Below are 57,671 nucleotides of genomic sequence, written 5' to 3'. Positions count from 1 at the left end.
GTCATTTCTCGCTCCAATTCCGTTGCGCCGTTCTCAATACTCAAGCGCGACCGTCAGCCCGTAGGTGCGCGGCGGCTTCACGAAGCCGACGACGGGCGAGCCCAGCAGGGTCGTCGCCACCTGGCCGGCGGACCGGATCGTCTTGTTGCCGATATTGCGGATGAAGGCCGTGAGGCGCAGGCCGCCTTCGTTCTTGTAGGTGACGAAGGCATTCTGGACATTATAGGCGGGCTGCGACACCACATCGCGGTTGAACGGGCTGAAATAGACCCGGTCCGACCAGGAGCTTTCCCCACGCAGGGTGAGCGACCCGTCGGCCAGATCGAAGCTGTATTGCGCCGACAGGTCGATCGTATAGTCGGGCGCCTGCGGCAGGGCCTTGCCCGTCAGGTCGAAGGCGGGCACGCCATTTTCGTCGACGGTGGTGCCGTCGCCCGCCGGACGCGCCTGATCGGCGGTGACGTAGCTCTTGAACCGGGCGTGCAGATAGCTTGCGTTCAGCCCGATGATGAAGCGATCGACGGGCTCGACCGTGAACTCGCCCTCCAGACCGTAGATTTCGGCGGCGGCGGCATTTTCCAGCACGACGAGCTGCCCCTGGACCTTGCCGACCTGCAAATCGGAATAGTCGTAATAAAAGGCCGACAGATTGGCCCGCAGGCGCCCGTCGAGAACGGTCGTCTTCAAGCCCAGCTCATAGGCGTCGACCTTTTCGGGATCGAGGGCCGGTCCGCCCGAACCCAGGTTGAACGTACCCGCCTTGAAACCCTTGGACCAGGAGCCGTAGAGCAGGGTCCGCGGGCCGAGATCCAGATCGATCCCGATCTTCGGCGTGAAGGATTCGAACGACTTGCGGGCATTGTGGACCGGGACGCGCGGCGGATTGGCCGGGTCGTAGAGCCGGTCGAAATCGAAGTCCGACTGATCGGCGACCGTCTTGCGTTCCCAGCTGTAGCGCGCGCCGAGCGTCAGCCGCAGCGTGTCGGTCAGCGAATAGGTATCCTGCGCGAAGGCGGCGGCGGCCTTCGTCTTCAGCCTGCCCCCGGCGTAGAAGCCCTGCACGAACAGGTCCGGCCCGCCCAGCGCCACCAGATTGAACGGCGCGGCCAGCACGCCGTCGATCGTCTCATGCAGATAGAAGGCGCCCAGAACCAGCTTGTTGGACTCGGTATCCCAGTTGATCTGGAATTCCTGCGACCATTGCTTCGATTTCTCGCCGAGATCGAGCGGGAAGAGATCGACCCCCAGCGGGTTGATGTCCGTTTGCAGGGTGAAATCGCTGCTTCTGTAGGCGGTCAGCGACCGCAGCGTCACCTCGTCGCTCAGCTCGTAATTGATGTCGGCGCGCGCGCCCCAGAATTCGGCCCTGGTGGAAGGATCGCGGACGCTGGCGACATCGCGCGCGCTCGCGGGAACCGCGCCGCCCAGCAGGATGGCGGTCGGCGTGACCGGGTCGCCGGTCGGCGTCACGCCGGCCGCGCCGAAATAATGATAGGTGTTGGACCGGTCGTCCGCATGATAATAATCCGCCGCGAGCAGGATCGAAAACCGCTCGTCCGGCTTGAACAGCAACTGCCCGCGCAGCGCCTGCGAATGGCGGGAATCGATATCGCTGCCGGTGACGATATTCCGGCCATAGCCCGAATGGTTCTGGATCTGCCCCGACAGGCGCACCGCGACGCTGTCGCTCAGGCCGCCCGTGATGAAGGCTTCGGCATTGATCGTTTCATAATTGCCCGCCGTCAGGCTCACCCCGCCCTGCATGTCGAATTCGGGCCGGTTGGTGATGATGTTGACCGAGCCGCCGGTGGCGTTGCGGCCGTAGAGCGTGCCCTGCGGCCCGCGCAGCACCTCCACGCGCTGGACGTCGTAGAAGGACGCCAGCGCTGCCGCCGAGCGGGAGAAGAAAACGCCGTCCTGATTGAAGGCGACGCTGCTTTCGGCGCCGGTGGAGATGTTGTCGACGCCGATGCCGCGCAAGGTCAGGCGCGCCTGGCCGATCTGTTCCGACACGTTGAGGCCCGGCACGCTCGATCCGATCGAGGTGAGGTCGATCGCCCCCCGCTCCGCGAGCGCGTCCCCGCCGATGGCCGACACCGCGATCGGCGTCTTTTGCAGCGATTCGGCGCGGCGCTGGGCGGTTACGACGATTTCGCCGAAGCCGCCTTGCTGCCCGGCCCCCTGCGCCACCTCGTCGGCGGCATCCTGCGCCGTCGCGATCCCCGGCGCGACGAGCAGCATCGCGGCGATCGCCGCGCAGGAGGAAATAGTATATGCGCCCTGTCCGGCTTGCTTGATCTTCATCTTCCCTCTCCCTCGGTTTATTGTGTTATTGCGTGGCCGGTTCGGATGCGGAGACGCGGCCCGCCTCCGCCCTTCTCGCCGCCTCCTCCTCCCGGCACATCTTCTCCAGCTTGCGCCGGACACGGATGGCGGCCTTGTCGTTGGTCAGGATCGCCGGGCGCATCGACCAGAAATCGGCGCCGTCCATGCGCTCGTCGACGGCCTCGATCATCGGATTGTCCTCGGTCAGGAAGGCGCGTATCTGCGCCTCGCGGATGAACTGCGCCTTGGCGGCCTCCGTTTCGTCGAAGGTGCCCGACGAGCCGAAGAAAAAATGCGTCGTCCGGTCGGTTTCCGGCGTGACGATATGGAAGGCGTAGCAATAGGGATCCTGCACCGGCTCCGCGCCGGGCGGAACGGCCCCGAATTCCAGGATCATGCTGCCGGGCGCCATCCAGACCATGTTCATCCACTGGTCGCAGGGCTGGCCCGTCATCGGGCCGAAGCCCCCGGTCGTGCCCGGCATCCAGAGCTCCGCCCTGACCTTGCCGTCCGGTTCCGTGACCTTGACCTCGGCGGACCGCATGCTCTCGTTCCCCAGCGTCCCCTCATGGATGAAGTTGACGTGGGACAGGTCCATCAGATTGTCGATCTCCAGCAGGCAGTTCGCCTTCACGTGCAGATAGTTGCCGATATTGTCGTGCGCGCCGCCTTCCTCCGGCACGAGGCTGAGGTCGGGAATCAGGCTCTCGTCGGCCCGCCCGGCGTCGCCCATCCATATCCACAGGATCCGGTGCCGCTCGACGATGCGGAACATGCGCAAATGGGTGCCGGCGGGAATATGGCCCTTGCCGGTGGGGTTGTGGTCGCACCGGCCCGTGCGGTCGAAATGCAACCCGTGATAGGGGCATTGCACGCCCGTTTCGGTCTTGCGCCCCATGCTGAGCGGGGCGAAGCGATGCGGGCACATATCCCGGCAGGCCACCACCTCGCCGTCCGGCAGGCGATAGATGAGGACGGGCACGCCGAGCAGGCGGCGCGCGAAGAGACCGTCGCCGACCTCGCTGGACCATGCCGCCATGTACCAGGCGTTCAGGGGGAATTGACCGGCCCTGATGCCGGTTTCAGGCCGAGACACGATGACCCCACATCGAGAAATAGTCGTAGACCGTGGCCTCCCACTCGCCCGGCGTCACCTTGATGCAGTTCGCGGCGATCTCCAGCCGGAAACCCGAAGGCGTCGTGCAATAGAAGGACACCGCATGATCGTTGGGATGCTCGCCCAGGCTGATGGTTATCGGGATGTTCCTGTCCATCATGCGCGCCTGCGCCTTGAGCACGTCGGTCAGTTCCATGGCCTCGATCATGATATGGTCGATCTTCCGCGAGGTTTCGAACGGGAATTGCGCATAGGCGATCGAATGATGGCGCGGATTGAGGTGCAGGAACGAGACCTGGACCGTCGATTGCCCGAAGTCGGAGAAGATGTGGTCGCTCAGCCCCGCGCCCAGCGCCGTCGTCATGAAGGCTTCGCAGGCCGCATAATCCTTGCAGTTGATCGCGATATGCCCCAGCCCCTCGGCGCCGGTGACATAGCCGCGATTTTCGACCTTCGGCGCGAAGGGCGTGTCAGCATCCCTGCATCCATAGGCGATCTCGTGCTGAAGCCCTTCCGGATCGCGGAACAGGACGTACCGGTCCACCGCCCGCAATTCGGCCCCGGCCTCGTCGCCATGGGCGAAGGGGATGCCTTCGCGCTTCAACCGCTCCAGCGTGCGGTCGAATTCCTCCACGCTTTCGGCCTCGAAGCCGCTGAACGCGTGATCGTCCGCCTTGCCTTCGGTTATGATGAAGCGGCGCGCCTTCTCGTCCATGCGCAGGAACAGGGCGTCGCGGGAAGGGACCGCCTGCAAACCGGCAAGATCGCTGAATTCCTGCCAGTCATCGAGGCGCGACGCCTCCACGCCAACATAGGCCAGTCGCAAACTCATTGCGTTCTCCTCGCATTGAATGAAGTTCCGCCGTCCGTCGCGGCACCGCGAACGACGGCCATGATCTCGTCGGGGTTGGCGGGCGCGCTGTCGGACCGCCAGGCGATGCGATCGTCGGGGCGGACCAGCACCAGCTTGCGGTCGTAGAGCGGCTTCGCCTTCGGCTCGTGCGCGATGTCGATGACCTGCAACGGCATGCCGCATGCCGCGGCGGCATCGACCAGCCCGGACACGTCGATATCGTCGTCCGAAACGAGCAGCGTGAAGCCCTTGCCCAGCCGGTCGAGCAACGGCGTTCCCGTTTCCGCGAACACGAAATGCGGCACGCGGCAGCCCGGCACCGTCGAGGGCGTGTAGGTGGAGACGGCGAACGGAGGCGCCTCGCCTTCGTCGTAGAGGATGATCGGCGACGCGTCATAATGCAGGCCGAAGTTCAGCCCTTCGGCGTTGAACTGATGGCTGTCGGTGTCGAGCAGGCGATTGCGCAGATGCCGCCGCGCGGCCGCGCCGGTCTCGCCCGGCTCCTCGGTCGCCGCGCGGAAACGCATGTCCTGCGTGATCTCATGCTGGGCGGCGGCCAGCCCGGCGGCGGCGTTGGAAACCTTGCCGCCGACGGAGTGGCGCTCCGCATGATAGGCGTCGAGAATGGCTTCGGGCGCCCAGCCCTGCACCACGCCGGCCAGCATCCATGTCAGCCCCACGCCATCCTCGATGCCGGTGTTCATTCCGTGCCCCGCATAGGGCGGCCATGCGTGGGCCGCGTCTCCGGCAAGGAAGACATTGCCCTCGCGATAGCGCGACGCCACGACGCGGCTGAACTGCCACGTCTCGATGCCGATGACCTCATAATCGATGGCGCAGCCCATCAACTGCCGGATCTGCCGGTCATATTCCTCTTCCGTCACCCCTTCGGCGCCCTCCGGGATCATGCAATGGGTCAACCAGAGGTCCGTGCCGTTGATCGGGATGATGTTGCCGAAGCAGTCGCGGTTGATGACCCAGTTCATCCAGCCCGGCGTCGCGGCGAAATTCCTGAGCACATCGTCGGACCGGAAGAAGACCGACTGGGTGCGGCCAAGGCCGGTGGCGCCGCCCTCCATCTGGATGCCGAGCCTGCGCCGCAGGGTGGACCGGCCGCCGTCGCAGGCCATGACGAAGCGCGCGCCGATCCGCCCTTCCTGACCGGAGCGGGTGTCGGTGAAGCTCAGCTCCACCCTGCCGTCCGCCTGGCTTACGTCCGTCACCTCGTGGAAATAGCGGACGTCCACGCCCATGGCGTTGATCGCATGGTCGCGCAGCACGCGCTCCAGGAACATCTGGCTGCTGCGGTGGGACCGCTCGGCGGAGCGCCAGTTGCCGTCATGGGAGAAGCGGTCCTCGGAAAAGCGGGTGCCGGACGAGGCCAGCTTGTAGCGGGTGATTTCCTGCCCGTTGATCCGCGTCATGTAGACCACGTCGACCGGATAATCGGCGGGTAGTCCTGTCGCCCTGTATCGTTCGCTACAGCCGAGGCGGCGCAGCAATTCCATGGTGCGCGCGCTGGTCGTGTTGCAGCGGGAATGCATCGGCTCTTCGTCGGACCGTGCTTCCAGCACCACCGCGCGAATACCCCGGCTGGCAAGATCCATTGCCGCGATCAGACCGACAGGTCCGGCGCCGACAATGACGATGTCATGCTCCTCCATAGCTCTCCCCAAAATGCCTTGTGATTTATTATGGTATGTCTGTATCGATCGCTACAGGAAATGTCAATCGATTCGACGGCGATCCCCATCGCGTCGCGACGGGCGGAAACGCCGGAATCCCGCCATGCGGAACCCCGGCGTCCCTTTTTTTCAGAATTCATATTTGATGGTGGCGGCGAGCGTGCGGGGCGCTTTGGAATAATTGACGAAATATCCGAAGGCCTGGGTGAAGTTCCGCGCGATCACCGATTCGTTCAGCAGGTTGGCGCCCGACAGGATCACGGTCGTCCGGCGATCGGGCAATGCGATGCTGGCCGAGGCGTTGAGCTGGACATAATCGTCCTGCCGCAGGAAATTGTCGGCCTCGAAATAATAGTCGCCATTATAGGTGGCGGTGACGTTCAGGTTGATGTCCGCCCTCCCGGCCGGAACCGTATAATCGGCGGCCAGCGTGCCCACGAATTTCTGGGCGAGCGGAATCCGGTTGCCGTTCGCGCTTCCTGCGCTCAGGATCACCCCGCCCGCCGGATTGGGCGCGCTGATCACCGCATTGTCATAGTCGGTGAACTTGGTGTGCATCCATTCCAGCGCGCCGCTCAGCCGCAGGCTGCCCGTCAGGCGGGCGCGGAAATCGAGATCGAGCCCATAGAGCTTCGCCGCCGCCCCGTTGGTGGTGACCTGCGTGATGCCGACGAACGTCGCCACCTGCAAATTGGTGTAGTCATAGTAGAATCCGCTGAGGTTCAGTTGAAGATCATTGTCGAGCATCGACGTCTTCAGGCCGACTTCATAAGCGTCGAGTTTCTCCGGCAGATAGCCGGGGTTGGTCAGTGTCGCGATGTTGAATCCGCCGCTCTTGAACCCCCGGTTGTAGGACGCATAGACCAGCGTGTCGTCGGCGAACTTATGGCTGAGCGCGGCGCGCCAGGTCGGCTCCTTCACCGTCTGCTTGGGCAGGTCGGCGGGCACGTCGGTGATGCTGCCGCTGCTGGTGACGGTGCGGGTAAAGCCGTCTATCTTGCGCGTTTCCCATGTGTAGCGCAGGCCGCCGGTGAAGGTCGTGCCGGGCGCGAACTCCCAGTCGAACTGGGCGAAGGGCGCGAAGGAGTCGGTCTTTTCCCGGCTGAAGGTGGACAATTGCGTCGCGAAGGCAGGCGGCCTTACGAACGCCCCGCCGAAGAAGCGGGTGAACGGCTCCAGCGCATTTTCGTTGTGGAGATAATAGGCGCCCGCCACCCATTTGAACGGGCCGTCGCCGGGCGACAGGAGCTGGATTTCCTGGCTGAAGCTCTTGTTCGGCGCATCGCCGCGCGAATAGATCAGTTCCCCCGCCGTGCTGTCGAAATCGAAGGCGATCACCGCGTCGCCCTTGCGATAGGCGGTGATCGACATGATTTCCGCCACGCCGAAATCATGCTTCGCGGTCAGGCTGACGCCATAGCCCTCGAAGGAATTCTCGCCCGCGTCGCCGGCATAGGTGTCATAGCGGCTCTCCGTCGGCCCGAAACCCGGATAGCCGAAGGACGTGCCGGGATAGGGCCGCAGGATCGTGCCCGTATCCTGCCGGTCGAGATAATCGGCGGCCAGCAGGAAGGAGGTATCCTCCGAAGGCTGGAACAGCAGCTTGCCGCGCAGGGACAGGCTGTGGTCCAGCTTGTACACGTCGCGGCCGGTGGTCAGGCTCTTGCCCCAGCCGTCGCCCTGCTTCGAATAGGAGGCCGACAGGCTCGCGGCCAGCGTATCGCCGAGCCCGCCCGACACATAGGCGCTCGCCTTGAGCGTGCGATAGTGATCGATGCCGAGGCTGAGGACGCCCTCCGGCGTGAAGCTGGACCCGCGGGTGGTGATCTGGATGATGCCCGCGGTGGCGTTGCGGCCGAACAGCGTGCCCTGCGGCCCCTTCAGCACCGCGATCTGCTCGGCGTCGAAAAGGTCGCGCAGCCCTTCGCGCTGCTGCGGCAGATAGACGCCGTCGATGTAGAGCGCGACGGGGTTCTCGACATAGGTGCTCGACGTGCTGATGCCGCGAATGGACGGGGTGAAGGAGCCGATGCCGTGCGACACGTTGAAGCCCGGAACGATTGCGTTCAGATCCTCCAGCTTGCCGACGCCGCTCCGTTCCAGCTGCGCGGCGTTCGTCACGCTCACGCTGATCGGAACGTCCTGCAACCGCTCCTCGCGGCGCTGGGCGGTGACGACGATGTCGTCGTCGCTCCGGCTCTCCGCCGTGGCGGCGCCGTCCTGCGCGAAGGCGGCCGGCGCCCAAACCGGAATAAGCGCGATCGTGGCCAATAACCTGGCTTTGTACATTGTCTCTCTCCCTAGTACAGTTTCTTTTATTGACGACCTCACCGACCCGTCCGGCCGATGAGATCGGACTTCAAATGCGGTGGGCATCCCGCCGCATCGACGCGCTCAGGCGTGCCAGAACCAGCATGGCGGCGGCGCAGGCGAAGCCCGCCGGGCCGAGCGCCACCGCCAGCCGGTAATTTCCATGGATGTCCGCGCTTCTGGCGGTGAGGAACCCGCCGATGGCGAGCGCCAGCGCGATCATCATCGCCAGCGTGCCGAAGGTGAACGAGAAGCGGGGAAGCCCGAAAAAGCGGAGGGCGAAGAAGGCCGCGAAATCGGCCTCCGCGCCATAGGCCAGTCCGATGAGCAGGAGCGCCAGCCCGAAAACCGGCATGGCGGGAAGGGCGGCCCCCGGAATGATGGCCGCGCCCACGGCGGCGAGCGACAGGCAGCCCGCGGCGACGAGCAGCGGAAAGATCCGGTCGAGCAGGAAACCCGCCGCGATACGGCCGCCGAAGGTCGCCGCCGCGAATATGCTGCCCAGCAGGGCGGCCGAGGTCAGCGAAAAGCCGCTCTCCCGCAGGATCGGCTGAAGATGATTGAGATAGATGCCGATGGAGAGGCCGGAACATGTCACCGCCCCGCCCAGCAGCCAGAAACGCGGATCGGACAGCGGCAGGGAACCGGCGCCGGCCGCTCCTTCCTCCTGTCCCTGCCGCGAGGACGGCGCGCGCTCGTCCCCGTCGCTGAGCAGCAGGAACTTCGCCACGAACGGCAACCCTATGACGAGCACGAGCGCAGCCATCGTCATATAGGCCGCGCGCCAGCCGAATTCGGAGATGATCATGGCGTTCAGCGGCACACCCAAGACGCCGCCCAGGGTGGCGCCGCTGCCGGTCAGCCCCAGGGCGAGGCCCGCGTCCCGCTGAAACCAGCTGACCACGGCGCGGCTGAAGGGAACGGCCCCGGCGGCGGCGCAGCAAATGCCCAGCACCACCGCGATGATGCGCAGGATCGTCACCGTCAGCGGCAGGGTGGCGAGCAGCAGAAAGCAGAGCGCGAAGCCGGACAGTCCCGCCATTGCGAGCAACCGGGGACCGAAGCGATCCGCCATCTTGCCCGACAGCGGGAACATGGCCGCCAGCACGAGGGAGCTGATGGGCAGGAAGGTCGCCTGCGTCGACGACCATCCGAACTCGGCCCGCATGGGCTCGATGAAGAGATTGGCGCTGAACATGAAGAAGCCGAAGCCGACCGCATAGCCGATCACGGCGCCGATCAGGCACCATGCGCCGTCCTTCCACGGGGACAGGACGCGGTCGGACGCGTTCCTATCCGCCATGAAACGCCTCCCCGACGGTCCTGCCGCCGGGCCAAATGCTCCGGATTACGCCCAGCATACCCTGTCGGGCATCGCCGGTGCGCGGTCAGGCAGGCGTCAGCGCGCGGCCCCATGCGCAACATGAGCCAATCGCCTTATCGCCCCGGACCGGCGCCCATGCAGCGCCCGCTCCTCTCCATTATTGTCTGTATCGTTCGGTACAGGAAACTATCCCACATATGGACAACTGTCAACCGGATGGAAATTCAAAACAATATATTGATTTTATTTGGTTAAATAGCTTTCCTTCTACAGGATCGGCTCCGGCCGCCTGTAACGAATCCTATATACCGATCATTTCAGCGGATTTCCGGCTCCAAAATGTCCGGCGCGAAACCTTGACGCTCACGCCGGGCCGTCTCTATGCCTTTCACGGCGGTGTCCGCTGAAGCCGGCGGAGACTTGACCGCCGGCGCACAGCGGGAACCGGGCGATCGGGGAATGGATGCTAATGGACAGTTCCAAGACATTGCGGCTGGTCAATCTCAACCTCCTGCCGGTGCTCCGCCAGTTGCTCAGGACCCGGAGCGTTTCGCGGACCGCCGAGGACCTGAACCTGACCCAATCCGCCATCAGCGCATCACTGCGGAAACTGCGCGGCCTGTTCGACGACGAACTGCTCGTCATGCGCGGGCGGGAGATGGTGCTGACCGACCGGGCGGAGCAGCTGATCGCCCCGCTCGAGGCGCTGCTGGCATCGGCCGAGCATCTGATCGGCATGCCCGAATTCGACCCCGCCACCGAGAACCGGATGTTCCGGGTCGCGTCCGCCGACTATATCACCGCGCTGATCGCGCCGGGCCTGCTGCCCTATCTGGCCGAGCATGCGCCGGGCATCTCGATGCAGACGATCATCGGCGGGCCGCGCACGTCGCTCGACATCCAGCAGGGCATCGTCGATCTCATCATCGCGCCCGACCAGATCAACGAATGGCTCCACATGCCGTTTCAGGCGCCCGATTCCCCCTTCGATTACGAGGTCGTGCTGCATGACCGGCTGGTCTGCATCGCCGCGCAGGACGACCCCGACATCGACGCGCAGATCGATATGGCGACCTATTTGTCGAAGCAGCATGCGGCCTTCTATCTGCGGCGCGAACTGCACGCGAGCGTGGAGATCGAAACCATGCAGAGGCTCGGCATTCAGCAGAAGAACCAGATCTTGCTGCAGGAGTTCACCCTGCTGCCGATGATCGTCGCGGCGACGCGGAACATCGCCGTCATTCCCGAAACGATCGCGAACATCTATTCCGGGGTTCTGCCGATCAGGATTCTGGAGCCGCCGATCGAGTTCGAACCGATCCGGCTGGTCATGGTCTGGGCCAAGTCGCAATCGAAGAAACCGGCGCACAGCTGGTTTCGCGACGCCGTGCGCACCGCGATCCAGCGTCATGCCAAGCCTTAGGCCTCAGGCGTCGACCGCGATGCCCGCCATGCCGGTCCACCAGCCTGTCATCGGCTCATAATAGATGGTGTGCGCCTTCGCCCCGCCGAGCGCGCCCAGCATGATGATCCAGTTGATCAGCTCGACCCCGCCATTGCCGGCCGCTGCTTCTATTTCCTCGATCGTCAGGCTGGTCAGCGCCTCGACGTCGCCCACCTCGAACCGTTCGAGAAGCCAGCGGTCATATGCCTCGTTGACCTCCCCCTGCTGCTCGACCCCGATCCAGTGGGACAGCCCGCCCGCGCCGAGCACCACGACGCGCTCGTCGGCCGGGCGGCCGGTCTCGACATAATCCGCCAGCAGTTGGCCCAGGCGATAGCAGCGCCGGGTCGACGGCACCGGACGCATGTCCACATTGGTGTAGAGCGGCACGATCGGCCGCGCGCCGCGCGGGCTTGCGAACAGGGACGGAATGGCCATGCCATGGTCCGGGCGCGGCTCGCGCACGACGCCGAGGTCATAGTCGCGCGCATTGGCATGCTCGATGAAGCCCTGCGCGAAATCCGGCTCGCCCGCGATGCTGTAGTCGTTGGGGATGCCGAGATCGCCGAAGGCGGTGTAGCGCGCGCCGATGCCGACGACGAACGGCGCCTGAAACTGCGTGTTGAAGTTCAGCATATGATCGTTGCTCACGATCACCACGATATCGGGCGACAGCGCATCGATGCGGCGGCCGATTTCTTCCATGCCGTCGAAAACGGCGTCCGCCTGCTTTTCATGGCCGGTGCGCGAAAACAGCACGTGCGAGGTGGCGAATCCGCCGACGATCTTACCCATTGGTCACTTCCCCTTGCCAGCCAGTCTGGCGCCATGCACAGGATCGATGGCGAGGAAATTCCTCACCCGCTCGTTGGTCAGCAGCGTCCAGCTCATCATCAGATGGGGATGGATGCCGAGCGCGCGGATCGCCCCGGCATCGCCGGAACGGAACGCCGCGCGCTCCGCCTCGCTCAATCCGAACCGGTCGTAGGTTGCCTCCGGGTCGGTCAGCAGGCCCATGGCCACCGTCGGATCATGGGGAATGGATTGCAGCATCCGGTTGATGTGGAATGCCCTGGGTTCGGTTATCGGCTTTGCCATGATGCGCGCTCCCTTCCTTGCAGAGCCTAGAGAATCGCGACCTGATTGGGCGCACCGAGCGTCACCGCGCCCGCATTCGCGCCCATATGCGCGGCATCCATGGTGATGTGGTTGCCGCCCGCCAGAATGTCGCGGACATACTGTTGCAGGTCGCCGTTGAGCGCGATCGCCCGCGCGCCCGAGCGGCGGAACAGGCGCACCACCGCATCGATCGCGGTGCCGCTCATCTCGGCGCACCAGGCCATATATTGGGCGCGCCGTTCGACCGGGGTGACGATGCCCGCGGCGATGTCCGCATCGATCTCTCCCATCATGCGGTCGAGCAGGGCGAGGCAGGACTGGATATCGGCGTCGGCGGCGGCGAGCGCCTGCACGACGAAGCCGTCATGCGCCAGCTCGGCGCCGGTGAAGGAGGCGCGCTTGCCCTTGACCCCTTCCAGATAGACGTCGCGCGCGCCCATCGCCATACCGATGATGGCGGAGACGACCCCGAAGGAGAACAGGGTGCCGAACGGATATCGGTAAGCGGGGGCGGAGAAATCCTTGAGGCCGACATTGCCGCAATTGAGCGATTCGCTCATCGCGTGGGTGCGATAGCCGGGCACGAAGGCGTTTTCGAGCAGCAGGTCCTTGCTGCCGGTTCCCTGCAGGCCGAAGGTGTTCCAGCTGGCGTCGTCGATTGCATAATCCTGCCGCGAGACGAGGAACACGCGATATTCGCGCTCGCCGCCCGGCAGATCGACCCAGCCGCCGAGGAAGGCCCAGTCGCAATGGTCGCATCCGCTGGAGAATTTCCATCGGCCGGACAGTTCATAGCCGCCCTCGACCTGCTTGGCCTCGCCGAAGGGGACATAGGAGGAGGAAACGCGGATATCGGGATTCTCCCCCCACAGCTCGCCCGCCACGCGCGCGCCGAGCAGCGCGACTTCCCAGTTGTGGACGCCGACCACCATCAGCACCCAGCCGGCCGCGGGCGCCCCGCGCGCGACCTGATGCAGCACGCGCAGGAAGCTCTTCGGATGCATTTCATAGCCGCCGAACGCCCTGGGCTGGAGGATGCGGAAAAATCCCGCGTCGCACAGGCTGGCGATGACCTCGTCCGATATACGGCCGAGGCTGTCGTGATCCCGCATGGTCCTGCGCAGCGTGGGAACCATGGCGATCGCGCGATCGACCAGTTCCTGCTCGGTCGGAATGTCAAGGTCCGCACCGGTTTTCGCGCCGATGTTCATGGCGTCGAGGGCCGTCATCTCCGTCTCCTTTTAATAATGGCCGGCGGCGCCGTGGCGCGCCGCCGCAGCTTCAGGCATCTTTGAGGAAATCGATGGCTATCCGCGCGAAAAGCTGCGGATGCTCGATCATCGCCCAGTGGCCGCAATGGTCGAGGAAGTAACCGGAAGAGTTTTCCAGCAGTTCAAGGAACTTGAACCCTTCCGACATCGGGACGACCTTGTCGTCCTTACCCAGGAAGATCAGTATCCGGTTCTTCACCTGGGCGATCTCGTCGTCCTCATAATAGAGGCCGCCCCGCTCCTTTATCCAGCCCATGGTGGCGCGATAGGCCTGCTGGATGTCGGGGCGGCAGGAAAGCTCGTGCCGATAGGCGACCATCGCCTCGCCGGGGACGAAACCGTCATGCGTCAGCGCGGCGATCATCCGGCGCATGCCTTCGACCGTGAAATCATAGTTCACGATCGCGCCGAGCGCCGGGTTGAACCCGCGATTGAGGCCGGCGCTGCCCATCAGCACCGCGCTGCGCACCAATTCGGGCCGCACCATCGCGGCGCCGAGGGCCGTCGCGCCCCCCATCGAATTGCCGACGATATCGACCGGGCCGAGGTCCAGATTTTCGATAAGCGCGACCAGCTGCGCGATCCGCGCATTCTGGTCATAGTGAAAGCCATCGGGCGACGGCGCGCTCGAACGGCCGAAGCCGACCATGTCATAGGCGATCGTGCGGAAATGGCGCGCGAACAGCGGCAGGGATTGCTCGCCCCAGTTGCCCCAGGCATCGGCACCGGCGCCGCCGCCATGAATCAGGATGAGCGGGCGGCCTTCGCCGGCGGCATAATAATGGGTCGTATATCCAAGGGTCGAAACCGTGCCGGTTTCGACAGCGCCTTCTTTGCTGTTCATCGCTCTCTTCCATCATGATTGTCATGCGGGGGCCGGGTGCGGGCTTGGCCTTCAGGTCGAAATGGCCCGCTTACCGCCTGCGCAAAGGCAAGCATGCGGAATGGAACAAAACAAATTCATTCTTTCAAAAGGATATATCACTTAAATTTATATGTCCGCCCATATCACTCATGATTTAAAATGATATCTGCAATTCCCAATATAACATTGATTTGTTTCCTGAGTCGCCGATACCACCCGTGAATGGGTGACGGATCTGCGCCGCAAAGACGCCAGGCCGGACCGGTGGACAACAAACCAGAATAAACGGGAGAGAGTGATGACCCTGAACAAGCGCGGGCTGCGTGCCGTGTCGTGGATGATGGCCTGCTCGGCGCCGGCAATGGCCGCGGCGCAAACGCAGGGCGCAACGGAAACGGCGGACGCCTATGCTGCGGAGATCGTCGTTACGGCGCAGCATCGCCAGCAGACGCGGCAGGATGTTCCCATTTCCGTGGCGGTCACGACGGGCGCCAGCCTGCGCGAGGCCGGCACGCAGACGCTCGAGGATTTCAGCCTGACCACGCCGGGCCTGCAGGTCAGCGAAGGCGGCAACACCAACTTCCTCAGCCTGCGCGGCGTCAGCTCCGGCGCGGATGCCGGTTTCGAGCAGTCGCTCGGCACCTTTGTCGACAATGTCTACCGGGGCCGCGCCCGCTACACCAAGGGCAATTTCGTCGACATCCAGCGGGTCGAGGTGCTGCGCGGTCCGCAGAGCACCTTCTTCGGCATGAACACGATCGCGGGCGCGCTCAACATCACGACGGCGAAGCCCGGCGCGCGCAACGAGGGCTATGCCAATATATCCTTCCTCCCCGCCTTCGACGAATGGAACATGGAAGCCGCGACGACCGTGCGCGCATCGGACACGCTCGGCGTCCGGTTCGCGGGCCGGTTCAACAGGTCGGACGGCTATATCCAGAACATCTTCACCAACAAGGACGAGCCGCGATCGAAGGATTATTTCGGCCGCATGACCCTGCTCTGGGAGCCGTCGGCCGATTTCGACGCCACCTTGCGCGTCGAGGGCGGCAACACGCATGAAAAAGGGTCGGTGCCCGCCGAGATCCTCTCCTGCCCGCCTGCCGCGCCCTTCACCCCCAGCGTCGGATGCGCGCTGTCGATCGGCACGCCGGGCTTCGAGGACAGGCTGAACCATAGTCTCAGCCGCGATCCCACCTTCTCCGACACGGATTTCGGCGAAGCGGCCCTGACGCTGAACGCGCGGCTGGGCGGGCTGACGCTGACCAGCGTGACCGCCTATACCGGCTATAACTTCACCAATGTCTTCGATCTCGACAACACCTCCGCCGCCTCGATCTTCGTTCCGGGCGCGACCCTCTTCGAAGCCAATCAACGCGAGCGCTACCGCCAGTTCTCGCAGGAAGTGCGGCTGACCTCCCCCAGCGGCGGGACGTTCGAATATATAGTGGGCGCCTATTATCAGAAGGGGAAGATCGACTGGCGCAATACGCTGGGCCTCAACTTCATCCCCTTCGCCACCATCCCCCCGCTGGCCGGGCGCATCCAGCCGGGCGAGGCGGTCGGGCAGAATTTCTTCAACAACCAGCGCGACGAAGTCTTTTCGGCCTTTGTTTCAGGCACGCTGCATTTCGGCGAACGGGCGCGGCTCAATCTCGGCCTGCGCTATACCGATGTGGTCAAGAAGCTGCACAAGGGCGAACAGACCGGCCTGACCAACCCCTTCGCGGCTTCCTCGCTGCCCTATCTCGATTCTTTCGTGCCGTTCACCGATCCCGTCACCAGCGCGATCGTCGCGGGCGTGCTCGACATCGACCTGTTCGACACGAACATCCGCCTGCGCAACGACGACTGGATGCCGTCGGCCAGCCTGCAATATGACATCGCCGACGATGTGATGGCCTATGCCAGCTATGCCAACGGCTTCAAGGCGGGCGGATTTTCCTTCGCGACGCACACGCTCGGCGGCGATGCGAACGGCGACGGCACGATCAGCGAGCAGGAGCTGTACGATCCCATCGCGTTCGAACCGGAATATGTCGATGCGTTCGAACTCGGCCTGAAGGCCCAGTGGTTCGACCGGCGGCTGACGACCAATCTGGCGCTTTTCCACAACAGCTATTCCAACCTGCAAAAGAGCCTGCTGGTCGCGGGCACGTCGCTCACCTTCGTCGTCGGCAATGCCGCGAAGGCCGTCAGCAAGGGGGCGGAGTTCGAGCTCGACTGGCGCGTGACGGACAGGCTCCGGCTGGGCGGCTCGGTCTCCTATCTCGTGTCCAAGTACAAGGACTATCCCGATGCGCCGCCGACGGCCCTCCAGACGCTCAACGGCATCGGCGCTCAGGATCTTGCGGGCCGCCCGACGCAGCGCGCGCCCGAATGGAGCGGCACGGTCAACGCGAGCTACGTCCAGCCCATCGGCACGCTGGAGCTGAAGGCGGCGACGACGCTGTTCTTCACCGACGGCTATTTCCTCGCCGACAATCTCGATCCCATGCTGCACCAGCGCGGCTATGCCCGGATCGACGGGCGTCTGTCGCTCGGTTCGCCCGCCAAGGGCTGGGAACTGGCAGTCATCGGCTCGAACCTGACGGACCGGAAGATTTCCAGCTGGTGTTACGACACGCCGGCGACGCTCGGCTCCTATTCCTGCGTGCTGGAACGCCCGCGCAGCGTCAGTTTCCAGCTGGGTTATCGCTGGTAGGCGGGGGATTGTCGGGCGGGGCGAACCGCTCCCTGATCGGTGCAGCCGATCGTGGAGCATCGCTTACCCCGCAACCGGGCAGTTCATCGTCGCGTCTCTGGCAATATCCGTCTTGAAGGATGGCCATATCGATCAAGAGACATATTATACCATGCCCGCATTTCTTCTAAACAGCCATATGCCATAATGATATTCCACGTCTCCTGATCTCCCTTATCCATAGATGCTATACGAAACATATCCGGCCGGTATGTCGTAACATAGATTTGAGATCTTCGTTCAGCGGGGGAGCATCGCGTCAAGGCAGTCCGCGCCGGCGCCGTCGAGCCATTGTTTCATGCGCTTGCGCAGCTCCGCCATTTCCGGGCCCCTCGTCCCCGGCAGGTTGCGATACACCTCCATCCCCAGCTTGGTCTGGAGATAGCCGAGATGGCGATAGCCGTCGGGAAAAGAGGCAAGCAGCGCTTCGTCGAGGTCCAGCGTCGCGCCGGGGCGCACGGGCACCATCCGGTCCAGCTCATAGACCGGCTGCCGCAGCACGAGGCCCCAGCGTCCGTCGCGCTTTTCCAGCGCATCCACGAAGCGGCCGAGGCAGGTCACATCGACCTCCACCCCGTCGATCCGGCCGCGATGCACGATCTCCATGCGGGATTGGGCGACGGCGCGCGTCCCCTCCACGTCGATGCTGATCGCTCCCAGCGAATGCAGGCCGACCATCCCCGCGTCGAAGGCCTTGCGACAGCCTTCGATGAACTCGGCCGCGCCCGCCCGGAACCAGGTGGCGGACATGCGCCCATCCTGATGCCAGACCGTGGCGAACCGGTCCCACTCCCCCGCATCGCGCCAGATTACCCAGTTTTGCAGCAATTCGGCGATGGCAGCCTTGTCCACGGCACGTTGAATGGCGCGGTGGCGGTTATCCTCGTCCGGCTCACTGATCCCATGCTGCATAATCCGATCGTCCTTCCTTGCGTTCGCGCGGGCGCGCTTCGCCTACCCCCGTACAATCAAAGCGGCCTTGCAAGGAGACGCGATTTGCGTGAGGTTGTTACCGATAAGGTATAGGGGAGAGCCCATTCGATGGGACAGATGAAGCTGCACCATCTGCGCAACGTGATAGCGATAGTCGAGAGGGGAAGCCTGCGCGCGGGGGCCAAGCATCTCGGATTGGCGCAACCGGCGGTATCCCGCAGCATCAAGGAGCTGGAGCAGGAACTCGGCGTCGTCCTGTTCGAACGCAACAAGTTCGGGATGAAGCTGACGCATGCGGGGGAAGTGCTTTTCCGGCGGGCGAAGGCGATCTATGCGGAATTCGATCGCGCGCGCGCCGAAATGGAGCATCTGAAGGGCGAGGACCGGGGGGTCATCACCGTAGGCTGCTCCAGCGCCGCGCTGATCGCGATGATGCCGATGATCGTGAAGCGCTTTCACGTGAAATATCCCAATATCCGCATCAAGCTGCTCGAAGGCTCGCTGCCGATGCTCGAATCGGAAATTCGCGACGGGATCGTCGATCTCTATTATGGTCCGGTGGCGAAGGGCTTCGTCGATCCCGCGCTGGTCATCGAATTGCTGTTCGAGAATGAAAGGATGATCGTCGGGCGGAAAGGCCATCCGCTGCGCTCCGCGACGTCGCTGGCGGACCTCGTCGGCGCATCCTGGGTGACGACCCCGATGGCGATCGACAGCGACAATGAGGTGAACGGCGTTTTCCTCGCCGCGGGCTTGCCCGCGCCGCGCATCGTCATGCAAGCCTCGTCGGCTATGAATCTGGCCGTGATCGTGGCGACATCGGATCTGCTGGCCCCCGTCCCCCAGCAATGGATAGAGATTATCCGCGCGACCGGCGCGATGGAGCGGATACCGGTGCGCGAGGTTTCGAAGGCGCCCCGGATATGCGCGGTGCGGCGCGCCAACATTCCCCTCACCCCCGCCAGCGAGTTTCTCAACGATCTGGCGATGCGGGCGGCCTCCGCCTATCTGTACCGGCGCCAGCAGGCCATGGAGCGGCCGTCCATCGTATGACCCGCCCTGCCTGCTGAACAGTCGGATCCGATTATATACCTGCGGGGTAACAACATTGGAAATTGCCATCTTTTCCTCCCCCCGCGGCGCCTCCATCACGATGTCCGATAAGCGAAAGCGACGCACGCCCGAGGCGGGAGAGGACAGCTGATGAAGAATAGGCCGCGAAAGAGCCGGTGCATGCATCCGGCAGGGGAAAAGCGGGAGGCGCGCGCATGACGGCGGCGCCGGCGGGGCGGACGATCGCCAGCCCGCTTGACGATGCGCCGATGCGCCCACGGCAGGTCATGGTCCTGGCCGTCTCCATATTGCTGGCGGCACTGGACGGCTATGATGCGCTGGCGATGGCGTTCGCCGCCCCGGCGGTGGCGCGGGAATGGAATCTCGAAAAGGATATCATCGGCCTGCTGCTGTCGAGCAGCCTCGCCGGCATGGCGATCGGCGCGATCGCGCTTTCCCCGCTGGCGGACATTGTCGGGCGCCGGAAGGTGGTGCTGGGCGCATTGCTGCTGCTGACCATGGGAACCGCGCTGTCGGGCATTTCCGCGTCGGTGCCGCTGCTCGCCGGGTCGAGGGTGCTGACCGGCATCGGCATCGGCGTGATGGTCGCGATGACGACGCTGATCTCCGCCGAGTTCACCAATGCCCGCTTCCGCTCCCTCGCGATCGCGGCCATCGCGACGATAGGATTTCCCATAGGCGGCGTGGTGGGCGGCGTGGCGGCTTCGGCCATATTGAAGGGCGCCACCTGGCATTGGGTGTTCCTGACCGGCTCCATCAGCGGCGGGATATTGTTCCTGCTCGCGGCGTTCATCCTGCCGGAATCACCGGCTTTCCTCATCGCGCGCCGGACGCCGGACGCGTTGCAGCGGGTGAACCGGGTGCTGCTCGCCATCGGGCAGGCCCCGCTTCAGGAACTGCCCGCCGCGACGGCGGGCGCGCAGCGCGGTTCCTACCGGTCGCTGTTCGCGCCGGGACCGAGGGCGGTGGTGCTGCGCCTGGCGTCGGTCGCGATGCTCATCGCGATCTCATCCTATTATATCCTCAACTGGCTGCCGCAGATGGTGGTCGATGCCGGGTTCACGCCCGCGCAGGGGAGCATGGTTTCGGCGCAGTCGGGCATGCTGGGCCTGCTGGGCGGCATCGGCTTTGCGGCCTTTTCCTTCCGCTTCGCCCCCACCCGGATCGCCGCCGTTTCGATGACCGGCGCGGCCCTCGGATTGGCGGCGGTGGGTCTGGTGCCGCCGGCGATCCCCCTGTTCGTCCTTTCCGCCGGTATATTGGGCTTCTGCCTCGCCGGGACGACGGGCATGCTGTACGCGATCATGGCCGATTCCTTTCCGGCGGCGATGCGCGCTTCGGGCATCGGGTTCGCCATGGGCGCGGCGCGGATCGCGAGCGTGATCGGCCCGGCGCTCGCGGGCGTCCTGTTCAGCCATGGATGGTCGCGGGCGGAGGTATCGCTGGCTTTCGCCATCGGCCCGCTCATGGCCGCGCTGCTGATCGGCACGTTCCGCCATCGGCCGTCCGGTTCGCAATAGGCCCGACAGGCTCTGAGGGCGTCTTGGGCGCCCGGCTTCGGCCATGCGGAAACGGGAGCAAGACAGAAGCCGGACAATCGCGCCGATCAATGGCGGCGCGATTGTCTGACCTCCCCGCCGCCGCCCGTGCGACCGGGCGGCAGTCTGCGCTCAATAGGGCTGGGCGATCGCCTTCAGCCCGGTGGCCAGCAGCGCCATTTTCTCAGCGGTCGGTGCATTGCGCAGTTCGAGCTGCGAGGCCGCGACGCTGGTTTCCACCACCGTCTTCACCCGCTCATAGCGCCGCGCCATGAAGCGCTCGAACGCCTGCTCCAGCGTCTCGGCCTGCGCGATGCATTGGCCGAGCACCACCGCATCCTCCAGCGCCATTCCCGCGCCCATGCCCATATGGGCGGTGGTCGCATGCGCGGCGTCGCCGATCAGCAGCGTGCGGCCCTTGTGCCAGATGTCGGGCACCAGGATCCAGTTGAACGGCCGGAAGATCAGCTTCGCGTCCGGGGTGAGGCGGCGGCGCAGCTCGACGATCGCGGGCGCGGTATAGCTTTCGAGCAGGCGGACATAATAGGCATATTCCTCTTCCGGCGTCATCCGCCGCAGCTCCGGCATGTCGACGACGGCGGGCACATAGATCATGCCCTGCGGCAGATAATAGAAGCCCACCCGACCGAGCGGGCCGTTATACCAGCCTTCCTCGACGATCTTCGGCCCCGGCGCCATCCAGCGGATGCTGACCTGCCCGGAATAACGCGGGCTGGGCGCATCGGGGAAGATCATCTCGCGGGTGCGGGATTTGATGCCGTCGGCGCCGATGACGAGATCATAGGTGCCCTCGACCCCATCGGAGAATTTCACCACCGCCCCGGCGTCGGTTTCGGTGATCGATTCCGCCGAAACGCCGATGCGGATGTTCACGCCCAGCGACCGGGCCTTGTTCTCCAGTATCTCCGCCAATTTGGGCCGGTAGATGCCGACCGGCGTCCTTGCGCCGGGCCAGTTCGGCCGGGCGGGGCCGGGGCTGATCATGTTGCCGGCGGCATCCGATTGCGACGCCGCGCGGGTGTCGGCCTCCCACGGCGTGCCGTTGGCATAGCATTCGTCGTAGATATCCAGATCGGCCAATGCCTCGGCGGCCCGGCCCGACAGCCCGAGCGAGGCGCCCTCCGCCCCGCCGACCAGCTCCACCAGATCGCATTCCACGCCCGCCTTGCGAAGCGCGATGCCCGCCGCAAGACCCGCGACGCCGCCGCCGATGATCGCTGCCCTTGAAACACATGCCATTTTTCAGAACTCCTTCAGGTCGAATATAGTGGTGCCGGATCGGCGGCGGACTGTCACTTCACGATCGGGGCGCGGCTTCGGGACCATGCAGCCAGACGCTGCGCCACAGCGCGTCGCCGCCCGATGTCACCACCGGCCCATGGCCGAAGCAGATGATCTCGAAGCTGTGCTCGGCCAGCCGGGCGAGGCTGCGCCGGGCCTCGTCGATATCCTCGTTCCCGGCGGTCAGCTTCATTCCGCCGCCGCGGTTGATCGTGGTGTCGGCGGCGAACAGGATGCCGCCCGCGCGGTTCCACAGGAACGCCAGTTGCCCGGCGCAATGCCCCGGCGCCGGGATGCTGGTGAAATCGTTGAGGAACGGCACGCCGTCATGGCCGTGCAGCTTATGGTCGACCAGCGTCGGCGGCACCTTGCGGATGATCCGCGAGATGATCGCCATCACCGCCCTGTTGCGCCAGCCCGGCGATGCCGTGCCGGGGCGGAAGCCGGTGCCCGCCTCGATGATCGGCGCGTCGATCGCGCTGGCATAGACCTTCGCACCCGTCAGGCGCTTTATCGCGGCGGCGCTGCCGATATGATCGGGATGGGCATGGGTCAGCAGGATATGCCGGATGTCCTCCGGCGCGACGCCCAGCTCCGCCAGCGCCTGCAAGAGCTTCTTCTCGCTGCCCGGAAAGCCGGTGTCGACCAGCGCATAGCCGTCATGCACCCGCAGCAGATAGATGTTCACCGGGCCGCGGAGGACAAACAGATCATCGGTGACTGGCGTGAACGGCATGCGGTTCCTCCGGTTCTGTCAGGCGGCGGCGGGGCCCTTGGGCCGCCTCCCCACCACCGTGCTCAACAGGAGCAGGCCCGCGACGACCGGCGCAACCCCGAAGATCAGCGAGACCCCGGCGCGCGTCAGCCCCGCGCCGAACAGCCAGCCCGCGAGCGTCGGGCCGAGGATGCTGAACACCCGTCCGATCCCCATCACGAAGCCGATGCCCGAAACGCGGCTGAGTGGCGGGAAGCTCGCCGCAACCGTCGCGAAGAAGATGCCGGTGCAGCCGTTGAGGAAGAAGCCGCAGGCGCTGGCCGCCACGATCACCGCCGAAAGATGGGGCGGAACCACGCCGAACACCGCGATCGCGATGCCGAAGCCGATCATCGCCGCGCCCGCCAGCGGCGCCGGGCCGAACCGCGTCGCCACCGCCCCGAACAACAGGCCGGAAAAGATGCCGACCACGCTCGACGCCGCCGAGGCGAGGCTCGCGGTCGAGGGGGAAAAGCCCATGTCGGCGATCAGCTGCGGCAGCCAGTTGATGAGATAATAGGCCGAGGTCGAAACCAGCACCTGGATCGCGACGAAGCGCAGCGTCGTCGCGATCAGCTCCGGCGTGAACAGCGCCTTGTAGGACGCGCGCTCCCGCGTCCTGCCCGGCGGCAGGTCCTGCACCGGCGCGCGGCCCAGCCGGGCCATCACCCGGTTCAGCCGCGCCAGCGCGTCGGCCGGACGGCGGGCGATGAGGAAGGCCGGGGATTCGGGTAGCGCGACGGCGACCACCAGCAGCACCATCGTGCCCGCGATCGCCCCGGACAGGAACACCGAATGCCAGCCGAAATGGCGGAGCAGGAGCGCCGCGACCAGCGCGCCGATGATCGAGCCGACCGGCAGGCCGACGGTCGTCGCCGCGATCGCGAACGGGCGCGACTTCGCATTGACGAATTCCGACGCGATCGTGGTCGTCAGCGGGACGAGCGTGCCGATGCCCATTCCGGTGAGGATGCGGCTGAACGCGAGCAGCGGGACCGAGAGCGACAGCGCCGACAGCAGCGACCCGACGATCGTCAGCCCGATCGCGCCTAGCACCGCCGGCCTGCGCCCGACCACATCGGCCAGCGGCGACAGGCCCAGCGATCCGATCGCCATGCCGATCAGCGCGGTAGACAGCAGGAAGCCGACCGTCGCCTTGTCCAGCCCCCAGTCCAGCGTCAGCGCCGGCGCGGCAAAGGCCATGGCGAGCAGGTCATAGCCGTCCAGCGCGGCGATCAGCACGGCGATGCAGGCCGCAACGATCTGCGGCCGGCTCATCGGCCCGGCGGCGAGGGGAGCCTGCTCCTCCTCGCCGGGGCCTGCCGGGGAAGCGATGCTCACCGCCGCCATGTCAGAACCGCGTCGCCAGGCGGACGCCGTAGGTCCGCGGCGTGGCGTCGATGCCCGCGATCAGGTTGGAGCCGGGGACCGGCGTGGCGTAGATCTGGTAGCGGTCGTTCTCGATATTGCGCACGAAGGCGGCGATCGACCAGCGGCCATCGGCCTGGCCAAGCGATATCTGCGCGTTGGAGATCCAGGTCGCGCCCTGCCGCTCCTCGGCGATATACTCGAAGCCCGTCTCGCGGCTCGACCGGTACTGGGTGTCGGCATCGATCGTCAGCTGCAGATCGCCCAGCGGAATAACCTGCTGCGCGGCGAGGTTGAGCGTCCATTTGGGCGAGTTGAACAGCCGCTTGCCCGAACAGTCCACGGTGAACAGCGCGCCGGTCGGCGTGACGTTGCAGCCGACGAACGGGCGGGCCGGAGTCTGGTAGACGAACGACTTGTAGGTCGCGTCGACATATTGCACCGCCGCGCGCAGCGTGGTGTTCGCCAGCGGCCGCGCCAGCGCTTCCACTTCCGCGCCCCGGATCGACGAGCGGCCGATATTGCGGGTGATGACGCCGACGCGCCCGGTGCCGTCGATGCCGAGGAAGCTCAGCTGCTGGTCCTTGTACTTCCAGTCGAACAGCTCGGCGTTGAGCTGGAAGCGGTTGCCGAAGAAGCGGTTCTTCATGCCGATCGTATAGGCGGTGATATTCTCCGGCGCATAGGGGGCGTCATTGTTGAAGCCGCCCGCGCGATACCCGGTCTCGGCGCTCGCATAGAGCATCGAGCTCGGCCCGACATCGAGCTCGACCGCGCCGCGCCAGGTGAGCTTGTCGGTCTTCGCCGACCCGGCGGCCGGGGTTTCGAGCAGGCGCACGATCACGCCCGGCGCGAAGGGCGCAGTCCCGCCATTGACCGCCGGACGGACCGGCTGCTCGCCGAAGGTCCGCGTATAGGGCATCAGCGGCATGGTCGGGCAGTTGGCGGGCACGGTGCAGCTCAGTTGCAGCGTCCTCGCCAGGCTGGTGAACGTCTTGCGGTCCTCGGTATAGCGCAGGCCGCCGGTGAAGCGCAGCCAGTCGGTCGCGTGAAAGGTCAGGCGGGCATAGGCGGACGGCGACTTGGTGGTGTAGCGGGCGGTCAGGAAATTGGCGACCGCGCCGGTCGAATTATGGGTGTCGTCGTCGATCCGCTCGCTGAAATAATAGGCGCCGAGGATATAGTCGATCCGCCGGCCGGGGTTGCTGACCAGCCGCGCCTCGACCGAATACTGGTCCGAATCCTGAAGGTTGCCGACATTCTGGCCCGACTGGACGTTGAAATTGTCCTTGCGCGCATGCCGCCATGCGGGAATCAGCGTCAGCGTGCCGATCGACGTCTGGAGATCGATCTGCGCATGGGCGCCGTAAATGTCGAAGTTCGAATAGGGCAGGCGCGCGAGCGGATCGAGGAAGCGGCCGGGCAGCGTGCCCGCCGCGCCGTTCGAGGTGCGATAGGCCGACGCTGCAGGCGTGGACAGCCCCTCGCCGGGCGCGAAGCCGGAGGGCGTCACGACGAACCGGCCCGCCGTCGCGTCGAACGCATATTTGCCGAGATAGGTCGCGCCGCCGGCAACCCCGCCCTGATGCGCATAGTCGGCGGAAAGGCGGACGGTCAGCGCGGGCGAGAGCTCCACCTTCAGCTGCGCGCGCACCGCGCCGGAATCGTCGGCGGTGGTGCCGTCGCGCAGATAACCGTCATGCTTGGTATAGCTGCCCGACAGGCGGAAGCCCGCATTGTCGCCCAGCCCGACATTGACCGCGCCCTCGGCGTTGATCGCATCGTAATTGCCGTAGGACGCCATCGCATAGCCCGAGGTTTCGCCGAGCTTCGGCTGCACCGGAAGCACGTTGATCGCGCCCGCCGTAGCGTTGCGGCCATAGAGCGTGCCCTGCGGCCCCTTGAGCACCTCGATCCGTTCGAGGTCGAAGAAATTGCCGACCGTCGAGCTGGAGCGCCCGACATAGATGCCGTCATAGTTGAACGCGGCGGCGGGATCGCTGCTCGGCAGAAACGAGAAATTGCCGACGCCGCGAATGAAGACCAGATTGCCCTGTCCGCCCGCCGCGACCTGCAGCGCCGGAACCGAGGTCAGCGCGCCGAGGCCGGTGGTGCCCGACTTGACGAGATCCGCGCCCGTCACGACCGACACCGGCACGGCGGCGCGCTGGAGATTTTCCCCGCGCTGCTGCGCCGTCACCACGATATCGACCAACCCGCCGTTATCGCCGGTCTCGACTGTCCCCGTTTCGCCGGCCCCGCCCGGCTGGGCCGTCTGCGCCAGCACCGGCGCGGGCACGATGGCCATCGCAACCGAAAGCCGAAGCAGGGTTTTGCAAGAAAAAATCGCCATAATCCACTCCCCTTCATCGTCCACGCCCGGCTATGACCGGCGGTGTTTCGCCACCGGGAGTATTGCTTGCGGGGGAAACGGCATAGATGGCAGTTCCGCCGGGTTGTTACCCAAGTGATATATAGCGCCCCGGCTCGGCCGACCTGCGGGCTGGATCGCCTGCGTACAGGGAGCACCATCGCCCACGATGTCGGACCGCCGGAATATTCCGCGGCGGGCGTCCACCGGCTGGTCGGCGCACCGCACCGGCTTCTCATGGCCTCAACGCCGCTTATGGCCCGATGCACCCGGATATTGTACAAGCTGGAACGACAGACGACCGGTTGCTTCGAAGGCATCATCACGGTCCGGATGACGCGGGGCCATGACACCGGGACTGCGCCTGTCGGCCGATGGCCGTCCTGTCCTTCCGGGATATTTTGCCGATACCCATCCGGCAACATCCTCGCCCGATCGGCTTTCCACAAGCGCAACCATGTGCCGATACCGCGAGGACCGAGACCATGCCGAAGACTCGACCTATCGGGGCCTCAACCGCACGTGAACTGACGATCAAGGTCCATAGCCCCGGTTCCAGCTTGGAAAGGACAGTTATCGATGGGAATGCGTCCGGGTTTTCGCCCCAGCACGTCGAAGTCGCGGACGACACGATCTACAAAGGCATCAGGGCACCCTGCTGAGGGCGCTGATGACCGCAATCCATATGACCTCGGAAAGGGATTGGAAGGCCAGATCATTGGTCAAAGCTGGCGATATCCACCGGGCAATCCTGGCCACGCCCGGATATCCGATTGGGTGGAGAAATGAGCCGGCCGGAAAAGCCCTGTGCGATACCAGGCATGTATCGCTCCGTCGATATTGCAATCTTCGCGATCCGGGGCGGCGGATTATCGTGCACGGGCGGAGGGCCTCCGCCCGCCGGGGATGCATCTTCCAAGGGCAGGCGGTAGAAACCCGCATCGGGACGAGGGCCTGCCGCCATCGGCCCGCACAAGGAACAGGACCATCCAGCGCCAGCCGGAAGGATCGAGGGGGAGGACAGACAATGAAACGCATCATCCGCCGCTGCATGCTGTCTGCGCCGCTGGCGGCATTGGTCGCCGGATGTGCAACGACCGGCCAGCAGGCGCAGGCCGGAGGCGGGCCCGAAAGCGCGCTCGTGCTCGACCATGTGACCGTGGTCGATGTCCGCGACGGCGGCCTGACGCCCGACCGGGCGATCCTGATCCGCGACGGGCGCATCGAACGGATCGCCGCCGCCGGTTCGATCCCCGCCGGAGATGCGCGCGTGGTCGATGCGCGGGGCCGCTATGTCGTCCCCGGCTATAACGACATGCATTCCCACAACATCAACAGCGCCAGCCCGGAAACCAGCCTGCCGCTGATGCTCGCCAACGGCGTCACCGGCTTCCGCCAGATGGTCGGCTCGGCCGAACAGCTTGCCGCCCGCGCCGCCGGGAATCCGCTCGTTCCCGCCGAAGGCCCCGCGCTGCTCGCGCTGCCCGGCCCGGTGCTGGCAGGCCCGGCGGTGGCGACGCCGGAAGGCATCAAGGCCGAGATCCGCAAGCAGAAGGCCGCCGGGGCCGACTTCATCAAGGTGGTCGACGCGCCCCACGACGCCTTCCTCGCCGGGGCGGACGAAGCCGAGGCGCTCGGCCTGGCCTATGCCGGACACATGCCCGCAACGGTGTCGCCACATGAGGCGATCCGGCACGGCATGGACGCGATCGAGCATATGGGGCCGACGATCAGCCTGCTGCTGTCCTGCTCGACCGACGAAGCGCCGATCCGCGCCATGATGGCGAAGGCGCCGCCGGCCGACGACCATCATATCGACTTCGGTCGCGACGCGGCGAGCCTCGCCCGGCTGACGGCCAATCCGGTGCTGCTGACCCCGCCGCAGGGCTACGCCCTCATAAAGCGCGTGCTCGCGACCTATGACGAGGCCCGGTGCAAGGCGCTGGCGACCGAGCTGGCGGACAGCCAGACCTGGGTGATGCCGACGCTGACGCGGCTGGAGGCGATGTATCTCGGCAACGATCCCTCGCTGCGCGACAACCCGGCGCTGCGCTATGTGCCGCCGCAATCGCGGACCCTGTGGCGCGAGGTGGGCGAGGATTTCGACGCCAAAGTGTCGTCCGACCAGCGCAAGACGCTGGCCGAGCTGTTCGACCGGCTGCGCAAGCTGGCGAAGCTGTTCGACGAGAGCGGTGTGAAAATGGCCGCGGGAACCGATTTCGGCGGTCAATGGCTGGTGCCCGGCCAGTCGCTGCATCATGAGTTCGACCTGCTGGCGGGCAGCGGGATACCGCCGCTCCATATCCTGCAAATGGCGACGCTCGACGCCGCCCGCTATCTGAAGCGGGAAGCGACGATGGGCACGGTGGAGGCGGGCAAGGCCGCCGATCTGGTCCTGCTGGACGCGAACCCGGTCGAAAGCGCGGACAATCTGCACAGGATCAGCGGCGTCGTGCGCGCGGGCCGCTATTATGACAAGGCGGCGCTGGACGCGATCAAGGAACGCGCCGCGGCGGCGTTGCGGTGACGGCCCGTCCGGCCCCTTTTTGAGCTTGCCATGAACGGAGGACATGTGACCCAGAACATCCACATCACCCGGTGGGGCAGCGCCGGCCCGCGCGTCGTGCTGGTGCACGGCGGCACGCAGGGCACCAGTGCGGCCGGGCACGCCAATTTCCGGGCGCAGGAAGCGCTGGCGGCGCAGGGGTGGCAGATCATCGTCCCCGACCGGCCCGGCCATGGCGCCAGCCCCGCGCCGGGGCGGCCCGACGATGCCGAGGCCGATGGCCCATGGGTCGCCGATCTGCTGGAGGACGGCGCGCATCTCGTCGGCCATTCCTTCGGCGGGCTGGTCGCGCTGGCGGCGACGGCGCGGCGGCCCGAAGCGGTCAGGTCGCTGGTGCTGATCGAACCCGCGCTGCTGAAGATGGCGGCGGGCAAGCCGGCCGTCCGCAAGGTGCTGCTGCGCATGGCGGCGGCCTTCATCCTCCCCTGGTCCAACGCCACCAGGGCGCGCAAGGTGATGGACCTGCTCGGCATTCCCGACGAGTTCGCGCTGACCAAGGCCGATCTGTCCAGCCTCGGCGCGTCGCTGAAGCAATGCCGCCTGCCATCGAAAGCTCTGATGACCGGATGGCTGGAAAGCGTCCGCAAGGCGGGCATTCCGCTGCTGGTGATATCGAGCGGCTCCAATGCCGCCTTCATGGAGACGGACGAGCTGGCGGCCGAGGTGGGCGGCGGCACGCACGCCATCTGCCCCGCGCCCAACCATTTCCCGCAATGGAACGAGGAAATGTTCAACGCGATGGTCGGCGATTTCTGGACGGCAGCCGAAGCGCGTATCCCGCCCAGGGCGGCCTGAGCGGGACGGCGCGGCCCGCCGGCGGATTCCGGCACGAGAAGGAGGAAGGCGATGACGGACGGCCCCACCCCTGTTTCCCGGCGGGAGGCGATGACCGGCGCGATCGGCATCGGCCTGTGCTGCGCGGCGGCTTCTCCGGGCAAGGCGGCGGCGGCGCAGGGCGCGGCGGCCGTTGCGGCTCCCGCCGCCGCCTCGACCAAGATCGACATCTACAACCATGTGATGCCGCGCCCCTATCTGGAGATGGTCCAGCGCGGCTATGCGAACCCCGGCATGGTCAAGCGCCTCACCGGCATCCGCGCGCTGTGGGACATGGATGCGCGGATCGAGATATTGAACGAATGGCCGGAGGTGGTGCAGGTCGTAACCCTCGCCACCCCTTCGCCGGAGGAGATCGCCGGGCCGGAGGAATCCCCGATGCTGGCGCGGCTCGCCAATGACGGCATGGCGCAGATCTGCGCCCGCCATCCGAAGAAATTTCCCGCCTTCGTCGCCGCGCTGCCGATGAACAATGTCGCCGAGGCGCTCAGGGAAATGGACCGGGCGATCGGGTCGCTCGGCGCGAAGGGCATAGAGATCAAGACCAATGTGGGCGGCCGCCCGCTGGACGATCCGGCATTCTTCCCGATCTTCGAGCGCGCCACCAATCATCATGGCGTGCCGATCTGGATGCACCCCGCCCGCTCGGCGGCGATGACCGACTATTCCGCCGAGGCCCGGTCGCGCTACGAAATCTGGCAGGTCATGGGCTGGCCCTATGAAACCACGGCGGCGATGGCGCGGATCGTCTTTTCCGGCATGCTGGACCGGCTGCCGACGATGCGGATCATCACCCATCATTGCGGCGGCATGCTGCCCTATTTCGCCGGACGGGCCGAAACCCTGTGGGCGCAGCTCGGCTCCCGCACGGCGGACGAGGATTACAGCCGGATATTGAAGACGCTGAAGCGCCCGTTCATGGACTATTTCAAGATGTTCTACGGCGACACGGTGCTCGGCGGATCGTCGTCGGCACTGCGCTGCGGGCTGGATTTCTTCGGCCCCGACCATATCGTCTTCGCCAGCGACTGCCCCTTCGATCCACAGGGCGGGCCGATGTTCATCCGCGACGGCATCCGCTCCGTCGAGGAGCTTGGCCTGCCGGATCCGGTGCGGCAGAAAATCTACGTCGACAATGCCCGCGCGCTGTTGCAGGCCCGGCCCGTTCGTGCGGACGCCGCGCCCTCGCCCGCGTAGAAAAGCTTCCTTCCGGGAATCGTAAGGCAAGGCGGAACGGCGAACCGGTTTCGCTCAACCCGGTTCGCCGTTCCGCGCATTCCCGAAGATCAGCAGCCCGCGCTTTTGCGGCATTCACCGGACGACGAGGCCCGGCCTCTTCGGCCGGGCCTCCCTCCCCGATCAGAACTTGACCGAAGCGCGCGCGCCGTAGGTGCGGGGCGCGGACGTGCTCGTCACCAGGAAGTTGGTGACCGGCGCGTTGGTCGCGAAGAAGGGCTGGCGTTCATTCTCGATATTGCGGACGAAGGCCGTGATCGACCAGCGCTCGTTTTCGGGCATGAACGAGATTTGCGCATTGCTGCGCCACATCGACGGCGCCCGCTGCGTATCGAGATAGGCAAAGGCGATATAGCGGCTGGTCTTGTACTGGGTGTCCCCGGCGATGACCAGCTTGTGATCGCCCAGCGGGATCGTCTGCTGGGCGGCGAGGTTGATCGTCCATTTCGGCGAATTATAGGCCTGGAACCCGGAGCAATCGACATCCAGCAGCAGCGGATCGGGATTGGGCGACACTGCGCAGCCGGTCAGCGGCGGCAGGCCCGTCGCGGGGCTTTGATAGACGAACGAGGTCGCCTTCGCGTCGAGATACTGGACATTGGCGCTGAGCAGCGTGGTCGGCGTGACGAGGAACTGGGATTCCGCCTCTACGCCCTTGATCTTCGAACGGCCGATATTCTTGGTCATGTTCGCGGTATTTCCCGCCGCGTCGAGGCCAACGAAATTGACCTGCTGGTCCTTATACTCCCAATAAAAGGCTTCCAGGTTGATCTGCACCCGGTTGTCGAAGAAGCGGTTCTTGGATCCGAGCGTATAGGCGGTGATATATTCCGGGTCATAGGTCGGAAAACCGGCCGCGCCCGAAAAACCGCCCGAGCGGAAGCCGGTCTCGACGCTGGCATAGAGCAGCGATTGCGGCGCCATGTCGAATTCGACCGCCCCGCGCCACGTCACCCGCTTGTTGACGAGGCGGTTGTTCTGCACGCGCTCGGTGCGGATGCCGATGGCCCCGCCGCCGACCGGCATGACCGGGGGAATCTGGCCCGCCGCCGGGAAAGGGAAGGGCAGATTGTTGAGATCGCTGTCGAATGGGAACAGCGGCGCATTGGGGCAGACCGGCGGCGTGCTCTGGCAGACGATGGTGCCCGCCGCGCCGGTCTCGGAAAAGGTCTTCTTGTCATGCGTGTAGCGCACGCCGCCGACGACCCGCAGCCGGTCCGACAGATGGGCGGTCAGCCGCGCGAAGGGCGCGAAGGACGTGGTTTCGAGCTTGTCGTGCAGCTGGGAGGCGAGCGCCGAGATATAGATGCCCTGCCTGCTGTCGATCTTCTCGTTATAATAAAAGCCGCCGATCGTGTAATCGAAAATGCCGATACGGTTGCCGGTCAGTCGCGCTTCGAGGCTGTACTGCTCGTCCGTCTCGTTCTGGCGGAACAGGAAGGCCGGATTGGCCGACACGAAATCGAGCTGCGAATTGCGATAGGCCGGGATCAGCGTGAAGGTGCCGAAGCCCGCATCATATTCGATTTCCGCGTTGAAACCGAAATGCTGGTTGTTGCGATAGGGATAATATTCCAGCGGCCCGACCGGGCTTCCGGCCGGACCGGCCAGCGCGACCCGCCGGAACGCCTGCGACGCATCGCTGTAGATGCCGTCGGCCTGAGAGCCGGTGAAGGGGATGAAGACATAGCCCCCCGGCCCGGTATACTGATAGCGGCCCACATAGCCGCTGCCCGTCCCGACGCCGCCCTGATCGGTATAATCGGCCGCCACGCGCACGGTCAGCTCCGGCGTCAGCTCGGCCATCATCTGGACGCGCAGCGCCCAGGATTTCTCGTCGTTCGTGCCGTCCCGGTAATAGCCGTCGCGGTCGATGACGTTGCCCGACACGCGCAGCGCGCCGTTGTCGCCCATCGGCACGTTGACCGCCCCCTCGGCGATGATTTCGTCATAATTGCCGTAGCTGGCCGTCGCATAGCCCGAAAATTCGCCGAGCTTCGGCCGCTGCGGGATGACGTTGATCGCGCCGCCGGTGGCGTTGCGGCCATAGAGCGTGCCCTGCGGTCCCTTCAGCACCTCGACGCGCTGAAGATCGAAGAAGCTGCCCTGCGTCGATGTGGGCCGGCCGATATAGACGCCGTCATAGTTGAAGGCGATGGCCGGATCGCTCACCGAAACGACGGTGAAATTGCCGACGCCGCGCATGAAGATGACATTGCCGGTGCCGAGCTTCTCGACGGTGACGGCGGGAACGAGATCGCCCAGACGCCCCGCATCGGTGATGCCCGCATCGACAAGATCGCCGCCGCTCACGACATCGACCGCGACGGCGGCGCGCTGGAGATTTTCCTGCACGCGCTGCGCGGTGACGACGATCGCCTCAAGGCCCCCGCTGCTTGCGCTGTCGTCAGCCGCCTGCCCTTGCGCGGACGCGACTTGCGGAATGGTCATGATGATCGCGGCGGTGCCCAGCAAAATCTTTCGCATGATCTCTCCCCCATTATATTTGAACGGCCTGTCGAACGCAGGTCTTCATGCCGACCGCGAAAGTCTAGCCCATCGTTTCTGTCGTCGAACGATAGTGGATTGGCCGCAGCGATATAAGTTAGTTATCGCAATGGCGCGTACGGCCCTATTGTATCGGACGGCAACCGAAAGCGGGGCGGCCTTCTTGAAAGCAATGGAAAAAGATGGCGTTGACCGCGATGCGATACTAAAAACCTATCGGATGCAGGAGGCGCAGGCGAGAAACGACCGGCCCCGCGGAAGAGGAGAGGCGAATGAAGCTTTCACATTTGCGCGATGTACTGGCGGTATCGGAACATGGCAGCCTGCGGGCGGCCGGGCGTCATCTGGGCATAGCCCAGCCCGCCATCACCCGCAGCATCCGCGATATCGAGCATGAGCTGGGCGTGCCCCTGTTCGAACGCTACGCCAAGGGGGTGCGCCTTACCGAGATGGGCCGCATCTTCGCCCGCCGCGCCGAGGCCATCCAGGCCGAGATGCGCCGCGCGGAGGAAGAGATAAAGCAGTTGAAGGGGCAGACCACGGGGCAGGTTTCGATCGCCCTTTCATCGGCGTCGAGCATCGCGCTGTGGCCCAAGGTCCACAGCTATTTCCGCAAGACCTACCCCGATGCGCTGCTCAAGATCTCGGAAAGCCTGTTTCCGGCGGCCGAACCGGAAATACTGGAAGGCAAGCTGGAGCTCTATGTCGGCCCGATTTCCCATGTCGGCGCGTCGCCGCGCCTTCTTGTCGAGAAGATTTTCGACAATGACCGGGTCGTCATCGCCCGCAAGGGCCATCCGCTGGCCGGCGCGACCAGTTTCGACGATCTGGCGGACGCCCATTGGATCGATACGACGCTGACGATGAGCCACAACACCACCCGCACCAGGGACATCGGCTTCGAGCAGTGGTTCAAGGAAAAGGGCATGCCGATGCCGAAGGTGGTCGTGCATGCCCGTTCGGTGCTCGTGACGATGCTGACCGTCGCCAATTCCGACCTACTGGCCATTCTCCCGCGCCAGTGGCTCGACTATGAACCGACGGCGAGCAACGTCGCCCCGCTCAAGATGTTCGCGCCCCTTCCCGCGCCGTCCGTTTACCTCGCCCGGCGCCGCGACCTGCCGCTGACGCCGATGGCCGAGCATCTGGCCGACCTGATCTGCCGCGTCGGCGGCAATTATGCGGAGCGCGCCAGCCCAGCCTGAGCGGCGGACGCGGCGGGGGCGTGCCCGGTGACGATGGCGAGGATATCGGCATCGGGCCATGCATCCCCGCGCCACGCGACATGCTGGTCCGGCCGGACAAGGGCGAGCCGCGCGCCGTAAAGCTCCGCGAAAGCCGGGTCGGGCAGGCGCAGCACCGTCAGCGGTATGCCGAGCCGTCCGGCCCCGGCGCCCGCCGCCGCGATATCGGCCTCGTCCGCATCCGCCATCGCCAGCAGCGTGAAGCCCGGCCCGAACAGATCGTAGAGCGAGCGGTCCCCGTCGATCCAGCGATGCGGCGCGAGGCACCCCGGAATCGCCTGCGGAACATAATCGCGCGAACGGACCCAGTCCTTCATCGTGCCGTCATCGACGATGACCGGCGACTGCTGGTAGCAATAGCCGAGCACGACGCCCAGCGCATAGAATTCGCTGGTCTTGTGCTTCCAGACCAGATCGGCGACTTCCCGCCGCGCCTGTTCGCCCGCGGGCGTCATCGCCTCCATTTCCGGCCGGAACAGGCGGTTGGGATTGAGGCTGTGGTTGGATTCGGCCTCGTCCAGCACATATTCATGCGCGAACCGCCGCTCCGCCTCATAGCTCGCGAGCAGGCCGGCCCCGCCCCAGCCCTGCAAGGTCGCGGCGATCTTCCAGCCGAGATCGACGCCGTCGGCAACGCCCATGTTCATCCCGAAGCCGCCGAACGGCGGATGGAGGTGGCAGGCGTCCCCGGCAAGGAACACCCGGCCCCGCGAATAGCTGTCGGCGAGCAGGCGGCTCGCGACCCATTCGTCGGAACTCAATATCTCATAGGGCAGGTCGATGCCGGTCGAGCGGCGGATCAGGTCGAGCGTCTCCTCATCGGTAAAGCGCACGCCTTCCGGGACCATGGTGGGCATGAAATACCAGAGATCGGGCTGGTCCATCGGCCCGATGAGGCTCGGCACGTCGCCGTTGATCTGCCAGTACATGATGCCGGGGCCGTGCCCGTGCGCCTCGGCCAGGCCGGCCGAGCGGAAGATCGTGTTGTAATTGCGGGACAGGCCGTAGGTGCCGATCATCTTCGCGCCGATCTGGTCGCGCACCGTGCTGCGCGCACCATCGGCGCCGACCAGATAGCGCGTTGCGACGATGCGCTCGGCGCCGCTTTCGACATCGCGGATGCGCACGCGGACGCTCCCGTCATCCTGATCGAAAGAAACGAACTCCTGCCCGAAGCGGATCCTCGCCAGCGGCAGCGTCGCGACATGGTTCCGCAGCACCTCCTCCAGCCTATATTGCGGAATCCACTGGCTGTGCTCCGAATAGCGCTCGTCCCGCTCGGGGCGGCAGTTCAGCGCATGCTCGAAGCGGGCGATCAGCGGCCCGGCCAGCCGCGTTACGAAAAGGATGTGCGAGGGATAGTCGATCCCGAACGGCGCGGCGTCGGCAAGGTCCTTCGCAATGCCCCAGCGGCGCAGATGCTCCCGCGTCCGCGTATGGGTGGTCTTGGCGCGGGGGGCATGGCCCGCCCGCTCCTGCCGCTCGATCAGCAGGCAGGAAATGCCTCTGGTCGCGAGCTCGATGGCGGTCGCCAGACCGACCGGTCCGGCCCCGACGATGACGACGTCCGGCTCGCTCGCGCGGGCGGGGTCTTCTGCGCTTTCCGGCTGTATCACCATGGTTCTCCGGGCTTCCTCGGCACTGTCATATGAGGACCGGACTCGATTTGCAGGATGACAGATGATGCCTTGCGATACCGCGCCAGCATCGCAACGCCCGGACCCGACCGATAGCCTTCCGGTATCGGCGGCGACAGGATTCCATCGCGACATCACGACAGATATCGGCACCTATCTGCCGCACGAAAGGGCTTTGCCCCTATCGATTGCCGTAATCCTATATGAAAGGCGGAGGAGCATACGCATGCGACTGACGGGCCATACGATCTTCATCACCGGCGGCAGTTCGGGCATCGGCCGGGCGCTGGCCGAGCAATTCCATGCGCGCGGCAATCAGGTGATCATCGGCGGGCGCCGGGCGAGCCTGCTCGCGGATATCGCCAATGCCCATCCCGGCATGGCCTTCATCCCGCTGGACATCGGCGACCCGGACAGCATCGCGGCGGCGGCGGCGCGCCTGCTCGCCGATTTCCCCAAGGTCAACATGCTGATCAACGCCGCGGGAATCCAGCAGGTCGACGATCCCGGCAGCGCGATCGACGACGCGGCGCTGACGGCGATGGTCGGCATCAACTTCATCGGCACGGTGCGCATGACCTCCGCGCTGATCGAGCATTTCAAGCGGCAGGACGAGGCGGCGATCCTCCATGTCTCCTCGATGCTCGGCTATCTGCCGCTGAGCCAGGTCTCCATCTATTGCGCCACCAAGGCCGCGCTGCATTCCTTCACCCTCGCCCAGCGCTATGCGCTGCGCGACACCCATGTCCGGGTGCGGGAGATCATCCCGCCCTATGTCCAGACCGACCTGCTGAACGGCAAGGCCGACGAACGGGCGATGCCGCTCGACCGGTTCATCCACGATACCATGGACGCGCTGGCGGGCGAGGCGGACGAGGTGATCGTGCCGGGCGCGCAGGAACGGCGCAACCGGCTGCGCGGGGACGAGATCGCGATGACGGCCGCATTCAACGACATGATGGGGACGATCTGATGGCGCGGCGCAGGGCGGGGGCCGCGCTGGCGCTGGCGCTTGCCGCCTGCATCGCCCTGCCCACCGCCGCCGCGCCACCGCCGCGCGAGGGGGCGGAATTCATCACGCTTGGCACCATGGGCGGGCCGCTGCCGAATCCGACGCGGGCGCAACCGGCCAATCTGCTCCGCACCGGCGGCCACAACATAGTGATCGACATCGGCGACGGCGCGGTGGGGCAGCTCGCCCGCGCCGGGGTTCCGGCTACCGGCATCGATGCGGTGATCATCAGCCACCTGCATTTCGACCATATGGGCGGCCTGCTCGCGCTGCTCGGCCTCTATCAGCAGATCGCCGTCGAACGGGAACTCACCATCTACGGCCCGCCCGGCACCAGGCGGATGGTGGAGGGTTTGCTGGCGGCGATGCAACCGGCGGCGGAGGTCGGCCCCGGCCTGCCCGGCTATGTCCCGCGCGTGCCCGGCGCGCTGGTGAAAACGGTCGAGCTGAGCGACGGCGACAGCTTCTCCCTCGGCACGGCGCGCGTGACGGTCGCCGCGAACACGCATTATTCCTTCCCCGAAGGCAGCGCCGAGGCGCGCCGCTTCCAGTCGCTCTCGCTGCGGTTCGACCTGCCGGACCGCTCCATCGTCTATACCGGCGACACCGGGCCGAGCGCGGCGGTGGAGCGGCTGGCCAAGGGCGTCGACCTGCTGATCTGCGAGATCGTCGATGTCGATGCGGCGATGGCATCGCTGCGCAAGGCGCGGCCTGCGATGACGGACGCGCAGCTGGCCGCCATCCGGCCGCATTTCGCCGACCAGCATCTGACGGCGGAAGAGATCGGCAAGCTGGGCGCGCGCACGGGCGCGAAGCATATCGTGATAACCCACAATCCCGGCTCCGGCCCGGAGGTCATCCCGATCATCAGGCGCTGGTATGCCGGGCCGGTCACGATCGCGAACGACCTCGACCGCTTCTGACCGCCCGGCCCTGCGTCTGATTGCGAAGGATGCCTTGCAAGCGGCGACGGAGCGCAATCAAATGGTTGCCCTTGGCCGGAAAATGCGCGACACGGCCGTCATGACGCGGGACACTGGCCAGAAGACGGGCGCGCAGGAAGAAAGAAAGGCGCGTGCCCCATCGGGGGGACGCAGGCTGACGGCGCGGCGCAAGCTCATCGACGCCGGATATGAAGTGATGGGCCGCAACGGTTTCGAGGGCAGCACGATCGCCGAAATCATCGAAGCGGCGGGCGTGGGGGTCGGATCCTTCTACAATCACTTCACGTCGAAGGAGGAACTGGCCCGCGCGATCTTCGCCGAGCGGGGCGAGGACCTCGGCGCCGCGCTGGAGCAGGCCGCGCTCGCTTCGTCCAACATCGCCGCGGCGACATGCTATGCTTTCCGCCGGTTTATCGAAACGGTCGAATCGGACAAGGTATGGGCAGCCTTCGTCGTCCAGCTTGAGCCGGTGCTGCCGATGATCGACGGCCTGCTGCGCGAGCATGCCCGCATCGCCATCGGCGCGGGTGTCGAACGCGGCACGCTCGATGTCATGAACATCGAAACCGCGATCACCGCCTTTCACGCCGTCATGATCGCGATCGCCAAATCGATGCTGGAAGGCGTGATCGATTCGGCCGAAGCGCACAAGGCATCACTGTTCGCCATGCGCATGTTCGCGATCAAGGAAGAGGAAGCGAAGCGTCTCGCCTCGCTTTCGATGGCGGAACTGCGCATCGAACTGAACCCCGAAAACCATTGAGATCAACGGCCGGCCGGCCCTGACGATCCGCAGTTTGCCGCCGGTTTTCAACGGTGCATCCCTGACGGCGGACCATGGCGCTCGCCCCCGATTCCGACCCTCTTCACGGATTTTTTCTTCGGCGATTGACAAGAGCGTTGCATGCCCATAGCATTCTGAGTGAGTATTCAGTCAGAAACTAGGCAATCGTTTCACGCTAGTAATCCCGCACGAGGATCGCGGCGACCGGGAGAGGAAAGATGCGAAACACACCGAATTACATCGTCAGCCTTGTTGCGCTTGCCGCCGGAATGGCATGGCCGGCGTCCGCGACCGCACAGACGGCGGCGCCGCAGGCGGACGCGGACACGGCCGAAGCAGCTTCCGGCCTCAGCGACATCATCGTGACCGCCCAGAAGCGCGCGCAGAACCTGCAGGACGTGCCCGTCTCGGTCGCCAGCGCGACGGGGGATCAGCTGTCCACCGTCGGGGTCGCGGACACGACCCAGCTCAATGTCGCAATACCGGCGGTCAATATCCGCGTGACCAATTCCAGCTTCTCGCCGTCCATTCGCGGGATCGGCACGGCGGCGATCAACGTCGAGAACCCGGTCGCGCTCTATATCGACGGGGTCTATTATCCCTCGCAGCGCGAAGGGTTGCGCGATTTCAACGATGTCGAGCAGGTTTCGGTGCTGAAGGGACCGCAAGGCACCCTCTTCGGGCGCAACGCCACCGGCGGCGTCGTGCAGATCTCGACGAAGCGGCCGAGCTTCGATCCGGCCGGAGAAGCCAGCGCAAGCATCGACAATTATGCGACGGTGCGGACCAACGCCTATCTCACCGGCGGCCTTGCCGATGGCATCGCCGCGAGCCTGTCGGGCAGCTATGTGACGCAGGGCGAGGGGTGGGGCAAGAACCTCACCACCGGCAAGGAAACCTACAAGATCGACTATAACTGGTCGTTGCGCGGCCAGCTGCTGATCGAACCCGGCCCCGGCACCAGTATTCGCCTGATCGGTGACTATGGACGGCGGTCCGACAACCAAGCCACCTATTTCCGGCCCTATCCGGGCACGCCGCTCGCCATTCCCGGTTTCGTCACGCCGTCCAAAATCTATGACAGCATCGTCGGCCTCGATCCGCTGAGCAAGCTGCACGGCGGCGGGATCAGCGCCACGATCGAGCAGGATCTGGGTTTCGCCGAACTGACCAGCATCAGCGCCTATCGCAATTCGGTGTCGTCCTTCCGCCTCGATGCCGATGCGACGCCGCTCGCGGTGTTCCATGTGAACTCGCCCGACACCCGCGCCAAGAGCTTCTCTCAGGAGGTGCAGCTGGTGTCGGCGCTCGGATCCAGCGTGAACTGGGCGGTGGGCGTCTATTATTTCAATAGCAGCAACACGGCCAACGACTTTTCCCAGTCGCTGGGCGGCCCGCTCGCCCCGCTGCCGACATCGGTCGCCAAGCAGATGATCTACGGGCGGGAGAAGGTCACCTCCATCGCCCCGTTCGGGCAGGCGGATTTCGAGATATTCCCGCGCACCCGCCTGACGCTGGGCGCGCGCTGGACCTATGAGAAGCGCGAATTTTCATCGGCGCAGTCGAACCTGCTGAACAATGGCAGCATCGTGCCGCTGAACGTGCCTTTCGACGGCGCGTCTATCACCGAGAAGAAGCCGACCTGGCGCATCGCGCTCGACCATGAGTTCGCCGACCGCATCCTCGGCTATGTTTCGCTGACCAGGGGCTTCAAGACCGGCGGCTTCAACATTCTCAATCCCGCCAACCCGCCTTACAAGACCGAGCAGCTCGATTCCTACGAGATCGGCCTGAAGACCGAATTGTTCGACCGGAAACTGCGCCTCAACATGGCCGGTTTCTTCTACGACTATTCCAACCTGCAGGTGCAGCAGTTCGTCAACGGCGCGCAACTGACCGTCAACGGCGCCAAGGCGGAGCTTTACGGCCTCGACGTCGATTTCGAGGCGATCCTCGCGCGCGGCCTTTCGGTGCGCGGCGGATTCGTCTGGCTGCACGACGAATTCACCGACTTCCCCGACGCGCTGCTGTTCAGGCAGGTGCCGGGCGGCGGCGTCGCGAACAGCACCGGCAGCGCGACGGGCAACCGGCTGCCCAATGCGCAGCGCTTCAGCGGCTCGATCTCGCTGAACTATGAAACCGAGCTGTCGTTCGGCAAGCTCAACTTCAACGTGACCGAGAACCGCAGCGGCGCGTTCGTGTTCGAGGCCGACAATTTCCTGCGCCAGCGCGCTTATGACGTCGTCAACGCGTCGGTCGGCTGGACCTCGCCCGACGACAGGCTGAACCTGTCCCTGTTCGGCAAGAACCTGTCCGGGGCGAAGGTGCTGACGCATGCGACGTCGATCCCGCTCGGCCAGATGGCGACCCAATATCTCGCGCCGCGAACCTACGGGATTTCGGCACGGGTGCGCTTCTGAGGTGATTTCATGAGCTACCCCTTCCTTTCGCTGATGGTCGCGGGGGCCGTGGGCCTGTCACTGGCCCCGGCATGGGCTGGGGAGGCGCGGCCTTCCCCGCCCCCCTCTCCCGCGACGCAGGCCGTCGCGCAGGAGGGAACGAGGCTGATCCTGCTCGGTACGGCCGGCGGGCCGGTGACCAGCGCGGACCGCTCGCAGCCCGCGAGCCTGCTGGTGGTCGGCGGACGCCCCTATCTGATCGATTGCGGCGACGGGACCACCGGGCAACTGCGGAAAGCGGGCTTTGCGGCGAACGATATCGGCCATGTGTTCTTCACCCATCTGCACATCGACCACACCGCCGGGCTGGCATCGCTGATGGCGTTCAACTGGGTGTCGGGCCATCGGCAGGTCATGCGGGTTTTCGGCCCGCCGGGCAGCGAACAGCTTGTTCGCAAGGCCGCCGACTATCTGACCGGACCAGCGGAGATCCATGGCGCGGTATTGCCGCCCCATCCGCCGCTGGCCGCGATCGCGCAGCCGCAGGATCTGGAGGTCGGGCAGGAAAAACTGGTGTTCGAGGACGACCGGCTGCGGGTCTTTGCCGTCGCCAACAGCCATTATGTGGCGACCGACCTTCCGAAGCGGGCCTATGGCCGGGACCGGGCCTATTCCTACCGGTTCGAGACCGCCGACCGCACGATCGTCTTCACCGGGGATACCGGCCCCAGCGCCGCGCTGGAAAAATTCGCCCGCAACGCGGACATATTGGTGAGCGAGGTCATCGACATCGACGCCACCAACAGGATGTTGAAGCGGCAATATGCGGTGAGCGACGAGCAACTCGCGCCGCTGGTCAAGCATATGGTCGAGGAGCATCTGGTGCCCGCCGAGATCGGCAAGCTGGCGGCGAAGGCCGGGGTCGGCATGGTGGTGTTGTCCCACGTAGCGCCGGTTACCGACGAGCCTATCGACCCGCCGCGCTATACGCGCGGTGTCCGGGAGACATTCCGGGGACCGGTCATTCTGGGCCGCGACCTCGACGAATTCTGAACGGTGCAGCATAATCCGGAAATAGAGAGGTAAGCGCCATGTACCCTTTGGCCGATGGGTTTTTTGCCCCGCGCAACCAATGGTATGTCGCGGCATGGGCCAGCGAGGTGACCCGCGATCCGGCCGGGCGAGCTGCTGTTGCGCGCCGACAATATATGCGTGCTCGGCCGCCGGGCCTTCGAGCAGATGATCCGTGCCGAAACCCTGGACGATAAAGCTGCTGTGTCCGCCTCCACCCCGGAGGCGGACATGAGGCACCCTATTTAACGCGAGAATGGAGTGGAATGTGGGACAGATAATCCCGTCGCTTTCAGGACGATCCACGCCGGGCATGGAGCGGCGCCATGACGGTGAGCCTCTTGTCGTGGCGATTCACGGCGGCAGCTATTCGTCCGCCTATTTCGACCTGCCCGGACGGTCGCTGCTTGCCGCCGCGGACGCGAACGGCATTCCGGCGATTGCGATCGACCGGCCGGGCCATGGCGACAGTCCTGCCCTTTCGCCCGATCTGATGGACATTGCCGGTCAGGCGGCATTTCTGGTGGATGCCCTGGCGGAAATTTGGGATCGCCATGGCGCAGGCTGTTCGGGACTGTTCCTGATAGGGCATTCGATCGGCGCCGCCATTGCCGCGACCGTGGCGAGCAGGCCGGGCAGGTTCCCCCTGCTGGGGTTGGCCGTTTCGGGCATCGGGTTGAACACCAACCCCGGCGATCATGAACGGTGGAGCGCGCTTCCCGACCAGCTTCATGTGGAACTGCCGAGCGATATCAAGGACAAGGTGATGTTCGGCCCGCCCGGCAGCTATGCCGCCGACATGCCCGCCGCGAGCCGGAAAGCCGACGCCCCGGCGGTCAAGCCCGAGCTGCTGGCCATCACTGGATGGTGGCACGGAGCGGCGGCCGGGATATTGGGCGCGATCGGCATCCCCGTCCACTATCGGCAGGCCGAGCGGGACAATCTGTGGATCGTCAGCGAGGATGAGATCCGTGGATTTGCAAGGGCCCTGACGGCATCGCCGCTGGTGGATGCGCGAATGGTCGCGAGGACGGGCCACTGCATGGATTTCCACCATGTCGGCCCGGCATTGCATCTGCAACAGCTGGGCTTTGCACTGGAATGCGCCACGCGGGTGTGAAACGCTTCGAATCCTCTTCGAAAGGGCTTCACTCGGCATTTTCCGGCCCTATCGCCTGCCCCGGCATATTTGACGAGCAGCGGCATCGGGCGGTATTCCTTACCGCGCCATATGCGGCGGACCCGCTCCTTCCTTGACGACGAACTGAAAAGAAAAGGGCAGGATCTGGAAGGAATGACGCCCGGATACGTTTCTCTGTCGAAGGAGCGTATTTTTGCATGAACCAGCCTGCGCGGCGAAACCTATGATCAGGTCGCGGCGGCGACCAGTGGAGCAAATCCGATGTCTTCCGGCAGCTCAAGAGCGCGCTGATCGCCATCCGGGCCGCGCTCGATACCTATGAGAATGATACCTAAGAGAATGATGAGATGAACGAAGAGTGCGGACATGACTGAAGGAAATACGACAGCGATAGCACCATGCGAGGACGGCGCGCCCGGTGGCGGCGCACTGGGCCGCCTATCTGCATTCGGGCGAGGCGACCGACCCAAACCACAACGCATAAGATATTTGATCAATCAAATATATTGACCCCTGCCCTTCTTTTCCCCATGCATATTCCTTTCCATGGATCGGTCACGGATCCTCTTGGCAAGGAGAGACTTAATGGCATTGGTCGATTTTCTTCCCCCTCCCGGCACCCGGATCGCGGTCGTCGGCGGATGCGGCGGCATGGGAAGGGCGCTCGTCGCCGCGGCGGTCGAGGCCGGGCTGCGGGTCGCGGTGCTCGATCTGGACCGGTCGATCGCGCAGGCCCCGGCCGAAGCCGAACTGACGCTTGCCTGCAATGTCAGCGACGAGGCTTCCGTCACCGCCGCCTTCGCGGAGATCGAACGGCATTGGGGCGCGCTCGACACGCTGGTCGACCTCGCCGGCTATACCGGCGAACCCATATTGATCAAGGACATGCCGGTGGCGGAATGGGACGCGATCACCGACTGCTGCCTGCGCGGCATGTTCCTCGTCGCCCGCGCTGCATTGCCGCTGCTGGAAAAGGGCGACAATGCCAGCATCGTGCTGATCTCCTCCACCTTCGGGCATCGGGTGGTATGGCCCGGCGTCGCGCCCTATGCCGCATCGAAGGCGGGCGTGGTCGCGCTCGGCAAGGCGCTGGCGACCGAGAACGCCCCCGGCATCCGCGTCAACGTCATTTCCCCCGGCGTGTTCGACACCGCCTTCCTGCAAGGCGGCACGGGCCGGGAGAAGCGCGAAGGCGACAATATCAATCAGGGCAGCTATCATCAGATCGTGCCGCTCAAGCGGCTGGGCAATCCCAGGGAAATGGCCGGGCCGCTCCTGTTCCTCGCGGGTCCGGCGGCCAGCTACATCACCGGGCAGGTGCTGCATGTGAACGGCGGGATCTGGGCGCCATGAGCCGCGAGATCACGAGCTTCATCGACGGCGCCTTCGTCGCGCCGCGCGCGAACGCCCATCGCCTGCCGGTGATCAATCCGGCAACGGAGGAGGAAATCGGCATCCTGTTCGAAGCCGACGAGGCGGAGGTGGACCGCGCCGTCGCGGCCGCCAAGGCTTCGTTCGCGGCAGGCCATTGGCGCCGCCTGAGCGCCGAGCAGCGGGCAACGGTCTTTCGCCGCATCTGCGCGCTGACCGCCGAGCATGCGGACGAGCTGTGCGCGCTGGAAACGATGGACCTCGGCATCCCCACCAGCCAGGCCAGGGGCATGGTCACGGCGCGGGTCATCCGCAATTTCAGCTTCTACGCCGACCATCTCAGCCAGGCGGCCGAGCGGGCGGTGACGACCGACGATCTGCACCAGCGCTATGTCCATCGCGAGCCAGTGGGGATCTGCGCGCTGCTGACGCCATGGAATGCGCCGCTGATGCTCGCGACGTCGAAGATCGCGCCCGCGCTGGCCTTCGGCAACAGCTGCGTCATCAAGACATCGGAGCATACGCCGCTGGCGCTGGCGCGCTTCATGACGCTGCTGACCGAGGCGGGCGTGCCGCCCGGCGTCGTCAATCTGGTCAATGGCCGCGGCCCGGTGACGGGCGCCCGGCTCTCCTCGCATCCCGATGTCGGGCTGGTGTCCTTCACCGGAGGCGGCGCGGCGGGGCGGCAGATCATGCTTGCGGCGGCGCAGGGCTTCAGGAAATGCGATCTGGAACTGGGCGGCAAGTCGGCCAATATCGTGTCCGACAGCGCCGATTTCGACACCGCGCTCGATGGCTCGCTGCTCGGCATCTTCGCCAATGCCGGGCAGATGTGCTTCGCAGGATCGCGGATCATCGTTCAGGAGGACATAGCCGACCGGTTCATCGAAGCCTTTGTCGAGCGGACGCGGGCGATCCGCGTCGGCGACCCGGCCGACCCGCAAACCGAAATGGGGCCGCTCGCCTTCGAGGCGCATCTGCGCCATGTCCTCTCCTTCTGCGCGCCGCAGGACGATGTGGACCTGCTCTGCGGCGGCAAGCGCGCCGACAGGGACCGGGGCTATTTCATGCAGCCCACCGTGCTGCGCGCGCGATCGTCGGGCGCGCGCGTCTGTCAGGAGGAGATTTTCGGCCCGGTCGCCACGATCCTGACCTATGGCCGGTTCGAGGAAGCGATCGCGATCGCCAATGACAGCCGCTACGGCCTGTCGGGCTATCTCTGGACCAACCGGCTCGATGAGACGATGGCCGCCGCGCAGGGCATGCGCACCGGCGGGCTGATGGTCAATTCGCCGGTGATGTTCGACCTGCGCATGCCGTTCGGCGGCGTCGGGGAATCCGGCGTCGGCCGCGAAGGGATAGAGAGCCTGCGCAATTTCTATTCCGAGGAAAAGGCCGTCGCCATCGCGACGCGGCCGTTCCCGATGCCGATCCGGCTCGGCGCGCGCTGACCGCCGTTCCCGCGCGGAAAAAGGGAAGGCCCCCACTCCCGACCGGAAGTGGGGGCCTTTTCTTGCGCAGGCCGGGGTCCCGCCGCGATCAGAAGGCGTAGCGCAGCTTCAGCCCATAGGTGCGCGGCTCGCCATAATAGGAGGTGGCGAGGGTGAAGGCCGCCGCGGAGCTGGACATGCCGGTGCGATAGCGGGTGTCGCCGACATTGCGCACGAACAGCGACAGGTCCAGCCCGGTATCGGCGACGCGCTTCCAGTCGAGACGCAGGTCGACGGTGTCGAAGGACGGCTCGGTGGTGATCGCATTGGGCACCGACGCCGCGGTCGAGATCAGCGTGTCGCCGCGCCAGTAATAGTTGACGGTGAAGCCCAGCGTCTCGCCCCAGCCGGAGGGCAGGTCCATCTGATAGGAGGCGTTGAGGTTCAGCGTGTCGTTGGGCGTGTTGAACTTGAAATCGAGCAGGCTGCCGACCGGGAAGTTGGACGGGCCTACAAATTCGTCGAACGCACCGTTGAAATGGTCGTAATTGGCGCTGAGCGTCAGGCCGCGCACCGGGATGACGACCAGTTCCGCCTCGAACCCTTCGGTATGCGCCTTGGCCGCGTTGGCGACGATCGACGAATTGAGCGTGCCGCCGCCCGGCAGCGGCAGCGCGACGACCGAGGATGCCTGGAAGTCGGAGATATTGGCCCGGTAATAGGCAAAGTTGAAATGCCCCCGCACGCCGCCAAAGGCCCAGTTGGTCTTCACGCCGCCTTCATAGTCGTTGACGACCTCGGGCCGGTATATCCCTTCGATCAGCCCGACCGGCACGTTGGTGTTGACGCCGCCGCCGCGATAGCCCCGCCGATGCGCGCCGTAGAGCAGAATTTCGTCGCTGAGCTTGTAGTCTATCGACAGCGTATAGCTCGGCGCGTCGAACTTGGTGCCGCGCGTGATGCCCGCGCACGCATCCGGCCCGCGCGACGCGACCTGCTGCATGACGCAGAATTCGCGCTCGTCCCAGGTGCGGCGATAGCCGGCGGTCAGGTTCAGCCCTTCCAGCGCGCCCCGGAAATGATAGGTGGCCTGCCCGAACAGCGCCTTGCTCTTGTTGCGGATATAGATGTTCTGCACGACCGGCGCCGCCGACCCGGTGCGGTAGAATTGCAGCGCCTGCGTCCCGGATTCCCCGGTCGGCCCCTCGTTCAGATAAAAGGCGCCGAGCACGAATTCGAGCTGCTTGTCGAACAGGGTTCCGGCGATCTGGAACTCGTTGCTGAACGCGTCGATCGCGACCTGCGGAAAGGCGCCGTCGGCGTTGATCTGGTCGTTGAGCGCCACGGGCAGCCCGTCGATGTCGAAACGGTTGTAGATCGTCGCCTTGCGATAGCCGAAGATGTTCTTGAGCGTGATCGCGCCGATATCGAGGCTGGTCGTGTTGACGATGCCCCACACCTTGCCGCGCACATAGCCGTCGTCGATGCTGGGGTTGGCCACCATCACGCCTGCCGCCTTGACCTGATCGAGTTGCAGGCGGATGTCGTCGGCCAGCGTGCCGCCGAAGAAATAGGGGCGGTTCGCCGCCGTCGCGGCATTGCCCAGCGGGTTGCCCGCGCCATCGGTGAAGACCGCGGTGGGGACGACCGCCGCGCCGTTTTCATCGATATTGGTCCAGTCGAAGATGAAGAGATTCTGGAGCGTGTCGGTCGGCCGGGCAAGCACCGAGACGCGGACGGAATCGGTGTGGCGGTTGCCCAGATTGGCCCCGCCGCCCAGATTGCGGACGAAGCCGTCGCGGCGCGCCAGTTCGCCTGCGGCGCGAATGGCGAGCTTACCGGGGACGACAGGCACGTTGACCGCCCCGGCCAGAGTATAGGCGTCATAATTGCCCGCGCCCGCCTCGACATAGCCCTCGACCTTGTCGAGATCGGGCTGGGTCGGGCTGAGCAGGATCGCGCCGCCGGTCGTGTTGCGGCCGAACAGCGTGCCTTGCGGGCCTTTCAGCACCTGCACGGACGACAGGTCGAACAGCGGGACGATGCTGCCGTCCTGCGGCAGCGGCACATCGGCGAAATAGGTGACGACGCTGGGCAGCGCGCCGCTGAACAGCGGGCGGCCCTGCCCGCGTATGATGAAATTGGGTGTCGTCGCGCTGATCTGCGGCGCGATGCGCAGCGAAGGCACGCTGAATTGCAGGTCGTCGCTGCGTTCGATGCCCCGCGATTCGAGCGCGGCGGCGGAAAGGGCGGTGATGGCGACCGGCACGTCCTGCAGATTTTCCTCGCGGCGGCGGGCGGTCACGACGATCGTGTCGCCCATATCGGCCTGGGCCGCGCCTGCTTCCGGCGCCGACTGCGCCCAGCCCGGCGCGGTCGAGAGCGCCCACAGGCTCGCCCCGGCAATCCATATATTCCTATTCCGCATAGTGTCCCTCCCAGGTTTGAAAGCCGGCCGTTGCCGGTGAATATATAATTGATCAATCAAACATAGTGGAACGAAAGGAGGCTGTCAATTGCGCGTGGGGGATGCTTTCAGCGGATGGCGGCGAGATTGTCTTCCAGCGCGCCGAGCAGGCGTTCGAGCAGCACGACCTCCGCGTCGCTGAAACCGGACAGCGCCTGCTGGATGAACTGCTCGCGCTTGACGGCCGTTTCCCTGACCAGCTGCTCCCCGGCCGGGGCCAGTTCGACGATCACCCGGCGGCTGTCTTCCTTGGACGGCGTGCGCCTGATCAGGCCCTGACGCTCCATATCCGCCAGGATCCGGGTGACGGCGGCGGGCGCGATCGTGGTGGAGCGCGACAGCTCGTTCTGGGAGGAACTGCCCCTTCGCGCCAGATTGAACAGCAGTCGCCAGCGCGCGATGTGGATGCCGCACAGCCGCTCGAAACCGTTCACCAGATTGTTGTGCGCCCGGATGAGGCGCGGGATGAAGTCACGCGGTTCCGGCAGGTCGGACGGGCCCAGCATACCGCTTCCGCTTTCCTTTTTGGTCTTTTTCGGCATGGGCAATCTCCATAATAATTGATTGATCAACAATATTGACTCTCCCTCCTTATGGCTCGATAATGAAGTCCAGTCGAGAGATGAGCTGAAGGATGATGCGATGCTGCACTATAATGACGATGTCACGCTGACTATCGCGCCGGATAACGACAACCCCTTTCTCCAGGGGCCTTTCCGTCCGACCTCGCGGCAATGGACGGCGGACTATGGCGATTTGCAGGTGATCGGCGATCTTCCGCGCGACCTCAACGGCATTTTCGTGCGCAACGCGCACAACCAGATCCACGAGCCGATGGGCATCTATCACCCGTTCGACGGCGACGGCATGCTGACGGCGGTCCAGTTCGAGGACGGCCGCGTCCGTTTCCGCAACCGCTTCGTCCAGACCACCGGTTTCCTCGCCGAGCAGGCGGCGGGCAAGTCGCTATGGCCCGGCCTGCTCGAACCGGCGAAGGCGTCGCGGCGCGGCTGGGGCGCGATCGGCGCGATGAAGGACAATGCGGGCACCGACGTGATCGCCCATAACGGCAAGCTGCTCGCCTGCATGGGACAGGGCAGCGAGGCATGGCGGCTCGATCCGCAGACACTCGAAACGCTGGGCGCCGACCCCGACTGGTCGCGTCTCGTCCGCGACGGCGTCGGCCCGCATTTCAAGGTCGACAGCGCGACCGGCGACATGATGTTCTTCAACTTCCCCGAACATCCGCCCTATATGAATTATGGCGTGATCGACCGGAACAACCGGCTGGTCAATTATACCGCGATCGAGCTGCCCGGCGCGCGTTGGCCGCACGACCTCGGCATCACCGCCAATTATTCGATCCTGCACGACCTGCCGCTGTTCTTCGAACCGGAAGGGCTGAAGCGCGGCGAGCACAAGCTGCAATTCAACCGCGACCTGCCCGCGCGCTTCGGCATCATCCCCCGTTTCGGCAAGGGCGACGAGGTGCGCTGGTTCGAAGGGTCGAGCTGCTACATCCTCCACCTGTCCAACTGCTATGAAGAGGGCGACGAGGTGGTGATGGACGGCTGCATCATGCCCGATTACAAGATGATCCCGGTCGGCAAGCAGGACGGCGGGCGGCAGGCCGTCTATGAACGCATCCGCGCCAATCTGGACAAGCACAACAACAAGACGCTGATGCACCGCTGGCGCTTCAACCTGAAGACCGGCCGGACGCACGAGGAATATATTGACGACGAAGTCACCGAATTCCCGGTCGTCAGCAATGATTTCGCGGCGGCGCGCTATCGCTACAGCTATAATGTGCTTTATGTGCCGGGGAACTGGCTGTTTTCCGGCGTCAAGAAATATGATCTGGAAACCGGCGCGCAACAGCGCTTCGAATATGGCCCCGGCCGCTTCGGCAGCGAGCCGCAGATGGCGCGCCGCGACGGCGCGGTGGAGGAGGATGACGGCTATCTGCTGTCGCTGGTCGCCGACATGAACAGCGACCGTTCCGAGCTGCTGGTTTTCGACGCGAAGCAGATCGACAGGGGACCGATCGCGACCGTGGTCCTGCCCGAGCGGCTTTCGGTCGGCACCCATGCCTGTTGGGTCGAGGCCGACCGCCTCCACGCGGAGCGTCCGGTCGCATGAGCGGGCCGACACTCGTGCTGCTGCCCGGCCTCAACAACAGCCGGGCGGTGTTCGACGGCGTCGTCGCCGCGCTCGATCCCGCGATCGACGCGCGCGCGATCGACCTGCCGCCGCTCGCCAGCGTGGAGGCGATCGCGGACGCCGTGCTGGCGGATCTGCCCGAACGCTTTCACCTCTGCGGTTTTTCCTTCGGCGGCTATGTCGCGCTCGCGATGCTGGCGCGCGCGCCGGAGCGGATCGCCGGACTGGCGCTGGTCGGCTCCCTGCCCGCCGCCGACAGCGAGGCGGCGCGAGAAAACCGCAGCCGCGCGATCGAGACGGCGCAGGCGGGCGGCTATGAGGCGATGGTGCAGACCAATGCGTCCGCCGCCTTCCACCCCGAAAGCCTGAAGGACGAGGCGATCATGGCCCGGCGCGCGGCGATGGTGGCCGATTACGGCCCCGATCGCTTCATCGCGCACAGCCGGGCGGCGATGACGCGCCCGGACCGCACGGCCACGCTGACCGGCTATGCCGGGCCGGTGCTGATGCTGGCCGGGGAGTGCGATCCGCTCGCCCCGCGCGAACGGATGGAGGCGCTGGTCGGCGCGCATCGTGCCCATGTCGTGCCCGGCGCGGGCCATTTGCTGCCGCTGGAACAGCCCGCCGCGACGGCGGCGCTGCTCTCCGGCTGGCTGCGCACCGCCTGAAGCGGCGATGCCGCCCGTCAGGGCGAGAAGGACACCGCCCCCAGATCGATCGCGGCGTCGGCCGCCATCGTCTGACTGAGTTCTCCGCCCAGCCCGATGAAGCGCGCGCGCGCCAGCCGATAGTCGGCCTCCAGCTCGGCGACGATCTCGCTCACCGGCTGTTCGTCCTTCGACCGGCCGAGGCCCTGTCCCGCGGCGAAAATTTCCTTCCATCTCTTCTTCTCGCCGCCTTTGGCCGAATCATAATCCCTGGCCGTGGCGCCCGGTTGCAGGCTCTCCGGGTCGATCCCGGCGGCGCGGAGGCTGGCCTTGATCCATGAGGCGGGCGCGCCGGTGATCGCATCGCTGACGATCAGCCCGTCGATCGTTTCGGAAATGACATAGCCCTTGTGCAGCGGGTCAGCCATGCTCTCGCGCGCCGGGATGAAGCGCGTGCCGACATAGGCGAGGTCCGCCCCGACCGCGACGGCTCCGGCGACGCCCCAGCCATCCGCGATGCCGCCGCCCGCGACGATCAGCCCGTCGAACTCGGCACGCACGGCGGAGATGAAGGCGAAGGGCGAAAGGCTGCCGGTATGGCCGCCCGCTCCGGCGCAGACGCAGACGAGGCCGTCCACCCCGGCGGCGATGGCCTTGCGCGCCAGCGCCATGGTGGTGACGTCGGCCAGCACGGTGCCGCCATAGCCGTGCACCGTCTCCAGCGCGGGCCTGGGGCTGCCGAGCGCGGTGATCACGACCGGCGGACGATAGCGGGCGATCAGCGCCAGATCGTCGGCAAGGCGCTGGTTGGTGGAATGGGTGACCAGATTGGCGGCCCAGGGCACGACCCGCCCGGTTTCGGCCTCCATCGCCGCGATGCCGGTGCTGATCCGTTCCATCCAGTCGGCAAGATCAGCCGTCGTCCGCGCATTGGGGGTGGGAAAGGTGCCCAGCACGCCCGCCCGGCAGGCCGCCAGCACCAGCTCCGGCCCGGAAACGAGGAACATCGGCGCCGCGCAAACCGGTATCCTCAGGTGATCGGCAAAGGACTTGGTCATCATCCATCCATTTTTATGTCGACAATCATTGATTGATCAAATAAAATACCGCAAAAGGCAAGCAGGCTTTTCACGCGAGGGAGGAAAAAGGGCATGGCGGCGGCGCTCGAGGGGATATGTGTGTTCGACGCCAGCGCTGGCGTTGCCGGGCCTTATGCCGCGCACCTCCTGTCGCTCGCGGGCGCGGACGTGATCAAGGTCGAGCCGCCGCAGGGCGAGTGGGGCCGGATCATCGGGCGCAAGGCGGGAACGCTCGGCCTGCCCTTCCTCACCTTCAATCGCGGCAAGCGGTCGCTCGCCATCGATCTCAAGCACCCCGAGGGGCGGGAACTGGCGCGCCATGTGGCGGGCCGGTGCGACGTGGTCGTCGAAAGCTTCCGCCCCGGCGTGATGGACCGGCTGGGGCTGGGCTATGAGGCGCTGGGCGCCGGAAGGCCCGACCTCGTCTATCTCTCCATCTCCGGCTTCGGCACGCGCGGCCCCCATGCCGACCGGCCCGCGCTCGACACGGTGATTCAGGCGCAGTCGGGCTGGCTCGACCTGCTGCGCGACGTCGGCGGCGCGCCGGTGCTGATGGAATATGTGCCGATCGACGTGCTGACCGGCCTCTATGCCGCGCAGGCGGCGATGACGGCGTTGATTTCCCGTTTCCGTTTCGGCGAGGGCCGCCGGATCGACATCAGCCTGCTGGAGGCCGCCGCCGCCTTCCTCGCGCCCAAGCTGACCGAGGCGGCGCTGCTGCCGCCCGCGACCAGCCTGCAGGTCGGCGTGCCCACCGGCATCTTTCCGGCGGCGGACGGGCTGATCGCGCTGGCGATCAAGGACGACCGGGAATTCGGCCAGCTCGCGCAGGCATTGGGCCATCCCGAATGGCCCGCCGACGCCCGCTTCGCGACGCGCGCGGCGCGCGGCGAGCATCGCACCGAATGCGAGCGGGCGGTCGTCGCCGCGCTGAAGAGGCGAACCGCCGCCCAATGGGATGCGGATCTGGCGCGCGCGGGGATCGTCGCGGCCAAGGTGAACACCGTGCGCGAACTGCTGGACGACCCGCATTTCAAGGCGCTCGACCGGATAGGCTGGAACGCGCAGCCGGGGCTGGGCGACACGCCATGCGTGCGCGTGCCGGGGCAGGAGGATGCCGCCGCGCCGCTCCATGCCCCCGCCGCGGGCGAACATAGCCGCGAGATATTGGCGGACATGGGCATAGACGCGGACCGGATCGCCTCGGCGGTGGCGGGCGGCATCGTCCGGATAGCGGAGCAGGCGGCATGAGCGCCGGCGGAACCGCCGCAGCCGCCCCGCGCGTGCGCCAGCCGTCGAGCGCGGGCTTCGTCCTGACGATGCTGATGCTCGCCTATATGCTGAACTTCATCGACCGGACGATCATCGGGTCGCTGGCCGAACCGATCAAGGCGGAACTGCACCTGAGCGACGCGCAGGTCGGGTTGATGAGCGGGCTTGCCTTCGCCCTCTTCTATTGCTCGCTCGGCATTCCCATCGCGCGGCTGGCCGAAACGCGCAACCGGGTCACCATCATCTCCGCCGCGATCGCCATCTGGTCCGCCATGACCGCCCTGTGCGGCCTCGCGCAGAATTTCGTCCAGCTGTTCCTCGCCCGCGTCGGCGTCGGCATCGGCGAAGCCGGGTGCACGCCGCCCGCCCATTCGCTGATCGCCGACTATTTCCCGCCCGAGCGGCGCGCCACCGCCTATGGCATCTATTCGCTCGGCATCCCGCTCGGCGCGCTGTTCGGCGCGGTCGCCGGGGGCTGGATCGCGCATCATTTCGGCTGGCGCGCGGCGTTCATGATCGTCGGCCTGCCCGGCATAATATTGGCGCTGGTGATCAAACTCACGGTTCGCGAGCCGGTGCGCGTCCGCCCGCGCACGGCCGAGGCGCCGCCGCCGCTGGCCGCCGTGGTCGCCCGCTTCTGGCGGACGAAAAGGCTACGCCATGTCGCGATCGCCAATTCGCTGATCGCCTTCACCGGCTTCGGCCTCGTGGTCTTCGCCATCCCTTTCCTGCTGCGCGGGACCGATCTCGACCTGTTTCAGGCGGCCTCCGGCTATGGCATCATCTACGGGCTGGCCTCCTTTGCGGGCACCAGCCTGGGCGGCATGATCGCCGACCGGGTCGCGGCGCGGTCTAAGCTGGACCGGCTGGTCGTTCCGGGTCTGGCGCTGATCGCGGCCGCGCCGCTCTACATCGCCGCCATCTATTCCTCGTCGCTCGTGCTGCTGGCCGTGCTGGTGATCGTCGCCACGATCGCCCGCGACCTGCATGTCGGGCCGGCGCTCGGCGCGGTGCAGAACGGCTTTCCCGACCCTATGCGCGCGCGGGCGTCCGCCGTGCTGCTGCTCGTCATGAATCTGGTCGGGCTGGGCCTCGGGCCGCTGGCGATCGGCTGGATCAGCGACCGCTTCGCCGCCAGCAGCTTCGGCGCCGGTTTCGAGCGGTGCGCGGCGGCGGGCCGGGGACATGGCGCGACGATCGCCGATGCCGCCTGCCGCGAGGCGTCCTTTGCCGGCCTGCAATTCGCGCTGGCCCTGGGTTGCGCGCTCTTCGCCGTCGCCGGCGCCCTGTTCCTGCTGGCCGCGCGCCAGCCGCAAGCCGACAGCCCCCGATCCGATAGCCCCCGATCCGACAGCGAGGAGACCGACTGATGCGCATGCCCGACTATATGAAGATAGGCGACGGACCGATCACCATCTTCCTGCTGCACGGCGGCTATGGGTCGAAGGACTATTGGGCCTATGAGATCCCGGAGCTGGTCGGCAAGGGCTATCGCGTCGTCGCCTGGGATGCGCCGGGCTACGGTCTTTCGCCGCTGCCGGAGGACTACAGCATCGAAATGGTCGCGGACCATGCCGCCCATCTCGTGACCGAACTGGGCACCGACAGGAACATCGTCATCGGTCATTCGATGGGCGGCATCGTCGGGCCGAAGGTCGCGCAGTTGATCCCCGGCCGCATCCATGCCCTCGTCATTTCCGCATCGATCGCGTCGCTGGCGCAGGGCGGCGAGGAATTCGCCCGCGATTTCATCGAAAAGCGCGTGCCGCCGCTGCGCAAGGTCAAGACGCTGGCCGAAGCGGCGATGCCGCTGCTGAAATCCATGTTCGCGCCGCAATCGAGCGGACCGGCGGTCGACCTCGTGCTCGACGTCGCGGGCAAGACGCCGAGCGAGACGTTCATTCAGGCGATGCTGGCCATCCAGCGCTATGAAGGCGCGCCGGTGGTGCAGGCGCTCGACATCCCGGTGCTCTGCGTCGGCGGGCGGGCGGACCCGGTCGCCCAGCCGCAGCTGATCGAGCAGACGGCGGCGCTGATCCCCGGCGCCGAGATGAAGATTTTCGAGAACACCGGACATTATCCGTTCGCGGAAGATCGCGACGCGTTCAATGCGGTGCTCTTCGATTTCCTTGCGCGCAATAATCTGGCACCGTGACGGCGTGGACAGACGATAGGGGGATGACGATGCGGGAGGATGGTCTGCGGGGCCTCATGCAACCCTGGTCGATGACGGTGAACCGGTTCATCGAGCATGCCGCGCGCTGGCACGGCGATCGGGAGGTCGTTTCGTTCCGCGACGACGGGGTGGTCGAGCGGACCGATTATGCAGGCATCCGCCGCGATGCCGCGCGCCTCTCCAACGCGCTGCTGGCGCACGGCGTCGCGCCGGGGGACCGTGTCGCCACGCTGGCGATGAACAGCGGCGCGCATCTCGCCGCCTGGTACGGGATAGCGGGCATCGGCGCGGTCTGCCACACGCTCAACCCCCGGTTCAGCGAGGATCAGCTGGCGTGGATCATCGACCATGCAGGGGACCGCATGCTGATGGCCGACGGCGCCTTCGCCGAGATGGCCGGGCAGCTCGCGCGGCGGTGCCCGTCGATCGAGAAACTGCTGCTCTTCACGCCACCGCAGGGTGAGAGTTCCGGCCAGCTGGTCGAGGATTTCAGCGCGGGCCACAGCGACGAATGCGCCTGGGGCGGCTTCGACGAGGAACTGGCCGCCGGTCTTTGCTATACCTCCGGCACGACCGGCGACCCCAAGGGCGTGCTCTATTCACACCGGTCGAATGTGCTGCACACGCTGTTCACGCTCCAGCCGGACGCGCTCAACCTCTCAGCGCGCGACGTGGTGATGCCGATCGTTCCCATGTATCATGCCAATGCCTGGGGGCTGGCCTTTTCCGCCCCGGCCGTGGGCACGAGGCTGGTGATGCCGGGCAGCAGGCTCGACGGCGCCACCCTGTTCGAGCGGATGCGCGACGAGGGGGTGACTTTCGCGGCGGCGGTGCCGACCGCGTGGCTGGGGCTGCTCGACTATCTCGAAGCGCATGACGAGCGCCTGCCCGCGCTGTCGCGCGTGGTGGTCGGCGGGGCGGCGATGTCGGAACAGCTGCTGAGGCGGCTCGACGCGCGCGGGATAGAGGCGATCGCGGCCTGGGGCATGACCGAATTGTCGCCGGTCGGCGGCGTGTCGGCCCCGCTGCCCGCCACCGCGGCCATGACGTCCGAGGAGAGGATCGCCAGCCGCCTGAAGCAGGGCCGCGTGCCCTTCGGCGTCGACATGCGGATCGTGGACGAAAACGGCGCCCCGCTGCCCCATGACGGCGTGGCCGCCGGCGCGTTGCAGATGCGGGGGCCGGCGGTCGCGGCGGGCGGCTCTGTTGCAAAGATTGGCGGCAGTCAGAGGTAGGCTGTCGCTCTGCGCCGATCAGGCGGCTGCTGCGAAATGGTGGTTGAGCATGCCCATGG

The 57,671-nt window shown here is 65.7% G+C and carries 44 protein-coding genes; 23 read left to right on the top strand and 21 right to left on the bottom strand.

Annotated features, from left to right (window positions below):
* Nucleotides 1-33: 33 nt before the first annotated feature.
* The 6 genes from GGR43_RS08515 to GGR43_RS08490 form a co-directional block, all read right to left on the bottom strand.
* Nucleotides 34-2,304: a TonB-dependent receptor gene (locus GGR43_RS08515; RefSeq protein WP_188071557.1), complete on the bottom strand. Its 2,271-nt coding sequence runs from the start codon at nucleotides 2,302-2,304 to the stop codon at nucleotides 34-36.
* Nucleotides 2,305-2,329: 25 nt separating this feature from the next.
* On the bottom strand, nucleotides 2,330-3,421 hold the full coding sequence (locus GGR43_RS08510; protein WP_284276764.1) for an aromatic ring-hydroxylating oxygenase subunit alpha: 1,092 nt from the start codon (nucleotides 3,419-3,421) through the stop codon (nucleotides 2,330-2,332).
* The gene (locus GGR43_RS08505) at nucleotides 3,408-4,274 is read right to left on the bottom strand and encodes a VOC family protein (protein ID WP_188071555.1); all 867 of its coding nucleotides are present in this window, start codon (nucleotides 4,272-4,274) and stop codon (nucleotides 3,408-3,410) included. Before GGR43_RS08505 ends, GGR43_RS08510 begins: the two co-directional genes overlap by 14 nt.
* Entirely contained in the window at nucleotides 4,271-5,959 is a 1,689-nt protein-coding gene (locus GGR43_RS08500; protein ID WP_188071554.1) for an FAD-dependent monooxygenase, read from the bottom strand. Before GGR43_RS08500 ends, GGR43_RS08505 begins: the two co-directional genes overlap by 4 nt.
* A gap of 150 nt (nucleotides 5,960-6,109) precedes the next feature.
* The gene (locus GGR43_RS08495) at nucleotides 6,110-8,269 is read right to left on the bottom strand and encodes a TonB-dependent receptor (RefSeq protein ID WP_188071553.1); all 2,160 of its coding nucleotides are present in this window, start codon (nucleotides 8,267-8,269) and stop codon (nucleotides 6,110-6,112) included.
* A gap of 70 nt (nucleotides 8,270-8,339) precedes the next feature.
* A complete protein-coding gene (locus GGR43_RS08490; protein ID WP_188071552.1) occupies nucleotides 8,340-9,593 on the bottom strand; it encodes an MFS transporter in 1,254 nt (417 codons plus the stop codon).
* Nucleotides 9,594-9,811: 218 nt separating this feature from the next.
* On the opposite strand from GGR43_RS08490, the gene GGR43_RS08485 reads away from it, so the two are divergent.
* The gene (locus GGR43_RS08485; protein ID WP_188071551.1) at nucleotides 9,812-10,021 is read left to right on the top strand and encodes a hypothetical protein; all 210 of its coding nucleotides are present in this window, start codon (nucleotides 9,812-9,814) and stop codon (nucleotides 10,019-10,021) included.
* A gap of 62 nt (nucleotides 10,022-10,083) precedes the next feature.
* Nucleotides 10,084-11,037 carry a LysR family transcriptional regulator gene (locus GGR43_RS08480; RefSeq protein ID WP_188071550.1) on the top strand — a complete coding sequence of 318 codons (954 nt, stop codon included), beginning with the start codon at nucleotides 10,084-10,086 and terminating at the stop codon, nucleotides 11,035-11,037.
* A gap of 3 nt (nucleotides 11,038-11,040) precedes the next feature.
* Here the strand turns inward: GGR43_RS08480 and GGR43_RS08475 are convergent, their stop codons facing one another.
* The 4 genes from GGR43_RS08475 to GGR43_RS08460 are packed head-to-tail and all read right to left on the bottom strand — an operon-like array spanning nucleotide 11,041 to nucleotide 14,292.
* The gene (locus GGR43_RS08475; protein ID WP_188071549.1) at nucleotides 11,041-11,853 is read right to left on the bottom strand and encodes a DODA-type extradiol aromatic ring-opening family dioxygenase; all 813 of its coding nucleotides are present in this window, start codon (nucleotides 11,851-11,853) and stop codon (nucleotides 11,041-11,043) included.
* A 3-nt stretch (nucleotides 11,854-11,856) separates the two neighbouring features.
* Nucleotides 11,857-12,156 carry a hypothetical protein gene (locus GGR43_RS08470; RefSeq protein ID WP_188071548.1) on the bottom strand — a complete coding sequence of 100 codons (300 nt, stop codon included), beginning with the start codon at nucleotides 12,154-12,156 and terminating at the stop codon, nucleotides 11,857-11,859.
* 26 nt (nucleotides 12,157-12,182) lie between these two features.
* A complete protein-coding gene (locus GGR43_RS08465) occupies nucleotides 12,183-13,406 on the bottom strand; it encodes an acyl-CoA dehydrogenase family protein (protein ID WP_188071547.1) in 1,224 nt (407 codons plus the stop codon).
* Between the two features lie 52 nt (nucleotides 13,407-13,458).
* Complete coding sequence (locus GGR43_RS08460; RefSeq protein WP_188071546.1) at nucleotides 13,459-14,292, bottom strand: alpha/beta fold hydrolase; 834 nt, start codon at nucleotides 14,290-14,292, stop codon at nucleotides 13,459-13,461.
* 319 nt (nucleotides 14,293-14,611) lie between these two features.
* On the opposite strand from GGR43_RS08460, the gene GGR43_RS08455 reads away from it, so the two are divergent.
* On the top strand, nucleotides 14,612-17,017 hold the full coding sequence (locus GGR43_RS08455; protein WP_188071545.1) for a TonB-dependent receptor: 2,406 nt from the start codon (nucleotides 14,612-14,614) through the stop codon (nucleotides 17,015-17,017).
* Between the two features lie 279 nt (nucleotides 17,018-17,296).
* On the opposite strand, the gene GGR43_RS08450 is transcribed toward GGR43_RS08455, so the two are convergent.
* A complete protein-coding gene (locus GGR43_RS08450; protein WP_188071544.1) occupies nucleotides 17,297-17,968 on the bottom strand; it encodes a nuclear transport factor 2 family protein in 672 nt (223 codons plus the stop codon).
* 129 nt (nucleotides 17,969-18,097) lie between these two features.
* Between GGR43_RS08450 and GGR43_RS08445 the strand changes: the two genes are divergently transcribed.
* Together GGR43_RS08445 and GGR43_RS08440 are read left to right on the top strand one after the other, a co-directional pair.
* Nucleotides 18,098-19,042, top strand: coding sequence for a LysR family transcriptional regulator (locus GGR43_RS08445; RefSeq protein ID WP_188071543.1), 945 nt, complete (start codon nucleotides 18,098-18,100; stop codon nucleotides 19,040-19,042).
* Nucleotides 19,043-19,257: 215 nt separating this feature from the next.
* Entirely contained in the window at nucleotides 19,258-20,583 is a 1,326-nt protein-coding gene (locus tag GGR43_RS08440) for an MFS transporter (protein ID WP_188071542.1), read from the top strand.
* A gap of 150 nt (nucleotides 20,584-20,733) precedes the next feature.
* Here the strand turns inward: GGR43_RS08440 and GGR43_RS08435 are convergent, their stop codons facing one another.
* From GGR43_RS08435 to GGR43_RS08420, 4 genes are read right to left on the bottom strand one after another with little or no spacing between them, the layout of a single operon-like run.
* Nucleotides 20,734-21,861: an FAD-dependent monooxygenase gene (locus GGR43_RS08435; RefSeq protein ID WP_188071541.1), complete on the bottom strand. Its 1,128-nt coding sequence runs from the start codon at nucleotides 21,859-21,861 to the stop codon at nucleotides 20,734-20,736.
* 58 nt (nucleotides 21,862-21,919) lie between these two features.
* Complete coding sequence (locus tag GGR43_RS08430; protein ID WP_188071540.1) at nucleotides 21,920-22,639, bottom strand: MBL fold metallo-hydrolase; 720 nt, start codon at nucleotides 22,637-22,639, stop codon at nucleotides 21,920-21,922.
* Nucleotides 22,640-22,657: 18 nt separating this feature from the next.
* Nucleotides 22,658-23,998 carry an MFS transporter gene (locus GGR43_RS08425; protein ID WP_188071539.1) on the bottom strand — a complete coding sequence of 447 codons (1,341 nt, stop codon included), beginning with the start codon at nucleotides 23,996-23,998 and terminating at the stop codon, nucleotides 22,658-22,660.
* 10 nt (nucleotides 23,999-24,008) lie between these two features.
* The gene (locus tag GGR43_RS08420) at nucleotides 24,009-26,378 is read right to left on the bottom strand and encodes a TonB-dependent receptor (protein WP_223177363.1); all 2,370 of its coding nucleotides are present in this window, start codon (nucleotides 26,376-26,378) and stop codon (nucleotides 24,009-24,011) included.
* A gap of 1,045 nt (nucleotides 26,379-27,423) precedes the next feature.
* Between GGR43_RS08420 and GGR43_RS08415 the strand changes: the two genes are divergently transcribed.
* From GGR43_RS08415 to GGR43_RS08405, 3 genes are read left to right on the top strand one after another with little or no spacing between them, the layout of a single operon-like run.
* Nucleotides 27,424-28,923 (top strand): amidohydrolase family protein, encoded by a 1,500-nt coding sequence (locus tag GGR43_RS08415; RefSeq protein WP_188071537.1) that lies wholly within the window; start codon nucleotides 27,424-27,426, stop codon nucleotides 28,921-28,923.
* A 45-nt stretch (nucleotides 28,924-28,968) separates the two neighbouring features.
* On the top strand, nucleotides 28,969-29,757 hold the full coding sequence (locus GGR43_RS08410) for an alpha/beta fold hydrolase (protein ID WP_188071536.1): 789 nt from the start codon (nucleotides 28,969-28,971) through the stop codon (nucleotides 29,755-29,757).
* Nucleotides 29,758-29,808: 51 nt separating this feature from the next.
* A complete protein-coding gene (locus tag GGR43_RS08405; RefSeq protein ID WP_223177362.1) occupies nucleotides 29,809-30,993 on the top strand; it encodes an amidohydrolase family protein in 1,185 nt (394 codons plus the stop codon).
* 162 nt (nucleotides 30,994-31,155) lie between these two features.
* On the opposite strand, the gene GGR43_RS08400 is transcribed toward GGR43_RS08405, so the two are convergent.
* Nucleotides 31,156-33,519 carry a TonB-dependent receptor gene (locus GGR43_RS08400; protein WP_188071535.1) on the bottom strand — a complete coding sequence of 788 codons (2,364 nt, stop codon included), beginning with the start codon at nucleotides 33,517-33,519 and terminating at the stop codon, nucleotides 31,156-31,158.
* A gap of 293 nt (nucleotides 33,520-33,812) precedes the next feature.
* On the opposite strand from GGR43_RS08400, the gene GGR43_RS08395 reads away from it, so the two are divergent.
* Nucleotides 33,813-34,745: a LysR substrate-binding domain-containing protein gene (locus GGR43_RS08395; RefSeq protein ID WP_188071534.1), complete on the top strand. Its 933-nt coding sequence runs from the start codon at nucleotides 33,813-33,815 to the stop codon at nucleotides 34,743-34,745.
* On the opposite strand, the gene GGR43_RS08390 is transcribed toward GGR43_RS08395, so the two are convergent.
* Nucleotides 34,718-36,403, bottom strand: coding sequence for an FAD-dependent oxidoreductase (locus GGR43_RS08390; protein ID WP_188071533.1), 1,686 nt, complete (start codon nucleotides 36,401-36,403; stop codon nucleotides 34,718-34,720). The genes GGR43_RS08395 and GGR43_RS08390 overlap by 28 nt on opposite strands.
* A gap of 244 nt (nucleotides 36,404-36,647) precedes the next feature.
* Here GGR43_RS08390 and GGR43_RS08385 point away from each other — a divergent pair, with 244 nt between their 5' ends.
* The 6 genes from GGR43_RS08385 (at nucleotide 36,648) to GGR43_RS08360 (ending at nucleotide 43,751) form a co-directional block, all read left to right on the top strand.
* Nucleotides 36,648-37,394, top strand: a complete 747-nt coding sequence (locus GGR43_RS08385) for an SDR family oxidoreductase (protein ID WP_188071532.1) — start codon at nucleotides 36,648-36,650, stop codon at nucleotides 37,392-37,394.
* On the top strand, nucleotides 37,394-38,356 hold the full coding sequence (locus GGR43_RS08380; protein ID WP_188071531.1) for an MBL fold metallo-hydrolase: 963 nt from the start codon (nucleotides 37,394-37,396) through the stop codon (nucleotides 38,354-38,356). Before GGR43_RS08385 ends, GGR43_RS08380 begins: the two co-directional genes overlap by 1 nt.
* 100 nt (nucleotides 38,357-38,456) lie before the next feature.
* On the top strand, nucleotides 38,457-39,140 hold the full coding sequence (locus tag GGR43_RS08375; protein ID WP_188071530.1) for a TetR/AcrR family transcriptional regulator: 684 nt from the start codon (nucleotides 38,457-38,459) through the stop codon (nucleotides 39,138-39,140).
* Between the two features lie 239 nt (nucleotides 39,141-39,379).
* Entirely contained in the window at nucleotides 39,380-41,581 is a 2,202-nt protein-coding gene (locus GGR43_RS08370) for a TonB-dependent receptor (RefSeq protein WP_188071529.1), read from the top strand.
* Between the two features lie 9 nt (nucleotides 41,582-41,590).
* Nucleotides 41,591-42,613 carry an MBL fold metallo-hydrolase gene (locus GGR43_RS08365; RefSeq protein ID WP_188071528.1) on the top strand — a complete coding sequence of 341 codons (1,023 nt, stop codon included), beginning with the start codon at nucleotides 41,591-41,593 and terminating at the stop codon, nucleotides 42,611-42,613.
* A gap of 286 nt (nucleotides 42,614-42,899) precedes the next feature.
* Complete coding sequence (locus GGR43_RS08360; protein ID WP_188071527.1) at nucleotides 42,900-43,751, top strand: alpha/beta hydrolase; 852 nt, start codon at nucleotides 42,900-42,902, stop codon at nucleotides 43,749-43,751.
* Between the two features lie 248 nt (nucleotides 43,752-43,999).
* On the opposite strand, the gene GGR43_RS08355 is transcribed toward GGR43_RS08360, so the two are convergent.
* Entirely contained in the window at nucleotides 44,000-44,140 is a 141-nt protein-coding gene (locus GGR43_RS08355; RefSeq protein ID WP_188071526.1) for a hypothetical protein, read from the bottom strand.
* Nucleotides 44,141-44,357: 217 nt separating this feature from the next.
* Between GGR43_RS08355 and GGR43_RS08350 the strand changes: the two genes are divergently transcribed.
* Nucleotides 44,358-45,125, top strand: a complete 768-nt coding sequence (locus GGR43_RS08350; RefSeq protein ID WP_188071525.1) for an SDR family NAD(P)-dependent oxidoreductase — start codon at nucleotides 44,358-44,360, stop codon at nucleotides 45,123-45,125.
* Nucleotides 45,122-46,594 carry an aldehyde dehydrogenase family protein gene (locus GGR43_RS08345; protein WP_188071524.1) on the top strand — a complete coding sequence of 491 codons (1,473 nt, stop codon included), beginning with the start codon at nucleotides 45,122-45,124 and terminating at the stop codon, nucleotides 46,592-46,594. The genes GGR43_RS08350 and GGR43_RS08345 overlap by 4 nt, the downstream gene beginning before the upstream one ends.
* Nucleotides 46,595-46,682: 88 nt before the next feature.
* Here GGR43_RS08345 and GGR43_RS08340 read toward each other — a convergent pair whose 3' ends face one another.
* Nucleotides 46,683-49,001 (bottom strand): TonB-dependent receptor, encoded by a 2,319-nt coding sequence (locus GGR43_RS08340; protein WP_188071523.1) that lies wholly within the window; start codon nucleotides 48,999-49,001, stop codon nucleotides 46,683-46,685.
* 107 nt (nucleotides 49,002-49,108) lie between these two features.
* Complete coding sequence (locus GGR43_RS08335) at nucleotides 49,109-49,582, bottom strand: MarR family winged helix-turn-helix transcriptional regulator (protein WP_223177361.1); 474 nt, start codon at nucleotides 49,580-49,582, stop codon at nucleotides 49,109-49,111.
* 100 nt (nucleotides 49,583-49,682) lie between these two features.
* Between GGR43_RS08335 and GGR43_RS08330 the strand changes: the two genes are divergently transcribed.
* Nucleotides 49,683-51,182 (top strand): carotenoid oxygenase family protein, encoded by a 1,500-nt coding sequence (locus GGR43_RS08330; RefSeq protein WP_188071521.1) that lies wholly within the window; start codon nucleotides 49,683-49,685, stop codon nucleotides 51,180-51,182.
* Nucleotides 51,179-51,871 (top strand): alpha/beta fold hydrolase, encoded by a 693-nt coding sequence (locus GGR43_RS08325; RefSeq protein ID WP_188071520.1) that lies wholly within the window; start codon nucleotides 51,179-51,181, stop codon nucleotides 51,869-51,871. The genes GGR43_RS08330 and GGR43_RS08325 overlap by 4 nt, the downstream gene beginning before the upstream one ends.
* A 17-nt stretch (nucleotides 51,872-51,888) precedes the next feature.
* Here the strand turns inward: GGR43_RS08325 and GGR43_RS08320 are convergent, their stop codons facing one another.
* Nucleotides 51,889-52,911 (bottom strand): NAD(P)H-dependent flavin oxidoreductase, encoded by a 1,023-nt coding sequence (locus GGR43_RS08320; protein WP_246343436.1) that lies wholly within the window; start codon nucleotides 52,909-52,911, stop codon nucleotides 51,889-51,891.
* A gap of 90 nt (nucleotides 52,912-53,001) precedes the next feature.
* Here GGR43_RS08320 and GGR43_RS08315 point away from each other — a divergent pair, with 90 nt between their 5' ends.
* Genes GGR43_RS08315 through GGR43_RS08300 form a run of 4 tightly spaced genes read left to right on the top strand, consistent with a single transcriptional unit; the run spans nucleotide 53,002 to nucleotide 57,612 of the window.
* The gene (locus GGR43_RS08315; protein ID WP_188071519.1) at nucleotides 53,002-54,180 is read left to right on the top strand and encodes a CaiB/BaiF CoA transferase family protein; all 1,179 of its coding nucleotides are present in this window, start codon (nucleotides 53,002-53,004) and stop codon (nucleotides 54,178-54,180) included.
* Nucleotides 54,177-55,571 carry a spinster family MFS transporter gene (locus GGR43_RS08310; protein ID WP_188071518.1) on the top strand — a complete coding sequence of 465 codons (1,395 nt, stop codon included), beginning with the start codon at nucleotides 54,177-54,179 and terminating at the stop codon, nucleotides 55,569-55,571. The genes GGR43_RS08315 and GGR43_RS08310 overlap by 4 nt, the downstream gene beginning before the upstream one ends.
* Entirely contained in the window at nucleotides 55,571-56,356 is a 786-nt protein-coding gene (locus GGR43_RS08305) for an alpha/beta fold hydrolase (RefSeq protein WP_188071517.1), read from the top strand. The genes GGR43_RS08310 and GGR43_RS08305 overlap by 1 nt, the downstream gene beginning before the upstream one ends.
* A 29-nt stretch (nucleotides 56,357-56,385) precedes the next feature.
* The gene (locus GGR43_RS08300) at nucleotides 56,386-57,612 is read left to right on the top strand and encodes an AMP-binding protein (RefSeq protein WP_223177360.1); all 1,227 of its coding nucleotides are present in this window, start codon (nucleotides 56,386-56,388) and stop codon (nucleotides 57,610-57,612) included.
* Nucleotides 57,613-57,671: the final 59 nt, after the last annotated feature.

The sequence above is a fragment of the Sphingobium jiangsuense genome, assembly GCF_014196495.1.
GTDB classification, from domain to species: Bacteria; Pseudomonadota; Alphaproteobacteria; order Sphingomonadales; family Sphingomonadaceae; genus Sphingobium; species Sphingobium jiangsuense.
This window is presented reverse-complemented; position numbering and strand designations above follow the sequence as displayed.

What these genes read in the sequence shown, in the direction of transcription:
- GGR43_RS08515 (WP_188071557.1), bottom strand. Translation starts at nt 2,304, where the DNA reads ATGAAGATCAAGCAAGCCGGACAGGGCGCATATACTATTTCCTCCTGC.
- GGR43_RS08505 (WP_188071555.1), bottom strand. Translation starts at nt 4,274, where the DNA reads ATGAGTTTGCGACTGGCCTATGTTGGCGTGGAGGCGTCGCGCCTCGAT.
- GGR43_RS08500 (WP_188071554.1), bottom strand. Translation starts at nt 5,959, where the DNA reads ATGGAGGAGCATGACATCGTCATTGTCGGCGCCGGACCTGTCGGTCTG.
- GGR43_RS08495 (WP_188071553.1), bottom strand. Translation starts at nt 8,269, where the DNA reads ATGTACAAAGCCAGGTTATTGGCCACGATCGCGCTTATTCCGGTTTGG.
- GGR43_RS08490 (WP_188071552.1), bottom strand. Translation starts at nt 9,593, where the DNA reads ATGGCGGATAGGAACGCGTCCGACCGCGTCCTGTCCCCGTGGAAGGAC.
- GGR43_RS08485 (WP_188071551.1), top strand. Translation starts at nt 9,812, where the DNA reads ATGGACAACTGTCAACCGGATGGAAATTCAAAACAATATATTGATTTT.
- GGR43_RS08480 (WP_188071550.1), top strand. Translation starts at nt 10,084, where the DNA reads ATGGACAGTTCCAAGACATTGCGGCTGGTCAATCTCAACCTCCTGCCG.
- GGR43_RS08475 (WP_188071549.1), bottom strand. Translation starts at nt 11,853, where the DNA reads ATGGGTAAGATCGTCGGCGGATTCGCCACCTCGCACGTGCTGTTTTCG.
- GGR43_RS08470 (WP_188071548.1), bottom strand. Translation starts at nt 12,156, where the DNA reads ATGGCAAAGCCGATAACCGAACCCAGGGCATTCCACATCAACCGGATG.
- GGR43_RS08465 (WP_188071547.1), bottom strand. Translation starts at nt 13,406, where the DNA reads ATGACGGCCCTCGACGCCATGAACATCGGCGCGAAAACCGGTGCGGAC.
- GGR43_RS08460 (WP_188071546.1), bottom strand. Translation starts at nt 14,292, where the DNA reads ATGAACAGCAAAGAAGGCGCTGTCGAAACCGGCACGGTTTCGACCCTT.
- GGR43_RS08455 (WP_188071545.1), top strand. Translation starts at nt 14,612, where the DNA reads ATGACCCTGAACAAGCGCGGGCTGCGTGCCGTGTCGTGGATGATGGCC.
- GGR43_RS08450 (WP_188071544.1), bottom strand. Translation starts at nt 17,968, where the DNA reads ATGCAGCATGGGATCAGTGAGCCGGACGAGGATAACCGCCACCGCGCC.
- GGR43_RS08445 (WP_188071543.1), top strand. Translation starts at nt 18,098, where the DNA reads ATGGGACAGATGAAGCTGCACCATCTGCGCAACGTGATAGCGATAGTC.
- GGR43_RS08440 (WP_188071542.1), top strand. Translation starts at nt 19,258, where the DNA reads ATGACGGCGGCGCCGGCGGGGCGGACGATCGCCAGCCCGCTTGACGAT.
- GGR43_RS08435 (WP_188071541.1), bottom strand. Translation starts at nt 21,861, where the DNA reads ATGGCATGTGTTTCAAGGGCAGCGATCATCGGCGGCGGCGTCGCGGGT.
- GGR43_RS08430 (WP_188071540.1), bottom strand. Translation starts at nt 22,639, where the DNA reads ATGCCGTTCACGCCAGTCACCGATGATCTGTTTGTCCTCCGCGGCCCG.
- GGR43_RS08420 (WP_223177363.1), bottom strand. Translation starts at nt 26,378, where the DNA reads ATGGCGATTTTTTCTTGCAAAACCCTGCTTCGGCTTTCGGTTGCGATG.
- GGR43_RS08415 (WP_188071537.1), top strand. Translation starts at nt 27,424, where the DNA reads ATGAAACGCATCATCCGCCGCTGCATGCTGTCTGCGCCGCTGGCGGCA.
- GGR43_RS08405 (WP_223177362.1), top strand. Translation starts at nt 29,809, where the DNA reads ATGACGGACGGCCCCACCCCTGTTTCCCGGCGGGAGGCGATGACCGGC.
- GGR43_RS08400 (WP_188071535.1), bottom strand. Translation starts at nt 33,519, where the DNA reads ATGCGAAAGATTTTGCTGGGCACCGCCGCGATCATCATGACCATTCCG.
- GGR43_RS08395 (WP_188071534.1), top strand. Translation starts at nt 33,813, where the DNA reads ATGAAGCTTTCACATTTGCGCGATGTACTGGCGGTATCGGAACATGGC.
- GGR43_RS08390 (WP_188071533.1), bottom strand. Translation starts at nt 36,403, where the DNA reads ATGGTGATACAGCCGGAAAGCGCAGAAGACCCCGCCCGCGCGAGCGAG.
- GGR43_RS08385 (WP_188071532.1), top strand. Translation starts at nt 36,648, where the DNA reads ATGCGACTGACGGGCCATACGATCTTCATCACCGGCGGCAGTTCGGGC.
- GGR43_RS08380 (WP_188071531.1), top strand. Translation starts at nt 37,394, where the DNA reads ATGGCGCGGCGCAGGGCGGGGGCCGCGCTGGCGCTGGCGCTTGCCGCC.
- GGR43_RS08375 (WP_188071530.1), top strand. Translation starts at nt 38,457, where the DNA reads ATGACGCGGGACACTGGCCAGAAGACGGGCGCGCAGGAAGAAAGAAAG.
- GGR43_RS08370 (WP_188071529.1), top strand. Translation starts at nt 39,380, where the DNA reads ATGCGAAACACACCGAATTACATCGTCAGCCTTGTTGCGCTTGCCGCC.
- GGR43_RS08365 (WP_188071528.1), top strand. Translation starts at nt 41,591, where the DNA reads ATGAGCTACCCCTTCCTTTCGCTGATGGTCGCGGGGGCCGTGGGCCTG.
- GGR43_RS08355 (WP_188071526.1), bottom strand. Translation starts at nt 44,140, where the DNA reads ATGTCCGCACTCTTCGTTCATCTCATCATTCTCTTAGGTATCATTCTC.
- GGR43_RS08350 (WP_188071525.1), top strand. Translation starts at nt 44,358, where the DNA reads ATGGCATTGGTCGATTTTCTTCCCCCTCCCGGCACCCGGATCGCGGTC.
- GGR43_RS08345 (WP_188071524.1), top strand. Translation starts at nt 45,122, where the DNA reads ATGAGCCGCGAGATCACGAGCTTCATCGACGGCGCCTTCGTCGCGCCG.
- GGR43_RS08340 (WP_188071523.1), bottom strand. Translation starts at nt 49,001, where the DNA reads ATGCGGAATAGGAATATATGGATTGCCGGGGCGAGCCTGTGGGCGCTC.
- GGR43_RS08335 (WP_223177361.1), bottom strand. Translation starts at nt 49,582, where the DNA reads ATGCCGAAAAAGACCAAAAAGGAAAGCGGAAGCGGTATGCTGGGCCCG.
- GGR43_RS08330 (WP_188071521.1), top strand. Translation starts at nt 49,683, where the DNA reads ATGCTGCACTATAATGACGATGTCACGCTGACTATCGCGCCGGATAAC.
- GGR43_RS08325 (WP_188071520.1), top strand. Translation starts at nt 51,179, where the DNA reads ATGAGCGGGCCGACACTCGTGCTGCTGCCCGGCCTCAACAACAGCCGG.
- GGR43_RS08320 (WP_246343436.1), bottom strand. Translation starts at nt 52,911, where the DNA reads ATGATGACCAAGTCCTTTGCCGATCACCTGAGGATACCGGTTTGCGCG.
- GGR43_RS08315 (WP_188071519.1), top strand. Translation starts at nt 53,002, where the DNA reads ATGGCGGCGGCGCTCGAGGGGATATGTGTGTTCGACGCCAGCGCTGGC.
- GGR43_RS08310 (WP_188071518.1), top strand. Translation starts at nt 54,177, where the DNA reads ATGAGCGCCGGCGGAACCGCCGCAGCCGCCCCGCGCGTGCGCCAGCCG.
- GGR43_RS08305 (WP_188071517.1), top strand. Translation starts at nt 55,571, where the DNA reads ATGCGCATGCCCGACTATATGAAGATAGGCGACGGACCGATCACCATC.
- GGR43_RS08300 (WP_223177360.1), top strand. Translation starts at nt 56,386, where the DNA reads ATGCGGGAGGATGGTCTGCGGGGCCTCATGCAACCCTGGTCGATGACG.